The organism is Staphylococcus sp. GDY8P198P (genome assembly GCF_017891615.1).
GTDB classification, from domain to species: domain Bacteria; phylum Bacillota; class Bacilli; order Staphylococcales; family Staphylococcaceae; genus Staphylococcus; species Staphylococcus cohnii.
On record NZ_JAESJQ010000003.1, the window covers coordinates 1 to 57,671 of the forward strand.

55 protein-coding genes, 6 tRNA genes, 1 rRNA gene and 1 pseudogene (1 of these 63 running past the window's edge) are annotated in these 57,671 nt (G+C 32.6%); 52 read left to right on the plus strand and 11 right to left on the minus strand.

Annotated features, from left to right (window positions below):
- The first annotated feature begins 149 nt into the window (after positions 1–149).
- The 11 genes from rrf to glmM all read left to right on the plus strand — a co-directional run bounded on the left by rrf (position 150) and on the right by glmM (position 5,203).
- Positions 150–264 (plus strand): 5S ribosomal RNA (gene rrf, locus KA824_RS02235).
- A gap of 13 nt (positions 265–277) precedes the next feature.
- Positions 278–352 (plus strand) — tRNA-Asn (locus tag KA824_RS02240).
- 3 nt (positions 353–355) lie between these two features.
- Positions 356–427: transfer RNA gene (locus tag KA824_RS02245), tRNA-Glu, on the plus strand.
- 13 nt (positions 428–440) lie between these two features.
- Positions 441–516 (plus strand) — tRNA-Val (locus tag KA824_RS02250).
- Between the two features lie 18 nt (positions 517–534).
- Positions 535–618 (plus strand) — tRNA-Tyr (locus tag KA824_RS02255).
- Between the two features lie 4 nt (positions 619–622).
- Positions 623–697: transfer RNA gene (locus KA824_RS02260), tRNA-Gln, on the plus strand.
- Between the two features lie 3 nt (positions 698–700).
- A tRNA-Lys gene (locus KA824_RS02265) sits at positions 701–773 on the plus strand.
- 255 nt (positions 774–1,028) lie between these two features.
- The gene (gene rocF / locus KA824_RS02270; RefSeq protein WP_107385264.1) at positions 1,029–1,934 is read left to right on the plus strand and encodes an arginase; all 906 of its coding nucleotides are present in this window, start codon (positions 1,029–1,031) and stop codon (positions 1,932–1,934) included.
- A gap of 148 nt (positions 1,935–2,082) precedes the next feature.
- Positions 2,083–2,889, plus strand: a complete 807-nt coding sequence (gene cdaA / locus KA824_RS02275) for a diadenylate cyclase CdaA (RefSeq protein WP_019467737.1) — start codon at positions 2,083–2,085, stop codon at positions 2,887–2,889.
- Position 2,890: 1 nt separating this feature from the next.
- Positions 2,891–3,823, plus strand: coding sequence for a CdaR family protein (locus KA824_RS02280; RefSeq protein WP_181187769.1), 933 nt, complete (start codon positions 2,891–2,893; stop codon positions 3,821–3,823).
- Between the two features lie 24 nt (positions 3,824–3,847).
- A complete protein-coding gene (gene glmM, locus KA824_RS02285) occupies positions 3,848–5,203 on the plus strand; it encodes a phosphoglucosamine mutase (RefSeq protein WP_107523443.1) in 1,356 nt (451 codons plus the stop codon).
- Positions 5,204–5,541: 338 nt separating this feature from the next.
- Here glmM and KA824_RS02290 read toward each other — a convergent pair whose 3' ends face one another.
- The 4 genes from KA824_RS02290 to KA824_RS02305 are packed head-to-tail and all read right to left on the minus strand — an operon-like array spanning position 5,542 to position 10,688.
- Entirely contained in the window at positions 5,542–6,645 is a 1,104-nt protein-coding gene (locus tag KA824_RS02290) for a mannitol-1-phosphate 5-dehydrogenase (protein WP_107385909.1), read from the minus strand.
- Positions 6,645–7,079 (minus strand): PTS mannitol transporter subunit IIA, encoded by a 435-nt coding sequence (locus KA824_RS02295; protein WP_107384901.1) that lies wholly within the window; start codon positions 7,077–7,079, stop codon positions 6,645–6,647. The genes KA824_RS02290 and KA824_RS02295 overlap by 1 nt, the downstream gene beginning before the upstream one ends.
- A 5-nt stretch (positions 7,080–7,084) precedes the next feature.
- On the minus strand, positions 7,085–9,115 hold the full coding sequence (locus KA824_RS02300; protein WP_107384900.1) for a BglG family transcription antiterminator: 2,031 nt from the start codon (positions 9,113–9,115) through the stop codon (positions 7,085–7,087).
- A gap of 37 nt (positions 9,116–9,152) precedes the next feature.
- Complete coding sequence (locus tag KA824_RS02305; RefSeq protein ID WP_107384899.1) at positions 9,153–10,688, minus strand: PTS mannitol transporter subunit IIBC; 1,536 nt, start codon at positions 10,686–10,688, stop codon at positions 9,153–9,155.
- A 643-nt stretch (positions 10,689–11,331) separates the two neighbouring features.
- Here KA824_RS02305 and glmS point away from each other — a divergent pair.
- The 5 genes and pseudogenes from glmS (at position 11,332) to KA824_RS02330 (ending at position 16,474) form a co-directional block, all read left to right on the plus strand.
- Positions 11,332–13,137 carry a glutamine--fructose-6-phosphate transaminase (isomerizing) gene (glmS, locus tag KA824_RS02310; RefSeq protein ID WP_181187768.1) on the plus strand — a complete coding sequence of 602 codons (1,806 nt, stop codon included), beginning with the start codon at positions 11,332–11,334 and terminating at the stop codon, positions 13,135–13,137.
- A gap of 143 nt (positions 13,138–13,280) precedes the next feature.
- On the plus strand, positions 13,281–14,264 hold the full coding sequence (locus KA824_RS02315) for a BtrH N-terminal domain-containing protein (protein ID WP_107384897.1): 984 nt from the start codon (positions 13,281–13,283) through the stop codon (positions 14,262–14,264).
- A gap of 118 nt (positions 14,265–14,382) precedes the next feature.
- Positions 14,383–14,741: pseudogene (locus KA824_RS02320) on the plus strand (DUF2200 domain-containing protein).
- A 29-nt stretch (positions 14,742–14,770) separates the two neighbouring features.
- The gene (locus KA824_RS02325; RefSeq protein WP_107384895.1) at positions 14,771–15,571 is read left to right on the plus strand and encodes an ABC transporter ATP-binding protein; all 801 of its coding nucleotides are present in this window, start codon (positions 14,771–14,773) and stop codon (positions 15,569–15,571) included.
- A gap of 51 nt (positions 15,572–15,622) precedes the next feature.
- Positions 15,623–16,474, plus strand: a complete 852-nt coding sequence (locus tag KA824_RS02330; protein ID WP_107384894.1) for an HAD family hydrolase — start codon at positions 15,623–15,625, stop codon at positions 16,472–16,474.
- Positions 16,475–16,705: 231 nt separating this feature from the next.
- Here the strand turns inward: KA824_RS02330 and KA824_RS02335 are convergent, their stop codons facing one another.
- Positions 16,706–17,860, minus strand: coding sequence for a hypothetical protein (locus KA824_RS02335; RefSeq protein WP_107385907.1), 1,155 nt, complete (start codon positions 17,858–17,860; stop codon positions 16,706–16,708).
- 131 nt (positions 17,861–17,991) lie between these two features.
- Here KA824_RS02335 and KA824_RS02340 point away from each other — a divergent pair, with 131 nt between their 5' ends.
- Entirely contained in the window at positions 17,992–18,723 is a 732-nt protein-coding gene (locus KA824_RS02340) for a metallophosphoesterase family protein (protein ID WP_107384892.1), read from the plus strand.
- A 126-nt stretch (positions 18,724–18,849) separates the two neighbouring features.
- Here the strand turns inward: KA824_RS02340 and czrB are convergent, their stop codons facing one another.
- The gene (czrB, locus tag KA824_RS02345) at positions 18,850–19,803 is read right to left on the minus strand and encodes a CDF family zinc efflux transporter CzrB (RefSeq protein WP_107384891.1); all 954 of its coding nucleotides are present in this window, start codon (positions 19,801–19,803) and stop codon (positions 18,850–18,852) included.
- 18 nt (positions 19,804–19,821) lie between these two features.
- Complete coding sequence (locus KA824_RS02350) at positions 19,822–20,121, minus strand: ArsR/SmtB family transcription factor (RefSeq protein WP_107384890.1); 300 nt, start codon at positions 20,119–20,121, stop codon at positions 19,822–19,824.
- A gap of 149 nt (positions 20,122–20,270) precedes the next feature.
- On the opposite strand from KA824_RS02350, the gene KA824_RS02355 reads away from it, so the two are divergent.
- The 9 genes from KA824_RS02355 to KA824_RS02395 all read left to right on the plus strand — a co-directional run bounded on the left by KA824_RS02355 (position 20,271) and on the right by KA824_RS02395 (position 28,341).
- A complete protein-coding gene (locus tag KA824_RS02355) occupies positions 20,271–20,930 on the plus strand; it encodes an SDR family oxidoreductase (protein ID WP_107384889.1) in 660 nt (219 codons plus the stop codon).
- 131 nt (positions 20,931–21,061) lie between these two features.
- A complete protein-coding gene (locus KA824_RS02360; protein WP_181187767.1) occupies positions 21,062–21,766 on the plus strand; it encodes a FadR/GntR family transcriptional regulator in 705 nt (234 codons plus the stop codon).
- Between the two features lie 548 nt (positions 21,767–22,314).
- A complete protein-coding gene (locus KA824_RS02365; protein ID WP_181187766.1) occupies positions 22,315–23,253 on the plus strand; it encodes a type I phosphomannose isomerase catalytic subunit in 939 nt (312 codons plus the stop codon).
- 23 nt (positions 23,254–23,276) lie between these two features.
- The gene (locus tag KA824_RS02370) at positions 23,277–23,507 is read left to right on the plus strand and encodes a hypothetical protein (RefSeq protein WP_019467689.1); all 231 of its coding nucleotides are present in this window, start codon (positions 23,277–23,279) and stop codon (positions 23,505–23,507) included.
- Positions 23,508–23,701: 194 nt separating this feature from the next.
- Positions 23,702–24,682: a YeiH family protein gene (locus tag KA824_RS02375; RefSeq protein ID WP_107385905.1), complete on the plus strand. Its 981-nt coding sequence runs from the start codon at positions 23,702–23,704 to the stop codon at positions 24,680–24,682.
- Positions 24,683–24,754: 72 nt separating this feature from the next.
- A complete protein-coding gene (locus KA824_RS02380) occupies positions 24,755–26,125 on the plus strand; it encodes an EVE domain-containing protein (RefSeq protein WP_107385353.1) in 1,371 nt (456 codons plus the stop codon).
- Between the two features lie 316 nt (positions 26,126–26,441).
- Positions 26,442–26,825, plus strand: a complete 384-nt coding sequence (locus KA824_RS02385) for a thiol-disulfide oxidoreductase DCC family protein (RefSeq protein WP_107384771.1) — start codon at positions 26,442–26,444, stop codon at positions 26,823–26,825.
- Between the two features lie 23 nt (positions 26,826–26,848).
- Positions 26,849–27,712, plus strand: a complete 864-nt coding sequence (rbsK, locus tag KA824_RS02390; RefSeq protein ID WP_107384770.1) for a ribokinase — start codon at positions 26,849–26,851, stop codon at positions 27,710–27,712.
- Between the two features lie 179 nt (positions 27,713–27,891).
- Complete coding sequence (locus tag KA824_RS02395) at positions 27,892–28,341, plus strand: Dps family protein (RefSeq protein WP_107384769.1); 450 nt, start codon at positions 27,892–27,894, stop codon at positions 28,339–28,341.
- Between the two features lie 171 nt (positions 28,342–28,512).
- On the opposite strand, the gene deoD is transcribed toward KA824_RS02395, so the two are convergent.
- Entirely contained in the window at positions 28,513–29,223 is a 711-nt protein-coding gene (deoD, locus tag KA824_RS02400; protein ID WP_019468267.1) for a purine-nucleoside phosphorylase, read from the minus strand.
- 179 nt (positions 29,224–29,402) lie between these two features.
- Here deoD and deoC point away from each other — a divergent pair, with 179 nt between their 5' ends.
- The 4 genes from deoC (at position 29,403) to KA824_RS02420 (ending at position 32,984) form a co-directional block, all read left to right on the plus strand.
- Positions 29,403–30,065 carry a deoxyribose-phosphate aldolase gene (gene deoC, locus KA824_RS02405; protein WP_019468268.1) on the plus strand — a complete coding sequence of 221 codons (663 nt, stop codon included), beginning with the start codon at positions 29,403–29,405 and terminating at the stop codon, positions 30,063–30,065.
- Positions 30,066–30,133: 68 nt separating this feature from the next.
- Entirely contained in the window at positions 30,134–31,435 is a 1,302-nt protein-coding gene (locus KA824_RS02410; protein WP_107384768.1) for a pyrimidine-nucleoside phosphorylase, read from the plus strand.
- 11 nt (positions 31,436–31,446) lie between these two features.
- Positions 31,447–32,634 carry a phosphopentomutase gene (gene deoB, locus KA824_RS02415; protein ID WP_107384767.1) on the plus strand — a complete coding sequence of 396 codons (1,188 nt, stop codon included), beginning with the start codon at positions 31,447–31,449 and terminating at the stop codon, positions 32,632–32,634.
- Positions 32,635–32,669: 35 nt separating this feature from the next.
- Positions 32,670–32,984 carry a DoxX family protein gene (locus KA824_RS02420; RefSeq protein WP_154409672.1) on the plus strand — a complete coding sequence of 105 codons (315 nt, stop codon included), beginning with the start codon at positions 32,670–32,672 and terminating at the stop codon, positions 32,982–32,984.
- A gap of 418 nt (positions 32,985–33,402) precedes the next feature.
- Here KA824_RS02420 and KA824_RS02425 read toward each other — a convergent pair whose 3' ends face one another.
- Positions 33,403–33,873, minus strand: a complete 471-nt coding sequence (locus tag KA824_RS02425; protein ID WP_107384765.1) for an S-ribosylhomocysteine lyase — start codon at positions 33,871–33,873, stop codon at positions 33,403–33,405.
- 254 nt (positions 33,874–34,127) lie between these two features.
- Between KA824_RS02425 and KA824_RS02430 the strand changes: the two genes are divergently transcribed.
- From KA824_RS02430 to KA824_RS02440, 3 genes are all read left to right on the plus strand, one after another.
- Positions 34,128–35,312 carry a M20 family metallopeptidase gene (locus tag KA824_RS02430; RefSeq protein ID WP_181187765.1) on the plus strand — a complete coding sequence of 395 codons (1,185 nt, stop codon included), beginning with the start codon at positions 34,128–34,130 and terminating at the stop codon, positions 35,310–35,312.
- Entirely contained in the window at positions 35,309–36,502 is a 1,194-nt protein-coding gene (gene ldmS / locus KA824_RS02435) for an L-aspartate--L-methionine ligase LdmS (RefSeq protein WP_107384763.1), read from the plus strand. The genes KA824_RS02430 and ldmS overlap by 4 nt, the downstream gene beginning before the upstream one ends.
- Positions 36,503–36,669: 167 nt before the next feature.
- On the plus strand, positions 36,670–37,335 hold the full coding sequence (locus tag KA824_RS02440; protein WP_107505396.1) for a DUF2750 domain-containing protein: 666 nt from the start codon (positions 36,670–36,672) through the stop codon (positions 37,333–37,335).
- Positions 37,336–37,471: 136 nt separating this feature from the next.
- On the opposite strand, the gene coaW is transcribed toward KA824_RS02440, so the two are convergent.
- Positions 37,472–38,272, minus strand: a complete 801-nt coding sequence (gene coaW, locus KA824_RS02445) for a type II pantothenate kinase (RefSeq protein WP_019468276.1) — start codon at positions 38,270–38,272, stop codon at positions 37,472–37,474.
- A gap of 91 nt (positions 38,273–38,363) precedes the next feature.
- Between coaW and KA824_RS02450 the strand changes: the two genes are divergently transcribed.
- The 4 genes from KA824_RS02450 (at position 38,364) to KA824_RS02465 (ending at position 42,270) form a co-directional block, all read left to right on the plus strand.
- Positions 38,364–38,729: a VOC family protein gene (locus tag KA824_RS02450; protein ID WP_181187764.1), complete on the plus strand. Its 366-nt coding sequence runs from the start codon at positions 38,364–38,366 to the stop codon at positions 38,727–38,729.
- Between the two features lie 86 nt (positions 38,730–38,815).
- Positions 38,816–39,676 carry a GNAT family N-acetyltransferase gene (locus KA824_RS02455; RefSeq protein ID WP_107384760.1) on the plus strand — a complete coding sequence of 287 codons (861 nt, stop codon included), beginning with the start codon at positions 38,816–38,818 and terminating at the stop codon, positions 39,674–39,676.
- Positions 39,677–39,791: 115 nt separating this feature from the next.
- Positions 39,792–40,334: a DNA-directed RNA polymerase subunit delta gene (gene rpoE, locus KA824_RS02460; RefSeq protein ID WP_107384759.1), complete on the plus strand. Its 543-nt coding sequence runs from the start codon at positions 39,792–39,794 to the stop codon at positions 40,332–40,334.
- A 325-nt stretch (positions 40,335–40,659) separates the two neighbouring features.
- Complete coding sequence (locus KA824_RS02465; RefSeq protein ID WP_107384758.1) at positions 40,660–42,270, plus strand: CTP synthase; 1,611 nt, start codon at positions 40,660–40,662, stop codon at positions 42,268–42,270.
- 82 nt (positions 42,271–42,352) lie between these two features.
- Here the strand turns inward: KA824_RS02465 and KA824_RS02470 are convergent, their stop codons facing one another.
- Positions 42,353–42,874, minus strand: a complete 522-nt coding sequence (locus tag KA824_RS02470; RefSeq protein WP_107384757.1) for a DUF2529 family protein — start codon at positions 42,872–42,874, stop codon at positions 42,353–42,355.
- Between the two features lie 220 nt (positions 42,875–43,094).
- On the opposite strand from KA824_RS02470, the gene fdaB reads away from it, so the two are divergent.
- The 15 genes from fdaB to wecB all read left to right on the plus strand — a co-directional run.
- Positions 43,095–43,955, plus strand: a complete 861-nt coding sequence (gene fdaB, locus KA824_RS02475) for a class IIb fructose-bisphosphate aldolase FdaB (RefSeq protein ID WP_107384756.1) — start codon at positions 43,095–43,097, stop codon at positions 43,953–43,955.
- A gap of 362 nt (positions 43,956–44,317) precedes the next feature.
- Positions 44,318–45,577: a UDP-N-acetylglucosamine 1-carboxyvinyltransferase gene (locus tag KA824_RS02480; RefSeq protein WP_107385295.1), complete on the plus strand. Its 1,260-nt coding sequence runs from the start codon at positions 44,318–44,320 to the stop codon at positions 45,575–45,577.
- A gap of 87 nt (positions 45,578–45,664) precedes the next feature.
- The gene (locus tag KA824_RS02485) at positions 45,665–45,985 is read left to right on the plus strand and encodes a winged helix-turn-helix transcriptional regulator (RefSeq protein ID WP_107385296.1); all 321 of its coding nucleotides are present in this window, start codon (positions 45,665–45,667) and stop codon (positions 45,983–45,985) included.
- A 403-nt stretch (positions 45,986–46,388) separates the two neighbouring features.
- Positions 46,389–47,819 carry an aldehyde dehydrogenase family protein gene (locus tag KA824_RS02490; RefSeq protein ID WP_107385297.1) on the plus strand — a complete coding sequence of 477 codons (1,431 nt, stop codon included), beginning with the start codon at positions 46,389–46,391 and terminating at the stop codon, positions 47,817–47,819.
- Positions 47,820–48,660: 841 nt separating this feature from the next.
- Positions 48,661–49,977: a transcription termination factor Rho gene (gene rho / locus KA824_RS02495; protein ID WP_107384850.1), complete on the plus strand. Its 1,317-nt coding sequence runs from the start codon at positions 48,661–48,663 to the stop codon at positions 49,975–49,977.
- 133 nt (positions 49,978–50,110) lie between these two features.
- Positions 50,111–50,368 carry a type B 50S ribosomal protein L31 gene (locus tag KA824_RS02500; protein ID WP_019468287.1) on the plus strand — a complete coding sequence of 86 codons (258 nt, stop codon included), beginning with the start codon at positions 50,111–50,113 and terminating at the stop codon, positions 50,366–50,368.
- Between the two features lie 201 nt (positions 50,369–50,569).
- Entirely contained in the window at positions 50,570–51,169 is a 600-nt protein-coding gene (locus KA824_RS02505; RefSeq protein WP_107384849.1) for a thymidine kinase, read from the plus strand.
- Complete coding sequence (gene prfA / locus KA824_RS02510) at positions 51,169–52,245, plus strand: peptide chain release factor 1 (RefSeq protein WP_019468289.1); 1,077 nt, start codon at positions 51,169–51,171, stop codon at positions 52,243–52,245. Before KA824_RS02505 ends, prfA begins: the two co-directional genes overlap by 1 nt.
- Positions 52,229–53,068 carry a peptide chain release factor N(5)-glutamine methyltransferase gene (prmC, locus tag KA824_RS02515; RefSeq protein ID WP_107384848.1) on the plus strand — a complete coding sequence of 280 codons (840 nt, stop codon included), beginning with the start codon at positions 52,229–52,231 and terminating at the stop codon, positions 53,066–53,068. The genes prfA and prmC overlap by 17 nt, the downstream gene beginning before the upstream one ends.
- Positions 53,069–53,163: 95 nt before the next feature.
- Entirely contained in the window at positions 53,164–54,207 is a 1,044-nt protein-coding gene (locus KA824_RS02520; RefSeq protein ID WP_107384847.1) for an L-threonylcarbamoyladenylate synthase, read from the plus strand.
- The gene (locus KA824_RS02525; protein WP_107384846.1) at positions 54,204–54,626 is read left to right on the plus strand and encodes a low molecular weight protein arginine phosphatase; all 423 of its coding nucleotides are present in this window, start codon (positions 54,204–54,206) and stop codon (positions 54,624–54,626) included. The genes KA824_RS02520 and KA824_RS02525 overlap by 4 nt, the downstream gene beginning before the upstream one ends.
- A 143-nt stretch (positions 54,627–54,769) precedes the next feature.
- Positions 54,770–55,294, plus strand: a complete 525-nt coding sequence (locus KA824_RS02530) for a TIGR01440 family protein (RefSeq protein WP_107384845.1) — start codon at positions 54,770–54,772, stop codon at positions 55,292–55,294.
- A 21-nt stretch (positions 55,295–55,315) separates the two neighbouring features.
- Positions 55,316–56,554, plus strand: a complete 1,239-nt coding sequence (gene glyA, locus KA824_RS02535; RefSeq protein ID WP_107386306.1) for a serine hydroxymethyltransferase — start codon at positions 55,316–55,318, stop codon at positions 56,552–56,554.
- 16 nt (positions 56,555–56,570) lie between these two features.
- Positions 56,571–57,200, plus strand: coding sequence for a uracil phosphoribosyltransferase (gene upp, locus KA824_RS02540; protein ID WP_019468295.1), 630 nt, complete (start codon positions 56,571–56,573; stop codon positions 57,198–57,200).
- A 22-nt stretch (positions 57,201–57,222) separates the two neighbouring features.
- On the plus strand, positions 57,223–57,671 hold the 5' end (the start) of the coding sequence (gene wecB, locus KA824_RS02545; protein ID WP_107384842.1) for a non-hydrolyzing UDP-N-acetylglucosamine 2-epimerase. The gene runs 682 nt beyond the window's last position; only the first 449 of its 1,131 coding nucleotides appear in the window; the start codon lies at positions 57,223–57,225; the stop codon falls past the right edge of the window.

Genomic DNA, 57,671 nt, shown 5'->3' on the forward strand with positions numbered 1-57,671 from the left:
TTAATAGGTTCGATGTGGAAGCATAGCTATTTGTGGATCTGACGATTACTAATCGATCGAAGACTTATTCAAATTTAAAAGTTTTGTTGGTTGAACTAAATTTTACTTTCTATCTAGTTTTGATTGTATAATAATTATACATGATATTGTCTGGTGACTATAGCAAGGAGGTCACACCTGTTCCCATGCCGAACACAGAAGTTAAGCTCCTTAGCGCCGATGGTAGTCGGACTTACGTTCCGCAAGAGTAGGACGTTGCCAGGCAATATTTCATTATTCCACAGTAGCTCAGTGGTAGAGCTATCGGCTGTTAACCGATCGGTCGTAGGTTCGAGTCCTACCTGTGGAGCCATATGGCCCCGTGGTCAAGCGGTTAAGACACCGCCCTTTCACGGCGGTAACACGGGTTCGAGTCCCGTCGGGGTCATTTTATACATATTGGAGGATTAGCTCAGCTGGGAGAGCATCTGCCTTACAAGCAGGGGGTCGGCGGTTCGAACCCGTCATCCTCCACCATTGCTAATTTAATAATGCGGAGGGGTAGCGAAGTGGCTAAACGCGGCGGACTGTAAATCCGCTCCTTCGGGTTCGGCAGTTCGAATCTGCCCCCCTCCACCATTAATGGGCTATAGCCAAGCGGTAAGGCAACGGACTTTGACTCCGTCACGCGCTGGTTCGAATCCAGCTAGCCCAGCCATTAGAGCCATTAGCTCAGTTGGTAGAGCATCTGACTTTTAATCAGAGGGTCAGAGGTTCGAATCCTCTATGGCTCACTTTTTAAGCATTCCTTTGGGAATGCTTTTTTGTTTTTTTATAAATGAAAAATTTTTTGATATTTAGTATATACATTTTTTTGTTTAAAACTATAAAATTACATTGCTATATTTAGTTATTTTGAATTAAAAATCGTTTTTTTGTTTCTTTATGTAATTTGCTTAAAATCTTACAATTGAGGGCGCTTGTATTAACTTGAAAGTCATATCACTTTAGATTATCCTAATATCAAACGCAAACAAAGGGGTTTTTTTATGGATAAATTAGTAGAGATTATTGGTGCACCTTCGACTTATGGCCAAAAAAAATTAGGGGTAGATTTTGGTCCAGATGCAATTCGATATGCAGGTATTGTAGAACGAATACAAAATATTGGAATTGATGTTAAAGATTCAGGTAACATTAATGTTCCTGCAATGCGTTTAGAGAAGTTTAACTCAGTTCAAAAAGGCTTACGTAATTTAGATGAAATAGTAGAAGTATCTAATCAACTCAGTGAAACAGTAGGGCAAAGTGTTGATAATGGCAATTTTCCACTTATTTTAGGTGGAGACCATTCCATAGCAATAGGCTCTATTTCGGGTATCAGTAAACACTATGAGAATTTAGGTGTCATTTGGTATGATGCTCACGGTGATTTAAATATACCTGAGGAATCACCTTCTGGTAATATACATGGAATGCCACTACGGGTATTAGCCGGAGAAGGTGATTCACGTTTAGTGAATATCTCTAATTTTGCACCTAAAGTTAAACCAGAAAATATCGTGCTTATAGGCATGAGAGATTTAGATAAGGGAGAACGTCAATACATTAAAGAAAATAATATTAAAACATATACAATGGCAGATATTGATAAACTAGGCATTAAACAAGTGATGGAACAAACTTTAGATTATTTGAAATCTAAAACAGATGGCATTCATTTATCATTAGATGTAGATGCTTTAGATCCAGCTGAAACACCAGGAACTGGTACACGAGTGCTGGGAGGCTTAACATATAGGGAAAGTCATTTTGCACTTGAATTATTACATAAGTCAAATTTAATCACTTCAATGGATTTAGTAGAAGTCAATCCATTGATAGATATGAATAATCACACAGCAGAACAGGCAGTTTCTTTAGTAGGTAGTTTCTTTGGTGAAACATTATTATAAAAAACAAGGAATAATATGGCATTATTTCCATATTATTCCTTTTTATATTCCTTTTAATTTTATGATAAAAATTTAATACTTAATATGACAGTTAGTGTTATGATTGGTATAATATATATCATGGGAACAGATAACCGGAGGAGATGTTATGGATTTATCCAACTTTTTTGATGATTGGAGTACAGTCAAAATAATTGCTAGTGTACTCGATTTGCTCATTGTATGGTATGTACTTTATCTTCTCATTACAGTATTTAAAGGTACAAAAGCGATTCAATTACTGAAAGGTATTGTTGTAATTGTAATCGGCCAACAAGTGAGTAAAATGTTAAATTTAACAGCGACATCTCGTTTGTTTGATTTAGTAATACAATGGGGTGTTTTAGCTTTAATTGTTATATTTCAACCGGAGATTAGACGCGCTTTAGAACAACTGGGTAGAGGAAGTCTATTTAAACGCTATTCCACAAGTTTGAATAGTGATGAGGACAAACTTATTTCGTCTGTTTCTAAGGCAGTACAGTATATGGCTAAACGTCGTATTGGTGCATTAATCGTATTTGAAAAAGAAACAGGATTACAAGATTATATTGAAACAGGTATAGCAATGAATTCTGAAATTTCTCAAGAATTATTGACTAATGTGTTTATACCTAATACACCTTTACATGATGGTGCTATGATCATTCAAGCGAACAAAATTGCAAGTGCTGCCAGTTATTTGCCACTATCAGACAGTGCTAAAATAGCTAAAAGTTTAGGAACAAGACATAGAGCAGCTGTAGGTATTTCAGAAGTTTCAGATGCATTTACAGTAGTAGTATCTGAAGAAACTGGATCTATTTCAGTCACATTTGATGGAAAATTGAGAAAAGATATATCAAATGAAGCATTTGAAGAATTATTGGCTGAACATTGGTTTGGCACACACTTTCAAGAGAAAGGTGTGAATTAATATGTTAGAAAGTAAATGGGGCTTAAGATTAATAGCATTAGTTTTAGCACTAGTATTTTTCTTATCTGTCAATAACATGTTTGGTAATATCTTTAATGCTGACCAATTAGGACATAAATCTACGGAAACACTTCAAGATGTACCAGTGCAAGTTAATTATGATAGTAAATCGTTATATGCTAGCGATGTGCCGAGTAAGGTAGATATTGAAATATCTGGCCCACAATCTCAAGTATTAAAAGCTGAAAACGGTGAAAATATTAAGGCAGTACTTGATCTGAGTGGTGAGAAAGCTGGAAAGCATACCACACAATTCAAAGTCAATGGTTTAAATAAAAACATTGATTATACAGTTAAGCCAAAAGAAACAACAGTTAATCTTGAAGAAAAAGTTACTAAAAAACTTAAGGTAGAACCTGACGTGAGTGATAACAATTTAAATGCTAATTATAAAGTTAGTGATCAAAGTGTATCACCTGAAACAGTTAAAGTGACTGGTGGTAGCAAACAAATTGATAAAATTGCATATTTAAAAGCTACGTTTAAGGATAAAGATAAAATTAGCAAAGATACTACGGATATTGCACGTATCACTGCTTTTGACAGAAACCTTAATAAAATTAAAGTATTAATTGAACCGAATGAAGTTAATTTGAGTGTAAAAGTAGAAGATTATAGCAAGAAAGTAAAAGTTAAAACTAAAGCAATAGGTGCTTTACCTAAAGGTAAAGAAATAGATGATATAAAATTAGATGAAAAAGAAGTGGAAATTTTCGGTAATAGAAACGACATTCAAGATATTGACGAAATTACTGCAGAAATCGATTTAGATGGTGTTACAGAATCAACTGAAAAAAATGTAGAATTTAAATTACCAGATGACGTTTCAAAAATTAATCCAAAAGAAACAACAGCAAAAATTAATATTAAATAGTTTTTTATAAAGGAGATATAAATCATGGCAAAATATTTTGGTACAGACGGCGTAAGGGGCGTTGCAAATAAAGAATTAACGCCAGAACTTGCGTTTAAATTAGGGCGTTTTGGGGGTTACGTGTTAGCCCATAATGAAGGTGAAAAGCACCCTAAAGTACTCGTTGGTAGAGATACTCGTGTTTCTGGTGAAATGCTTGAATCTGCATTAATTGCTGGATTGATTTCAATCGGTGCAGAAGTGATGCGTTTAGGTGTTATATCAACACCTGGCGTAGCGTATTTAACTAAAGAGATGGAAGCTGAACTAGGTGTTATGATTTCTGCATCTCACAATCCTGTTCCAGATAATGGTATTAAATTTTTTGGCTCTGATGGTTTCAAACTTTCTGACGATCAAGAAAGAGAAATTGAACAATTATTAGATCAAGAAAACCCAGAATTACCACGTCCAGTAGGGGATGACATCGTGCATTATTCTGATTATTTTGAAGGTGCACAGAAGTACATAAGTTATTTAAAATCTACTATTGATGTTAACTTAGATGGCATGAAAATCGCTTTAGATGGCGCCCATGGTTCTACTTCATCACTAGCACCGTTTTTATTTGGAGATTTAGAGGCCGATACAGTTACAGTTGGTTGTAATCCTAATGGTTATAATATTAATGATAATGTAGGATCAACACATCCAGAAACGCTGTCTGAAAAAGTAGTTGAGGAAGAATGCGACTTTGGTTTAGCTTTTGATGGCGATGGCGATAGATTAATTGCCGTTGATGAAAATGGGGACATCGTAGACGGAGATCAAATTATGTTCATCATTGGTCAAGCAATGAGCAAGAATCAAGAATTAAATAATAATATGATAGTCTCAACAGTCATGAGTAATCTAGGGTTCTACAAAGCCTTAGAAGATGAAGGCATTCAATCTAATAAAACAAAAGTTGGAGATCGTTACGTAGTTGAAGAAATGCGTAGAGGTAATTATAATTTAGGCGGAGAACAATCTGGTCATATCGTGTTAATGGATTATAACACTACTGGTGATGGTTTATTAACAGGCGTGCATTTAGCAAGTATTATTAAAATGACTGGTAAAAGCTTAAGTCAACTTGCAAAACAAATGAAAAAATATCCTCAATCTTTAGTCAATGTACGTGTGACTGATAAATATCGCGTGGAAGAAAATGTAGATGTTCAGGAAGTCATGACTAGAGTAGAAGTTGATATGAACGGAGAAGGACGTATTTTAGTTAGACCTTCAGGAACAGAACCTTTAGTAAGAGTTATGGTTGAAGCAGCAACTGATGAAGCAGCGCAACGATATGCTCAAACAATTGCTGATGTAGTTAAAGACAAAATGGGTCTAAATGAATAAGCTTTTTATTTATTATAAACTGTCAATACAAGTACTAATGGTAGCGTTAGTACATGTATTGACAGTTTTTTTATTAGTAAAGTATCAAAAACATAGGATAGTTCATAAAATTATATTTTAAATTTATATAAAATAAGTTGTATGCTTAGTAGAATACTATATAAAAAAACTACAAGATTGAGTTACAATCATAACTTATCTCTAACAAGCACAGTCTAAGCTATAAAAAATTAACCATAAAAAAGGCTAATCCGTATTTAAACGGATCAGCCTTTGACTTAGAAATATTGTATTGTTCAATACTGTAACTAAATATATTATCTTTTAATCATTTAATACTATAAGACGTTGTATTCTTTGCTAATTTCAGATGCTAATTGATCATCAATTTTAGCGTAATCTTTTAAGAATGTTTCAACACCATATTCATTAATATAATTGTTTTTTTCTACTGTTTCTTGATCATTCATGTCATCATATTTTAACAGTAATGCAGCTGCCTTAATTAACGCCTGATGTTTCAAATTATTTTGATAAAGATAATTTAATGGTTTAATAATTCTGTCTTGCGGTCCGATTTTACGGATCGTACCTCGACCTACACGAGTCACTTCATCTGAAAGGTGCGGATTTTTAAAGCGTTCAATAATTTTATCAACATATTGTGCTTGTTCAGTTGTTGAAAAATCAAATTGGTTGGTAATGTACTGACTTGTTTCTTTCAAGACTTCTTCTAGATCATGTTTGATCATTTTATCATTAATTGCATCTAAGATCGTCGGTTGATTATTATATCTACCAGCATAAGCTAAGTATGCATGGCCAGTGTTTACCGTCAATAATTTTCTTTCAATATATGGTGTCAAATTTGATACGTATTTAATATGGTTTAATTCTGGACCATACCATGCATCTTTTTCTACAACCCATTCATAGAAAGGTTCCACGATAACATCTAGAATATTTTCGTTTGTTTGCAGAGGGACAATTCTATCAACTGCTGAGTTAACAAAATGAATATGTTCATCTAATGGTCCAGTGATATCTAGAATTGCCTCTTTCAATGTATTCGTGGCCATAATGGCATTTTCACAAGCAACAATATTTACTGGTGTTTCTTTTTCTTTTAAATAAGGCGCAAACGTTTTAGCAATAATCGGTAAAATATTGACACCGACTGCAGTAGTAATTAAATCTGCTTCTAATACGGCTTCTTTTAATTTAGCAGAAGGTTGCCCTGAATTGATTGCGTCTACATTGTGTACGCGAGTTGTTGTGTTTGCTTCGTCTGCTAATATGACGTCATATTCTTGTTTAGAATCTAAAGCATCAATAATTTCAGCATTGACATCTGCAAATGTAACTTTAATATCATTATCAGCTAAAATATAACCAATAAAACCACGACCAATGTTACCTGCACCAAAATGTAATGCTTTCATTATGCGTCAGCCTCCTCAAATACTTGCTTAATTTCTTCAGCTGATGAAGCATTGATAATGCGTTCAACATTTTCTTCTTCACTAAATGTGATGGCAATTTTTGATAATAAATCTAGATGCTCACCATCTTTACCTGCGATACCAACAACAACTTTAACTTCTTCTCCATCCCAATCAACACCTTCAGGAATTTGAATTAAAGTTAAGCCTGATTTTAAAACACTTGTTTTAGCTTCATCTGTACCGTGGGGAATAGCTAATCCATTTCCCATAAATGTTGTTACAACTTGCTCGCGATCTTTCATAGCTTGAATATAGTCTTCTGTAACTGCACCACTTGATACAAGTGCTTGTCCTGCTTTTTCAATTGCTTCGTTTTGATCTTTCACTGTTTGATTAATAAAAATATTGTCATTGCTAAATAATTCACTCATATCATTCACTCCATGTTTAATTGATTTTGTAATGCTTTCAGATAACTTTGTTTAAGTAAATCTGTTAATTGTTCCGGTTGTTTCATAAATTGGTCGATATCATCGAGATACTCACCAATTTTTCCAGATAATTCACTAATAAATTGTGCCATGATATCATCTGGAGGTATGAACATATTTAATAAATATGTTACAGAAACTTTGTCATTTTGATTACTATTAAGCATAAGTGGCTTTTCTAAAATAGTGACTAAGATAAATGGCTTCTTAATTAAATCACTTTTTAAGTGTGGCATAGCAATGGGATAAGGGTCTAAAACAAAACCTTGTTCATCCATGCGTTGCTTAATAAGTTCAGCGAATGACTGCTTATCTTCAATAATTTGATGTTTAAATAATTGTTCAGTTAAATACGTAATCCAATCTTGAGTATGTGCATAATCAAGATAAATTGAATCAATGACTTCTAGTCCTTTACGGATATATTCTAATTGATATTCAGGATTTGCAAAAGTTGTACCAGTGCCATCAAATATTTGTGTTTGTGGTTTGTCTTGTTGCATGTTTAGAAAAGCAGCTACATGATTGATATCTGCATCTGGTAACAATGGATTAACTGTGAGGTAAGGTAAGCTTATATCTAAATTAACCGTTGAAATAATTGCATCATATTGTTGAATATCAATGGAATTAAGATCACCCACAGACGCTTGTGCTGTTTGTTGAATTTCACTAAATGTTTGTTGTAACCGAGTAGCGAGTAAACGGCTTGTACCTATGCCGCTACTACAAACGACAAGTACATTATAAAAAGGTGTCGCTTGTTTTTGAATTGCACCGCCGAAATGTAATACGATAAACGCAATTTCACTTTCTGGAAATTTAAAATTCGGCCACGTTTTTATTAACCCCTGATGCACACTTTCAAATAGCCGTGGATATTTATGTTTAATCATTTCAGTTAAAGGATTATAGGTTTCAATATTAGCATTTAATCGATTGATTGCTGGTATAATATGCAGCTTTAACCCCTCACTGAGTGTTCTCCAGTCTTTAAATGTTTGCTGGGAAACCTCTGAAACCATATGAATAAGTTTTTCGATGCGTTGATCATCTTTGTTATTCTTAAATACTTCAGTAGTTTCTTTGCGTTTGGCTCCGCGTAAATGAATCGTGATGAAGGTTACTTCCGCTTGGTTGAACTGAACACCGTAGATGTGCTCTAAATGTAATGCTAAAGCTGAAGCCACTTGGTGTTCAAAGGTGTCTTTGACACTGTTATAAATATCGTCATTTAAAGCTACATATTCGCCTTTAAGCATTCGATCAATGCTGAGTACAATGTGTACTGTTAAGGTTAAATAGCTTGATTCTGTAAGAGAATAGGGCAGTTGTCCCAAATGATCCATAAGAATTCTCTCAACTTGGAAAATTTTATCTAAATCAACCATTGGTAACTGGGATTGATTAATGGATTGATACACAAAGTGATTTTCTATTACAGAGTAAACGCTCGTACTATTTAAATTATTTACCATTAATTGGCTTAATAATTCTCTTTTTTTTGATTCAGCACCATAAAGGTGGATACCTTCACCACGTTTTTTTTGAAGTGTTAATTGATACTGGTCTAGTTCATCATCTAATTCATCTAGTAATTTAGCTAGTGTTTGAGTAGAAACACCAATTTCATGTGCTAAACTGTATTGTTTGATTGGTTCTTTAGCTTGGATAAGTGCATATAAAATAATTACTTTTTGTTCTTCTTGAGACAAATCAATCGTGACTTGTTGAATTAATTCATTTTTTAATGAATGGACCGCAGATGAATTACCAGATAACTGTAATCCTTTTTTCGTAACGCGTTCCAATTCAATGTTAAAACTTGCTAAAAAGGGTTCAATAGATTTCAATTCTCTATGAATAGTACGAGAGGATACAGCTAAATGTTGAGCAATGTCGTAAATAGTGACATATTGACCGTGATACTTAATTAACATTTCGATAATTTCTTTTTCACGTGTACTCAAAAACATAGCCATACCCTCCAATTTATATCTTTTTAGTGAGTGATTAGTTTTCTTCTTTTTTAAGGTTTTCTAGTAATTCATCATATCTAGGGGAATTTAAGAAATTCTCTACTGAAATATGAATTGCATTTGGAACTTGTTTGATTGCTCTGTCTGTTAATTTTTTCTGAGTAATGACAAGTTGAGCATCGCTAGGTAATTGGTTAATCGCTGTATTTGTTACTTCAACGTCTTGTATGCTAGCTTTTTTGAATTTGTTACGTAACATACTTGCGCCCATAGCACTTGATCCCATGCCTGCATCACAAGCGAAGATAACGTGACTTACTTTACTGTAGTCATGTGCATCTACATTCTCAGTATCATAGTTATCTAGTAAATCATCTTCTGTTTGACTATCGCTATTTTTGTCAGTTGCATCAGTAGCAGTTGTTGAAGTGTTATCATCACTATTCCCTGTTAACTTAGAAGATACACTTGATTTTTTACCTTTTGATGCTTCCATTTTCTCTGTTGCAGCTTCTAAATCTTCTTCTGTTTCTTTTGTGAATTTTAAAATAATTGATGAAACAATAAATGATACGATTGCTGCTAATAATACGCCTATAATCATGTGTAAGAACTCACCTTTAGGTGCGTTTAACATATATACGATAAATGAACCAGGTGAAGCTGGACTCTTGAATCCAAAGTCTAATAATGAATAAGTAGCAACACCAGTCATACCACCTAGTATTACTGCGACGAACAATAACGGTCTCATTAATACATAAGGGAAGTAAATTTCATGTATACCACCTAAGAAGTGGATAATCCCAGCACCATATGAAGTAGCTTTAGCTGTGCCTTTACCAAAAATCATATAAGCAACTAATACACCTAAACCTGGACCAGGGTTTGATTCAATTGTGTATAAAATAGATTGTCCCGCAGATGCAGCTTGATCTGCACCCAGTGGTGTAAATACACCGTGGTTAATAGCGTTGTTTAAAAATACGATTTTAGCAGGTTCTACAATAATACTTACCAATGGAAGTAGATGCGCATGTACCAATGCTTCAACAGCAACGGATAAAATATGCATGATAAATTCCATAATTGGTGCTAATATTTTAAAACCTATGATTGTCATTATAAAACCTAAAATACCAGCGGAGAAATTATTGAATAACATTTCGAAACCTTGTGGGGTTCTTGGTTGAATGAATTCATCAGTTTTTTTCATTAACCAACCAACAAGTGGTCCCATAATCATTGCGCCTAGTAACATCGGTGTTTCTGGTAATGCTACAATCACACCCATTGTTGCTACAGCAGCAATAATACCGCCACGCATCTCGTGAATTAAACGACCACCACTATAAGCAATCAATAATGGTATTAAATAAGTAATCATTGGTCCAGCCAATTCACCTAAATCTTTATTTGGCCACCAACCGCCGTCTATAAATATTGCCGCGATAAAGCCCCAAGCAATGAATGCACCAATATTAGGCATAATCATGCTACTTAAAAACGAACCAAAAGCTTGAACTTTACGACCAATCCCTTTATTATCTTGAGCATCTGTTTGTGACATAATTTGCACCTCTTTTTCTCTGTATTTAACTATTATTGTAGGTGTGTTTACATAAATAAACAACAAATAGTAATCTCAAATTTGTCACAGTGTTTTTGACAAGTTTATGACTATTAATATATGGAAAGTTTTGAATATTAAATAATAAAACAATTTTACAATTATTTTAAGGATGAAGTTAATAAAAAATTTGCATTTGGTTGCAAAAGCATTGTACAATTAGTGGTATTGAAGGAAAGGAGGACAGTTTGACATAAATATATCAATTAAAGCGCCTGTGCAAGTGAAAAGGTTAAATATTTAGCATTTAAGATTTAAAACAGAAATCTTAATAGATATGAAATCGAAGCTTGTAGACGAGGAGGATAGTTATCGAACCATCGGCGGATGCTATCCCGGATGTGGCTCATTCGTAAACTTATTAAGGAAAACATTAGGGCAACCTGGTGCACAAAGTTAATAAGATAGCCAAATTAAATAAAAATTAAGATTAAAGGTGAATGGGATTTCTGTGCCTTTTTTTAAAATTTCTTACGATAAAATGAATGTTAAGAAATTTATTTAAATTGGCCTCATATATTGAACAGGTTCCTGTACGCCGAACGTTCAATACCCTTCACCATTATATTGGAGGAGTATGTATATGTGTGGAATAGTTGGATATATCGGGCATGATAATGCCAAAGAATTATTATTAAAAGGATTAGAAAAATTAGAATATAGAGGATACGATTCTGCTGGTGTTGCTGTTGTTAACGATGATGGCACAAATGTATTTAAATCAAAAGGACGTATTGCGGAGCTAAGAAAAGTTGCAGATAGTAAAGATATAGATGGAAACGTAGGTATTGGTCACACGCGTTGGGCAACACATGGTGTGCCAAATTATGAAAATTCACATCCACACCAATCCGCAACTGAACGTTTTACTTTAGTTCATAATGGTGTAATCGAAAATTATGAAGAGTTAAAAAATGAATATTTATCAGATGTAAAATTTTTATCTGAAACGGATACAGAAGTTATTGTTCAATTAGTTGAATATTTCTCAAATACTGGACTTTCTACAGAAGCAGCATTTACAAAAGTGGTATCGTTATTAGAAGGTTCTTACGCATTAGGCCTTATTGATAGTCATGATCGTGACACTATGTATGTTGCAAAAAACAAATCACCGTTATTGATTGGTGTAGGTGATGATTTTAATGTTATCGCTTCAGATGCGCTTGCAATGTTACAAGTTACAAACCAATACAAAGAAATTCATGATCATGAAATTGTCATTGTTAAACGTGACGAAGTAATTATTAAAGACCAAGAAGGTAAAGTACAAGATAGAGAAGCTTATACTGCACAAATTGATGCTGCTGATGCTGAAAAAGGTGTTTATGATCATTACATGTTGAAAGAAATTCATGAACAACCTGCAGTAATGCGTCGTATTATTCAAGAATATCAAGATGCTGATGGCAATTTAAAAATGGATGCAGATATTATAAAAGATGTAGCCGATGCAGACAGAATTTATATCATTGCGGCAGGTACAAGTTATCATGCAGGTTTAGTTGGTAAAGAATATTTGGAAAAATGGGCAGGCGTTCCTACAGAAGTGCATGTTGCTTCAGAATTTGTATATAATATGCCATTGCTTTCAGAAAAACCATTATTTATTTATATTTCACAATCAGGTGAAACAGCGGATAGTCGTGCTGTATTAGTAGAAACTAAAAAACTAGGGCATAAATCATTAACAATTACAAACGTGCCTGGTTCTACATTATCACGTGAAGCGGATCATACTTTATTATTACATGCTGGTCCTGAAATAGCGGTTGCATCTACAAAAGCATATACAGCACAAATTGCAGTACTTTCAATTTTGTCACAAATTGTAGCGAAAGAACACGGTAAAGAAGCCGATTTTGAGTTACTACGCGAACTTGCAAAAGTGACTACTGCTATTGAAACAATTGTGGATGATGCAGATGTAATGAAACAAATTGCTACAGATTTCTTAGAAACAACAAGAAACGCATTCTTTATTGGTCGTACAATTGACTATAATGTTAGTTTAGAGGGCGCATTGAAGCTTAAAGAAATTTCTTACATTCAAGCAGAAGGTTTTGCAGGTGGCGAACTTAAACACGGTACAATCGCACTTATTGAAGAGGGTACGCCAGTGATTGCTTTAGCAACACAAGAAAATGTAAACCTTTCAATTCGTGGTAATGTGAAAGAAGTGGCAGCACGTGGTGCAAACCCTTGTATAATTTCTATGGATGGATTAAATAAAGATGGTGACACATATGTTATCCCTCATGTCCATGAGTTATTAACACCATTAGTTGCTGTTGTAGCAATGCAGTTAATTTCATATTATGCTGCACTACACAGAGATTTAGATGTGGATAAACCACGTAACTTAGCTAAATCTGTAACAGTAGAATAAATTAATATATAAGATTGAGCTGAGACATTTTGATGTCTCAGCTTTTATTTGTGGAAATTTTATAGTTTAATGAAGTTATGTTGAACAATTGAGATGATGCATCCAATGAGAATGAAATGATACTTAGAAGGAGAATACAATATATGGATAGTGAACCTAATTATTTAAATGGCGCCCATTGTGAAACTACAGCGACTGGCACATTATTAAAACATATTGGTATAGAGTTATCCGAACCGATGTTATTTGGTATCGGAGAAGGACTTGGATATATTTATTGGGATATGAAAAATATGGATTTCCCATTTCTTGGCGGTCGTATTAAACCAGATTATTTAACAAATAATATCGTAAAAAATTTGAATTTAGAAATTTTCTTAGAAGAAACTACATCCATAAAAAAGGCTTGGCAAAACATCAAAAAGACACTTGATGCTGGTCACCCAGTTGGTTTGAAATTAGACAGTTATTATTTAGATTATTTTTCGGATAAAGTGCATTTTGCAGGGCACTATGTAGCTATGTATGATTATGATGATGCTTATGCCTATTTGATTGATACAAAACAGCAAGGCAACATTGTTAAAACAAAATTAGAACACTTAGCGCAAGCAAGAAATGCTAAAGGGCCTATGTCATCTAAAAACCTCTCTTATACAATAAAACAAAACCATCCCTTACCTGATATGAAAACAATCATATTAAATGCTATACATAATAATGCTCAAGATTATTTAAATCCTCCTATTAAAAATATAGGATATAAAGGGATAAAGAAAACAAGCGACAAAATACAAACATGGTTTGAAAGAAGTTCGAACATTCAATATGATTTATTACTGACTGCTAATTTAATGGAAAATGGTGGGACTGGAGGGGCATTGTTTAGAAAAATGTATCTTTTCTTTCTTGAAGAAGCTCAATTATTAATCAAAGATAGTGCTTTAGAACAATCATATCACTTATTCTCTGAAATAGTTATTATGTGGGAAGAGGTGATAAAGTTAATTAAATGTGCGGGAGAAACTCAAGATAGAGCATATTTAAAGCAAGCTTCTGACATATTAGTTGATTTATCAGTCAAAGAATACGACGCGATGAAACGATTGCTCGAAGTTAAAAAATGATAACGTTTATGATATTTTTTAACGTATAGTAAAAGTGAAATATTTTCAAAAATATAAAAAATTTAATATGCTATGTACAAGCTTACAATTTATAAATAAAGAAAGGTCTTATAAAATAATGGCAAAACCTAAAATTTATACCATGGCTTTTGGAGATGTTTATCCTCATTTAGTGAAAAAAGTCGAAAAAAAAGGTAGAACAAAAAATGAGGTAGATACTGTCATTAAATGGATGACTGACTATAGTCAGTCGCAAATAGATAAAATGATTGAAGATGGCACAGACTATGAAGCATTTATTCAACAAGCACCAAGGTTAAATCCACATAGAACTAAAGTGACTGGTGTTATATGTGGTATTCGTGTTGAAAATATGGAAGACTCAGTAATGAAAGAAATTAGATATTAGACAAAATGGTTGATGAATTGGCTAAAGGGAAGACATTGGAAAAGATATTTAGACAAAATCAAAAATAAATGACAATTTTAAAAAGGGGGATATATATATGCTAATTGATTTGAACAATATAGCAAGAAGAAAAGATGGAAAAGAAATTGTTCAAGGAGTGAGTTGGCAAATCAATGAGGGAGAAAAATGGATGCTTTATGGTTTAAATGGCGCAGGTAAGACTACACTATTAAATATTTTAAATGCATATGAGCCAAACACATCTGGTGAAATGACTTTATTTGGTATGGAGCCTGGTAAAAAAGGGTATTCTGCTGAAAATGTACGCCAACAAATTGGATTTGTATCTAGTAGTTTAATGGATCGATTTCAGGATGGTGAAATTGTTATAGATGTTGTAATTAGTGGGATATTTAAGTCAATCGGTCTGTTTCAAGATGTACAACAACAATACATAGATTTGGCTAAACAATATTTAAAACAAATGGGAATCGCTCAATTTGAAAATCAATATTATGGTTATCTTTCTACTGGAGAACGTCAAAAAGTGTTGATAGCAAGAGCGTTGATGGGGAACCCTAAACTTTTAATTTTAGATGAACCAGCTTCAGGTTTAGATTTTATTGCAAGAGAAGATTTATTAAGTGCGCTGACACAATTGTATAAGCAAAATCCTAAATTAGCAGTGATTTATGTAACGCATTTTGTAGAAGAAATTACACAAGATATTGATTATGGGTTTTTATTGAAAAATGGGCAACCTTTTAAACAAGGTCAAATATCTGAAATTCTTAATAGTACAACATTGAGCGATTTCTTTAAAAGAAATGTCAACATAGCATGTAACAATGGGCGATACACATTGTTTTTAAAAGATGGAGACATTGCAGAAACATAGATAAAGTGCCATAATTTAATATGATAACATATGATGGAGGATTTTAATTACATGAAAAATGTTAAAGCAATATTTTTAGATATGGATGGTACAATTTTACATAAAGATAATCGTGTAGATAAAGAAACGACAGAGATTATTCAAACATTAAGAAATCATGGTTATAAAGTATTTTTAGCTACTGGTAGAGCACATGATGAGATTCATTACCTTGTACCAGAAAATTTTAAAGTGGATGGTATTATTAGTTCTAACGGTACTAATGGTGTCGTTCACAATGAAACTATTTTTAAACATAGTTTAACATTTGATACGGTAAATGAAATTGTGAAAAGAGCAAAAGCACAAGCAATTTATTATGAAGTTTTTCCTTTTGACGGTAATCGAATTATTCTTAATGAAGATCAAGCGTGGGCAGAAGCAATGTTTAAACAATCAACACCACCTGAAAACGTAGGATACAGTGAATGGACATCCAGAAGAGAATCTATCGTTGAAAAAGTAAGTTGGAAAACAAGTATCCCTGACACGTCATTTTCAAAAATTTATTTATTTTCGCCAGATTATGATAAGATTACTCAATTTCGAAACCAGTTAATCGATGACCAAACGACACTTCAAATCAGTGTATCTAATTCATCGCGCTTTAACGCAGAAACAATGGCTTTTGGCATTGATAAGGGAACTGGAATTAAAGAAATGATAGACTACTTTGGCATTAAACAAGAAGAAACGTTAGTCATTGGTGACAGTGATAACGACAGAGCGATGTTTGCGTTTGGCAATTATACTGTGGCGATGAAGAATGCTCGACCAGAAATTCAAGCTTTAGCAGATGATGTCACTTCATTCACAAATGAAGAAAATGGTGCTGCATTATACTTGAAAAAGCATTTATTATAATCTGTATGCATAGATGAATTGATTAAAAAGACACTTCTCTCGGTTAATAATGGTTATTAAATGAGATGAAGTGTCTTTTTTGATACTGAAAATTTACTAATTACATTCTGTAACGATAAGAAAATCGTTTGAGTATAAGCATAAAAAATTAAGTAGTATCATAATTACAATTTAAAAAGGACTAATCCACTTATTGCGGATTAGTCCTTTTGCAATTTATATTCCAATATATTATTTATCTTTATTATTCATTTGATCTTTGATGTCTGTAGTTTTTTCTTTTGTGTTATCTGTAAACTGATCGGTATTTTGATTAACTTTATCAGTAGATTTCTCAGTTGTGTGGTTAACTTCATCAGTAGCTTTCTCAGTTGTGTGATTAACTTCATCAGTAGCTTTCTCAGTTGTGTGATTAACACTATTAGTTACTTTAGATGTTTGATCAGATTGCTTAGAAGCTTTTGATTTTTTGACTTCTGATTTATCAATGTTCTCGCCATTTTTATTGTAGTATTGAATAATTGCTAATAAGTTTGTGTAATAAACAATCAATCTAATTATTATAACAATTACTGACACAATATAGATAATAGTCATAGCTAATGTTTGTGAAATACCACCGGTACTAATTGAAACTAACTGACTCACCGGATTTGCTAAGATTATAACAGGTAAATTTAATAGTAATATACCTAGATAAAATTTAAACCAAGTTTTATTTCCGTTTTTAATAGCTTTAAAGCCACGTTTTACAGAAGACCAAGCACCTCTATTAGGTTCTTTAACAAAGGCTAGTGTAAAGTTGATGATTAGGATTGTAAAGAACCAATAGACAAATGACAATATAAATACTTGTAAAGTAGCTGCAATAATTTGGAATGTTAATGACAATCCAAGTGCATGATCAGAACTGCTTAACGGTCCTTGTAATGCAGTGAATAATTGTACAATTCCTAATTGCAATAGCTTACTTATTAAAAGATTAAGTAATAATATAATAATAATACTTAATAATGTGATTAAAGATAATTTTAATGATTTAGCATATTTACCCTTTTTAAATATTGAAAATAAATCTTTGAATTTAACCTTGTCTTTATTAATTGCATTGTCTATAGTGTATATAGTTCCAGCAATAAGTTGATATCCTGCAAATATAAAAACCACTAATGGAATTAATATTGCTAGTATCAATGTAATTAATGAACTTCCAATAGGTTGTTGCATTGCCATTGACATTAAAAATTTATATATTGCTGGTTGAACTGGTATAAAAGTTAGTACAGTCAAAGCAAACAATATGATAAAACTTACAATTGTGAATAGTAAAATTTTAGCATTTTGCGGTTTTGCATTTTGTAATGCTAGTTTATGAAATTTAAACAAATTTTAAGCACTCCTTTTTAGTGATAAGCATATGCTATCAAAAAATTAGAGATTTTAAAATTAATAGGTAACAAAATGGCTATAAAATGTTAAAATGACCAAATGAGAAAATGTTGAAAGGAGATATCATCATGAAATTTGCAATTCTTACTGATGTACATGGCAATTTTGATGCGTTAGATACAGTATTGGATGATATTGATAGAAGAAAAGATATAAATAAAATATATAACTTAGGCGATAATATTGGTGTAGGCCATGAAACAAATAAAGTTCTTGATGAAATATTCGAAAGAGATGATATGGAAATTATTGCAGGTAATCATGATGAAGCGGTGATGTCAATTGTTAACGATACGCCTTATCCTGAAGACTTAAAAGATAAATTTTATGAACACCACCAATGGATTGAAAGTCACTTAGACGAAGATTATTACGATAAATTAAATGCTTTACCTCGTGTTATTGAAAAAACAATGAATCATAAAAAAGTCATGTTCATCCATTACGAAATTCCAAACGATAAATTGAATACGCCGATTGATGGCCAGCCATTTAGTCCTATTGTTGAACCTACTGAAGAAAATATAAAATCACTTTTTGAAGATAAAGAGGCTGATTTAATTATTTTCGGTCATAATCATACAGTTCATTTGTTTGATGATAAATCTAAGGTTTATTTTAATCCTGGTTCTGTTGGATTAAATAACGGCGCATACGCGGTATATGGTATTGTTACTATCGAAGAAAATGAATTTTCATTTGAACGAGTTAAAGTTCCTTATGATAATGAAGAATTTATAAGAGGTTTTAAAGAAAAACAAGTGCCAGCTAAAGAACTGATATTTGATAAGTTTTTATAATGTGTAAAATGTTTCGGATTTGTTATATATTTTAATAGTGATTAAAATCATAAAAGTGACTAGATTGAATGATACTGCTTGTTTCAAGCTTTAAAATCTAGTCACTTTTTACTTTTTTAACTCACGTTATTTTTCTGTATAAATTGCTGAACATAAGGTATTGCTGTCATGATTATGATATTCTGTTTCAAATTGTATCGTCATATGTTGAATATTTAAATGTGTTAAGCGATGTTCAAGTTGGTTTAAAAGTTGTTCGCCTTCTTCGATTGTCATGTCATTAGGTACTACTGCATGGCAACTTAAAGCATTTATTTCATTAGAAATAGTCCATATATGACAATCGTGTACATTTTTTATTTGCACTTCACTTGTAATAGCGTTAATGATTTCATCCATATCGACATCACTTGGTGTACCTTCCATCAAAATATTAATAGATGATTTCGTTATGCCCCAACTACTTTTAATAATAAGTAGGGAGACGATAATGCTTGCAATTGGGTCTGCAATAGTCCAATTAAATGACCAAATAAGAATAGCTGCTACAATTGCTCCGACAGAACCTAATAAGTCTCCAATTACATGGAGAAAAGCGCCACGCATGTTTATATTATGATCTGTATCTCCACCTTTAAACATAAAAGAAGCAACAACGATATTAACAATGAGGCCAATTACACTGATGATAAACATTTCTGTAGATTTTACCGCTATTGGATTAAAGAAACGATCGATTGCTTCTATGATGATAAAAATGCCGATAACAAATAATGTCACACCATTAAATAATGCTGCTAATATTTCGAAGCGTTTGTAGCCAAAAGTCTTAGATTGAGTAGCATGTTTTTCAGAATAAATAAAAGCTAATAATGCTACACCTAATGAAACAGAATCGCTAAACATGTGTAAACCATCTGATAATAATGCTAAGCTATGTGCTAAAAAACCTCCGATGATTTCAACTATCATAAATATACCAATAATTAAAAAGCTAATAAGTAAGATTTTTTTATTATTGGTGTGTACATGACCATGTGTATGGTTGTGTGTGTGATTGTGTTCGTGATGTTGTGACATATAAGTTCACACCTTTCATTATAGTTTATGATTTGCATGATGAATTGCTTGTTTCAATAAATCAGTCACATGTGTATCATCAATTGAATATATCATTGATTGGCCTTCGCGGTTAGATTTGATTAGGTGGGCTTGTTTTAATATGCGTAACTGATGCGACACATTAGATTGCCCCATATTTAAAGTATGCGCAATATGACCTACACTGCTAGAATTTTGTGATAATAAATGCATGATGCGTATACGATTCCTCTCACTTAACGCTTTGAAAATATCAGTTACATGCTCTAAAGTTTCGGTATTTATTGGCGTATTCATAAATTTAACCCTCCTATCATATGAAGATATTAATATATATTCATATATTAATGTTATTGTGCTAATATGTCAATTGAAAATGCATATTTGTTTTAAATTCTTATAAAAGTGGTAGACTTTTAATATGAACTCGATAAGGAGGTACCAATATGAGTATTTTAGTTATTGGCGCAAATGGTGGCGTTGGTCATCACTTAATAGAACAGTTAAAAGAAAAAGAGGTAGATTTTACCGCTGGAGTTAGAAAAGAATCACAAGTTGAACAACTGAAAGAACAGAATATCAAAGCAACTTTAATTGATGTTGAGTCAGATGATGTTCAAACTTTAACTGAAAAATTTAAAGGCTTTGACCGTGTAGTATTTTCCGTTGGTTCAGGAGGTAGTACAGGTGCCGATAAAACAATTATTGTAGACTTAGATGGTGCTGTTAAAGCTATTAAAGCAAGTGAGGTAAATAATGCGAAACAATTTGTGATGGTGTCAACATATGATTCTAGAAGAGAAGCATTTGACGCAAGTGGAGATTTGAAACCATATACAATTGCCAAACATTATGCTGATGAATACTTAAAACAAGCATCAGTACCTTATACGATTGTACATCCAGGTGCTTTATTAAATGATGATGGTACAAACAAAATTGAAGTAGGTGCCTTTTTTGAAGGCAGAGGTTCAATTCCACGAGAAGATGTTGCTTCAGTCCTCAATGAAGTTGTCACAAGTGACGACTATTTAAATACTGAATTCCAAATTATTAGTGGAGATGTAGAAATATCACAAGCTTTAGATAGCTTTAAAAATAAATAATCGATAGTTACAAATGTGGGCCAATTTACAAATTAATGTAATTTGGTCCATTTTTAATTGAAATATCTATTATTTTAATAAATTTTATGATGAAAATTTGATACAATAATAGATATCGTTTGGAGGTAACTATGAAGATTTCAAACACTAAAATTTATGAACAAGTTGCAGATACTTTATTGGAAAGCATCAAATCTGGAAATTATCAAGTTGGAGATAAAATACCATCTATACAAAAACTCAGTAAAGAATATGGTGTGAGTGTGGCTTCGGTAAGAGAAGCTTTAAATGCATTAAGAACGATAGGTGTATTGGAAATAAAACAAGGTTATGGAACATTTGTAAAGCAAATTGAACCGACTTTTTTTGAATTAGGAGATAAATTTAATTCGTTAGTTCAGATAAAAGAATTATTAGAGTTACGAGAGATTGTTGAAAGTGCAACCGTCAAAATGGCTGCATGTCACCGTACAGAAGAGAACTTAGTTGATTTGGAAAAGGCTTTGAATCGAATGGGGGAAGCAATAACAGATGGTACATCAGGAGAAAGAGCTGATTTAGAATTTCATCTATTAATCGCAAAAGCTGGTAACAATTCTTTGTTAGTTGAATTACTTAATAATATATCTGAACTTATGCAAGATTCTATGAAAGAAACAAGAAAAATATTTATTTATAGTAAACAAAAAACAATGAATAAATTATTAGAGGAACATGTAGTCATTTATAATGCAATTGCTAACAAAGATGATGTAGAAGCTGTTAAAGCCATGGAGACACATTTATTAGAAGTTAAAGAAACAATTTTAGCTAACTTCAAAAAAAATAGATTTTAGAACGTAAGATACTTATAATCTTCAAATTTAGTTTAATGCTTTCCAAGTTCTTAAAGTATATGCACATATAATTAAATTTCAAGGAATAAAAAGCCCAAACTACAATAGTTTGGGCTTTTTTGCAAATTTTATATTTTGAACAGTGATCATCTGGTCAAAATAATCATAATTTATTACCTTATATGTAAAAGAATATGAGTCCTTTGAAGACTCTAGTGTCATTATAATGTTAAAAATGTTGCGAAGGCAAGTCTTTATTTTAAAAAATTTATGACAATTGAATAATTTTATTGTCAAATTTAGTTGAATGGAATGGGGTAGCATTAATTTAACTATACGTCTATTAAACGTATTGATATAATAATTAATGATTTGAATATGACCAAACGTTGAAGTGACAGTTTATAAAGCATTAAGATATGTGATACAATTTCAATAGTTCTGTAAAATTAATTTTAAAATGTAATATAAATAGTATAATTTTATCTTTTTCTAAATTGTATATATCAGATTAAACAATATAAAAACTAAGTTTGGAGGTGTGGTGAATGCCATTATTTTTAAAACCAGTATTACATGAGAAAATTTGGGGTGGCACAAAGTTGAAATCACTCGGTTATGATTTGCCCGCTGAAAATATTGGAGAAGCATGGGGGATTTCAGCACACCCAAATGGAAGATGTGAAGTGTTGAATGGACCATACAAAGTACAAACATTAGATATGGTATGGAAAAATCATCGGGAATTGTTTGGTGATTTTCCGAGTCAAGAGTTTCCGTTAATGACAAAAATTGTAGATGCTAAGGAATCATTATCGATTCATGTGCATCCTGATGACGCCTACGCTTATGAAAACGAAAACGGACAATATGGTAAGTCAGAATGTTGGTATATTATAGATGCTGAAGAGGGCGCAGAAATCATATATGGTGTGAACGTAGATTGTAAAGATACTGCAGTTGATCAAATCGATGAAACAGACTATGAAAATTTATTTAATAAAGTTAAAGTCAAACCAGGTGAATTTTATTTTATACCAGCAGGCACGATTCATTCTATAGGGGCTGGTGTACTTGTGTATGAAACAATGCAATCTTCTGATGTCACATATAGAGTTTATGATTTTGATAGAGAAGAGGCAGCACATGATCCCAGAGGATTGAATCAAGCAAAAGCGAAAGAAGTCATCGAAGTTACTCAAGAAAATATTAATATAGCAACAGACACCGAAATTGTTGAAAATCATAAACGTATCCAACTTGTTTCAAATGATTTTTTTACAATGGTTAAGTGGGAAATATCTGGTACATTAAATTATATGAAACCTAGAGAATTTGTTTTAGTTTCCGTATTAAAAGGTTCTGGACAAGTCATTGTTGATGGTGACATTTATGATGTAACACAAGGTCAAAATTTCATACTAACTTCAGACGATTTAGATACAATTTTTGAAGGGAATTATGAATTAATTATAAGTTATTTATAGATAAAAAAACGGAGTGTTTCAAAATGTATAAGTATTTATATGTATCATTAATTTGCGGTTTATTAGCTGGTGCGGGAATATTTTTAAAAATACCTATTTTTCCTTCATTTTTCTTACCAGTTATCATTGGTGCAATTGGTATCATTGCTGCATTAATTACGATACCTAACAAAGAAATAAATGGATTATTAAAACTTGGTGGTGTACTCATTAATTTAATGCCAATTTTGGGTGCATTGACGATGGTTCAATAGTCAATAAATTTAGTATCTTTACTTTTGAAGTAAAAGGTACTTTTTTTATATGTAAAAAATCATTTGCGTCATTAACTAAATCAAATTTATTTTTAACGGAATGGATATTAGTGATTATAATTAAAAGATTATAAAATATTCTTTAGCGATAAATTATTTATGGTAAAATAGAATTTAAATTGGAGGTGGGCTAAATGTCGAAATCTCGAGGTATACTGATGACATTTATTATTGCACTTATTGCAACGATTATGGGAAGTAAATTTCCAATAATAGGAAGTGCAATATTTGCAATTGTTATAGGTATTCTTTTAAATAATTTTATTGAAATCCCAAAAAAATATCGTGCCGGTATCCAATTTAGTAGTAAAAAAATATTGCATTATAGTATTATTGTTCTTGGTTTTACATTGAGTTTTCAATCTATTGGTTCAATTGGTTGGAAATCTTTACCAATTATAATCATAACTTTATTAGCAGCATTTATAATCGTGTTTATATTGATGAAAATATTTAAAATTAATGAAAATCTTAGTATTTTGATTGGTGTCGGTACTTCTATCTGTGGTGGCTCTGCAATTGCTGCTACAAGCCCAGTCATCAAAGCTAAAGAAAATGAAGTAGCTTTCGCAATTTCAACTATATTTTTATTCAATTTAATAGCAGTTTTTATATTCCCACCACTTGGTCATTTAATGAACATGGGCCAAACTGCTTTTGGCTATTTTGGGGGTACGGCAATTAACGATACATCTAGTGTTATTGCTGCCACATCTAATTACGGAAGTAAGGCTTTAGAAACTGGTGCTATCGTAAAACTGACACGTACATTAATGATTATTCCAGTAGTATTATTTTTTACATATAGAACGATACTTAAAGAAAAATCAAAACAAACAGGCACATCGGTTAAACAAATATTTCCATGGTTTATTGTTTGGTTTGTTGTAGCTTCACTGATTAGTACAATTTTTAATTTTTCACCTACAGTTATTCATATATTCCAACAAATATCATTATTCTTAATAACGATGGCAATGGCAGGTATAGGATTAAATGTAGATTTCAAACAGTTTAAACAGGCTGGTGCAAAGCCGATTTTATTAGGTTTAGTGACTTGGATAGTAGTAATAATAACAAGTTTAATATCAATGAAATTGATTAATTTATTATAATCATTGTTTGAGAACTGATTTTTAAATATAATGAGAAAATAGAATTTTTTATATGAGATAAGGAGTATCTAAATGGCAGAGGAAACAAGTTATTTTTGGTTGAATTGCGGATATAATCGCTGGAATCATAACGAACCATTAGTGGGTCAAACAACATTATTTGAATCAGGTGCACAATTTAATCCGTCACAAGGTTTCCGATCTTTTAAACAAGCTAAAGTAGGAGATAAAGTTGTATTTTATCAAGTACAGATGGATACTGGTTTACTAGGATTTGGTGAAATCACTAGTGTACAAACAGGTGCACAAAATAAAATTCGCGTGCATTTTCAGTTATTAGAACAATTGAAACCATTAACTGCTGATTACTTAAAAAGAAGTGAACAATTAGAATTTCGAATTACTAATATGAAAGAAACATTGTTTAATCAAATTACAAAAGATGAATTTGACTTAATCGTGAGTTTAGGTAAAGGCGAAACGAAAATACCTAGATATTTCTTTATATCAGAGGAACAAGAATTCGAACCCAATTCTTATAATACCTTGTTTACACACACATATAATGGCATTAAACGAAATGGATACCATTTTTATAAACAGCTTGAAATTGGTGATCAACTCGTTTTTTATAATAAATATAGAGAACAATCAGTGATTGGTGTAGGTGAAGTAAGTCAACATTTACATGAAAAATCTCCAATCCCTGGTCGCACAAACAGTACTGCGATAGAAGTTTATTTTGAAAAAGAAATCGAACCTGTAACATTGAGTACTTTAAATAAACACCCCAAATTGAAAAATTTATATTATTTACAAGAAAATGCAAAACAAGCTATTGCGAGCATGTCACGCACACAGTTTGATGCAATTCTTGAAATGAGCGAAAATGATGGCATGAAATCTCAATTTGAAGCGGTTAAAAGTCAAGGTGTTATCGATAAAACAGATGATGAGGATATAAAACCATTTATTCTGTTAGTAGTTGATAAAGGTGAAGGTTTAAAAGCTGCAGAAAACTTGTTACAAAAGACGAATGCTAATCCAGTAATTACAGCAGGTCATCCAGATTTTACAGAAGACATGCTTTATGGTAAGTATTTACCAAATGAGGCTGGTGCTTTGTATTATAGAGAGGGCTTCATTACTAATCTTATGCCAAGAAATGATAAAAGTTATCTAGTCATAGATAATTTTAATCGTATAGACCCAGACATTTTTCAAACATATATTAACGTTTTAGAAGGTTATGAAATGACACTGCCAAGATATAATAGGGACGGTAGCATGGTGAAGTGGTCCAGAAAAAAAGACTCATTTTATCATTTTAATCCGAATTGGCATATCGTTGGTATCACGTACGATAGCATAAATGATATAAAGCAAAAATATACTGAACAATTTTTAAAGTACACAAGAATTGTTAAGGTTAATCAAGATTAAAATTACGAAAAAGCGTCTGGGGCATCATTGATGTGCCCCAGACGCTTATATATTGTCAGAAGATGACTGAACTTCAGCTCAGGTTATCATTTTATACATTTTCAATGCTGGTCATCCTTGCCGGAGTGGGACGACGAAATCTTTTTAATAAAATTAGATTTCTGTCTCATCCTTTTTTGTATATAAATGTAATATTTAGTGATACATAATAAGATAATTCATATCATGATTTATTTTTATCATTTTAGGATATAATATAACTGTGAATAAATAATTTATATTTTATGATAACTAATCATAAAAAGGAGATGAACGTATGCCAATAATTTATTACGATGGTAATTGTGTATACTGTTATAATTACGCAATTTGGCTTATACAAAATGGGTTGTCTAGTCGTTACCAATTTGCAAAACTTCAAGGTGCTACAGCTCAAAATATGTTTGCCAATTATCCTGAAACACAGCAACACGATAGTGTTATTTTGCAAGAAGGAGATCAATTTAAATATAAGTCGGATGCAATAGCATCACTGATTTCATCCTTAACAAATTATAAATGGATTGGTTTATTATTATATTTAACGCCTAAATTTCTGAGAGATTTTGGTTATCAACTTTTTGCAGATAATAGAAATAGAATGTGGAAAACACATTGGCACAAACCTAATGATTATGAACGATCATTTTTTATTGATTGATTGAATAGATGGAGGAAAAGAATATGGGGAACATAATTGTGATTGGTAGCGCATCAATCGATTTAGTGGTGAAAACAGATATTTTACCTAAAGTAGGAGAAACTGTAATGGGAGAATCATTTTTTACAAATCCTGGAGGTAAAGGTGCTAACCAAGCTGTTGCGGCTGCGCGTTTAAGCAATCATGTTTATATGATTGGAGCTGTAGGCGATGATGATAATGGCCAGCAAATACTTTCAAATCTTAACAACAACAATGTAAATACAGCGTATATGGATGTTATTGAAAATGAAGCGTCTGGAACTGCCCATATAACGTTATTTGATGATGATAATCGTATTATTGTAGTGCCGGCAGCAAATAATTATGTAACGCCAGATAAAGTAATTCCAAAACTTGAATTTTTTGAAGCTGGCGATATTATTGTAATGCAACATGAAATACCGGCAGAGACCATAAAAGAAGTAGTGGACTTTGCACAAAAACATGAAATGAGAGTAATGTTAAATCCTGCACCATTTCGTGCATTAGACAAAGAAATAATTGAAAAAGTTAATTGGTTGACACCAAATGAATCAGAAAGTGAATTATTATTTGAAAATAAGGTTGATAAAGCTTTAATGATGTATCCTGAAAAATTAATTGTAACTAAAGGCGCTTCGGGGGCATTGTTTTACAGTGATTCTCAACAACTTGTAAAAGGGTATAAAAAACAAGTAGTTGATACTACAGGCGCCGGAGATACATTTAATGGGGCATTAGCAGTTGCACTAATTGAAAATAGGTCATTAGAAGAAGCGGTTAATTTTGCCAATTTAGCTGCTAGTTTTTCAGTTACAGGATTAGGCGCTCAAGGTGCAATGCCATACAGAAAAGAACTAGATTAAAGCGTATGATTCAGGGTATAATGTAAGTAGATAATTAAGCTACATTCTAAATTATAATAATTATAATTTAGAAGAGGGAATCACTTTACAGATTATAATTATTATAATATAATAATTATTGTAATAGAAAATCGATTGTCGCTTAATTAGGACAACAATTAAAAGGAGAGATTTTTGATATGTCAAAAAATAATGAAGAAGTTGTAAAAGTATTAAATCAGCAAGTAGCAAACTGGACAGTTGCATTCACCAAATTACACAATTTTCATTGGTATGTAAAAGGGCCAAATTTCTTCTCACTACACACAAAATTTGAAGAATTATATGATGAAGCAAGTCAATATATAGATGATTTAGCAGAACGTATTTTAGCAGTAGGCGGTAATCCAGTAGGAACATTGAAAGAAAGTTTAGAGTTATCAATTATAGATGAAGCTGGCAAAGGCTATACAGCTGAACAAATGGTTGAAGCATTATCAGTAGATTTTGATAATATTTCTAAACAATTAGGAGAAGCGATTGAAGTAGCTTCTAAAGCTGAAGATGATGTAACAGAAGATATGTTTATCGGTATGCAAACAAATATTGACAAACATAATTGGATGTTAAAATCTTATTTAGGAAAATAAAAATATAGATAGACAAACAGCTTTATCACAAAAAAGCTAGATACTTCATACATGAGCATTATAAAATTTTGTGTTCAGTAATTTTAGTAAAATTGTGCAAAAACAGCTTGGGATTATAATTTTTAATCCCAAGCTGTTTTATTTTGTGAGTAAGCTAAACATGTTCAAATATTATTCAGCAATTTCTAACGCAATTTCCATCATTTGAGTAAATGAGTTTTGACGTTCTTCTGCAGTTGTTGCTTCGTCACGTAAAATATGATCACTTACTGTGAAGACACCTAATGCTTTTTTATTAGCATAAGTTGCATTTAAGTATAAAGCAGCTGATTCCATTTCAATACCTAAGATGCCCATACGTTGCCATTTTTCGTTAAATGTTGGATCAGCATTATAAAATGTATCTGAAGAAAGAATATTACCAACATGTGTAGTAGCACCAATTTCGTCTGCTTTTTGTTTCGCTTTTAACATTAAGTCAAAATCAGCTAAAGGTGCATAATGTCCAGGAATATTATATTGCTCTACATAACTAGAGTTCGTAGAAGCACCTTGAGCAATTATGATGTCATATAAGTTAACATTTTCTTGCAAAGCGCCACATGAACCAATTCGTATGATTGTGTCGACATTGAAAAAATTATATAGTTCATATGAATAAATACCAATACTTGGAATACCCATACCAGAACCCATTACAGAAACTTCTTTTCCTTTGTAAGTACCTGTATAACCAAACATGTTTCTAACTTCATTAAATTGTTTTACATCTTCCAAATAATTATCAGCAATATATTTTGCTCTTAAGGGATCGCCAGGCATTAAAACAGTTTTAGCAATTTTAACTCCATTAGGTTGAATATGTGGTGTAGATTTTGTCATAGACTTCTTCTCCTTTAAATTCTTTTATCAAAATAAAGATAACATTTGTTTATTATTTTTGCGAATTTTTGTAATATAGAGGTAAAGCACTTGTTGTGATGTTATTAATTTTTTAGAATAGTAATGACTTTCAAGAATGAGAATAATTTCATACAGATAATATTTTAGGAGGAATTAGAATGAATTATGCAAAATATATAGATCACACTTTACTAAAACCGGAGTCTACAAGAGACCAAGTCGATAAAATTCTTGATGAGGCAATTGAGTACCATTTTAAATCAGTATGTATTAACCCAACGCATGTAAAATACGCAGCAGATAAATTACAAGACACTGACGTGTTAGTATGTACAGTAATTGGTTTCCCATTAGGTGCTACAAATACTGAAGTGAAAGTGTTTGAAGTTGAAGATGCTATTAAAAATGGCGCATCAGAAGTAGATATGGTTATCAATATTGGTGCCTTAAAAGATGAACGTTATGACGAAGTTCAAAAAGATATTGAAGGTGTTGTAGCAGCAGCAAACGGTAAGACAGTGAAAGTAATTATTGAAACTTGCCTTTTAACTGATGATGAAAAAGTAAAAGCTTGTGAGTTAAGCAAAGCAGCAGGCGCAGACTTTGTGAAAACATCAACTGGATTTGCCGGTGGTGGAGCTACACCTGAGGATGTTAAGTTAATGAAAGATACAGTCGGAGATGCTTTAGAAGTTAAGGCTTCAGGTGGTGTCAGAAACTTAGAAGATTTCAACAAAATGCTAGAAGCTGGTGCGACTCGAATTGGCGCTAGTGCAGGTGTACAAATCATCCAAGGATTAGAAAGTAATTCAGATTATTAATCACTATCTTTAAGTTTAAAATGAGACATATAAAGACATAAATGTCTAATAGGGGGAGGCCAACTCAAATGAGAATGGTAGATATTATTGAAAAGAAACGTGATGGTCAAGCTTTAACAAATGAAGAAATAGAATTCTTTATTAATGCTTATACCAGCGGTGAAATACCAGATTATCAAGCGTCGAGTTTAGCGATGGCAATTTTTTTCCAGGATATGAATGACCAAGAAAGAGCAGCACTTACAATGGCAATGGTTAATTCAGGTGACGTGATTGATTTATCAGCGATTAATGGGATTAAAGTTGATAAACATTCTACAGGTGGTGTTGGTGATACAACTACACTAGTATTAGCTCCATTAGTAGCTTCTGTTGGTGTTCCTGTGGCTAAGATGAGTGGTAGAGGATTAGGTCATACTGGCGGCACAATTGATAAATTAGAATCAGTTGAAGGGTTTCACGTTGAAATTAGTGAAGATAAATTTGTTGAACTTGTAAATGAAGCAAAAGTAGCTGTAATAGGACAAACTGGGAATTTAACACCGGCAGACAAAAAGCTTTATGGCTTACGTGATGTGACTGGAACAGTTAATTCAATACCACTGATTGCATCTTCTATTATGAGTAAAAAAATTGCTGCTGGCGCTGATGCTATTGTATTGGATGTAAAAACTGGTAACGGTGCCTTTATGAAAACAATCGAAGATGCTGAAGCACTCGCACATGCGATGGTTAGTATTGGTAATAATGTTGGCCGAAACACGATGGCGATTATTTCAGACATGAGTCAACCATTAGGTAATGCAATAGGTAATGCCTTAGAAGTTAAAGAGGCGATCGAAACATTGAAAGGTCAAGGTCCAAAAGATTTAACTGAGCTAGTTATGACTTTAGGTTCGCAAATGGTAGTTGTTGGCGGTAAAGCTAAAGATTTAGATGAGGCTCAAACATTATTAGAAAAAGCAATTCAAGATGGTTCAGCGCTAGAAAGTTTCCGTACATTTTTAGAAAATCAAGATGGTGATGGTTCTGTCGTTGATGATGTCAATAAACTACCACAAGCACGCTATCAAATTGATTTGCTTTCGCAAAAAACAGGTACTGTAACTGAAATTATAGCCAATGAAATCGGTGTTGCATCTATGATGTTAGGTGCAGGAAGACAAACTAAAGAAGACGATATTGATTTAAGTGTAGGTATTGTCTTGCACAAAAAAGTAGGAGATTCAGTTGATGAAGGCGAAGCTTTATTAACGATTCATAGTAACCGTGAGCAAATTGATGATGTTAAGGAAAAATTAAATCAAAGTATTGCGATTAGTTCACAAGGTGAAGTTCCTACGTTGATTCATAAAATAATTACTGAATAGGAGATGGAATGATGACGATACCATTTAAGAGGGTGCATTTAATTGTCATGGATTCAGTGGGTATAGGCGAAGGACCTGACGCAAAAGCCTTTAATGATGAAGGCAGTCACACTTTGAAGCATACGCTAGAAGATTTTGATAAATCATTACCTAATTTACAAAGCTTAGGTCTAGGTAATATTGCCGCTTTACCTAATATTGAAAAAGTGTCTAAACCTGCCGCGTTTTATACTAAGATGAGTGAAGCTTCTGTAGGCAAGGATACAATGACCGGTCATTGGGAAATTATGGGATTAAATATTATGCAACCTTTTAAAGTTTATCCTGATGGCTTTCCACAAGAACTGATTAGTGAAATTGAAACAATGACAGGTCGTAAAGTAGTTGCAAATAGACCTGCTTCCGGCACACAAATTATTGATGAGTGGGGCGAACATCAGATGAAAACTGGGGACCTGATCGTCTATACATCAGCAGATCCAGTGCTTCAAATTGCGGCACATGAAGATATTATTCCACTTGAAGAATTGTATGATATTTGTGAAAAAGTAAGAGAATTAACAAAAGATCCAAAATATTTAATTGGTCGAATTATTGCGCGACCATATGTCGGTGAACCAGGTGCTTTTACAAGAACTTCTAATCGACATGATTATGCGTTAAAACCATTTGGACGAACAGTGATGAATGAGTTGAAAGATAATCAATTTGATGTGATTGCTTTAGGGAAAATCAATGACATTTACGATGGTGAAGGTGTCACTGAAGCAATTCGAACTAAAAATAATATGGATGGTATGGATAAACTAATAGAAACTGTACAACGTGACTTTAAAGGTTTAAGTTTCTTGAATTTAGTGGATTTTGATGCACTGTATGGACATCGACGTGATAAAGACGGTTACGCTGAGGCGTTAAAAGATTTTGACGAGCGTTTACCAGAACTTATCAAACATCTAAAGGATGATGACTTAGTCATTATTACTGCAGATCACGGCAATGATCCTACAGCACCAGGAACTGATCATACAAGAGAATATATCCCAGTCCTTATGTTTAGTCCTAAAATAAATGATTATCATGAGTTATCTATGGATGATACCTTTAGTTCTATAGGTGCTACTATAGCGGATAATTTTGGCGTTAAATTACCAGAATTTGGTCGAAGCTATTTGAAAGAAATGGGTGTCGATAAGTGAAACGACTATTAAGCCTAATATTAGGTTGCGGCTTCATGACCATCGGTGTCTTACATTTTAAACATGAGTCGCGCTTTAGAAAAATTGTGCCTGATTATTTACCGTTTAGAAAATCGGCTGTTATCATTTCTGGATTTGTTGAAATGATTTTTGGAATACTTTTAATAGTGAATAGACCAAGCCTATGCCTAAAGAAAATGATTAATATATTTTTATTAGCTGTATTACCAGCAAATATTTATATGGCTAGAAAAAAATTGCCACTAGGTGACAAACAACTACCAGAAAGTTTGTTATACAGTAGAATCCCACTACAATTTGTCCTGATAAAAGTTGTGAACAAATTATAAAATAAACAATCAATCGTTGTGTGACTGGTTTATAAATTATAAAACGATAAGTGTTTGAAATGTTACAGTAAAAGCGTAAACGTCAATTTCTATTGAGCTAAATTAGAAATTGGCGTTTACGCTGTTTTATATATCATGGTTACGATAAAAACTTGAAAGTGCTAGAATTATACGAAAATATCATTTTTTACAAATTACAATAATTATAGCGATGTTGAAACATATGAATCATCGGTGGAATAATATAAGTGGGAGATCGCATCTTCATTCCTTACCACAATAGATTTCTGACGAGCATGTATGTTTAAAGTTGGAAACATTAAAAAGGCTGAGACGAATTAATTGTCTCAGCCTTTTATCTTAACCTTTTTTAATAAATTCGATTTTTGATATCTTACTTTATAATGGTAATTAGATATTATTTATCCTCACCATAAATATCATGCCATTGATCTCTTTTATCTAAAAATGTCTGTGCAATTTCTTTTGCACCTTCTAATGAATGGCTAGCAGCCCAACCACATTGTACCTCATTACACGCAGGAACTTCTGTAGCAGATAATACATCTTGAAGTGTTTTTTCAATGATATTTAACACATCGTCATAATCACTGTGATTTATAAAAGATACATAAAATCCAGTTTGACAACCCATTGGACTGATATCAACCACTTTATCTGAATGATTTCTAATATTTTCAGCCATTAAGTGTTCTAATGAATGTAAACCAGGCATTTCCATATGTTCTTTATTGGGCTGTTTGAAACGAATGTCATATTTATGGATAACATCCCCATTAGCACCTTCCATTTTACCTGCAAGTCGAACAAATGGTGCTACTACTTTGGTATGATCTAAATTAAAACTTTCAACGTTCATTTTTGGCATACGATGTCCTCCTAAAATAATAATTATCATAATTGTAACAATACGTAGTGGTATTTACAATTTCTATAAATTTTAGAAAACAGAAGGAATTATCATTTTTTTAAATTTCAGAAAAATAATGACAGAATTAATCAAAACGGATAGAATAAGTAATAATCAAAATGTATTTTGCACGTTTAGTATTGAACATGCATTTTTATAAGTTTAATAATAATACGTGTAAAATGTTGTAGTACAAGGGAGTTGTATTGAAAATGACACATGAACAAAACATATTAGATTATATAGAAAATGAAAAATTATCATACATAGAGATGAGCCACCTCATCCATCAAAGACCTGAATTAGGCAATGAAGAAATATTTGCTTCAAGAACGTTAATTGAAGATTTGGAAAAGCATGATTTTGAAGTTGAAACCAACATTGCTGGTTATGCTACGGGTTTCATTGCGCGTTATGATTCAGACATCGATGGTCCAACCATTGGATTTTTAGCAGAATATGATGCCTTACCAGGTCTAGGACATGCCTGTGGTCATAATATTATAGGTACGGCAAGTACATTTGCTGGTATAGCTTTGAAGCAAGTGATTGAACAAACAGGCGGAAAAGTAGTAATACTTGGTTGTCCAGCCGAAGAGGGCGGTGTCAATGGTAGCGCAAAAGCTGCTTACGTTAAAGAAGGTATTGTAGATGAAATGGATGTTGCTTTAATGGTTCATCCAGGTAATGAAACTTATAAAACTATTAATACATTAGCGGTAGATGTTTTAGATATTAAATTTTATGGTAAAAGTACGCATGCTTCTGAAAATGCTGAAGAAGCAAGAAATGCTTTAGATGCAATGATTGCGTATTTTAATGGTGTAGCTCAGTTAAGACAATATATCAAAAAAAGTCAAAAGGTTCATGGTGTTATATTAGATGGCGGAAAAGCTGCTAATATTATTCCAGACTATACTCATGCGCGTTTTTATACACGTGCAACATCACGTAAAGAATTAGATATATTAACTGATAGAGTAGGGCAAATTGCAAAAGGTGCTGCAATTCAAACAGGTTGCGACTTTGAATTTGGCCCTATACAAAATGGTGTCAATGAATTTATTAAGACGCCTAAATTAGATGATTTATTTGCAAAATATGCGACGAAAATGGGAGAATCGGTCATAGATGATGATTTTGGTTTTGGTTCGACAGATACGGGTAATGTAAGTCACGTTGTGCCAACGATTCATCCCCATATTAAAATAGGTTCTAGGAATTTAGTGGGGCACACGCATCGTTTTCGTGAAGCAGCAGGAAGTGCTCATGGAGATCAAGCTTTAATAAGAGGTGCTAAAGTCCTTGCATTAATGGGATTGGAATTAATAGAAAATCAAGCAGAATTAAATGAAATAATTGAACAGCACCACTATATAAAGGGGAACAAAAAATGAAAAAACTAAGTACTCAACGCCCTAAATTAACACTTAGTGATTTATACAATGATGATGTCGTATATAGTTCTAGACCATCTTATATATCAAATCCATGGTTAGAACCGGAAGAACATCAATCTAATTTCTTGACTGGTAGAGAATTGATTATTGCTGATCAAATGCCTGTTATTGTTCATAAAGCAAGCGCTACAAAGAAATTAGAAATATTATTGGAAATGATTGGCAAGCCAATGCCCACAAATATTTATACTTTTGACAACCAAGCTTCTTACGAACAAATAATAAGGAAACTCGCTAAACAAGATAATAAACGTATTTATTTTCAATATATTCATAGTGAGTCTATTTTAGAAAAAGAATATTACGCTATGGATAAAGATATCTTTGTTGCTTTAAATAATAAAGCACGTATTCCAGAATGGACTAATCAAAAATATTTACCTGCACGTGAAGTGGTAAAAATAGAAGATTTCGAAGATGCGATTGCAGATTGGGAATTCCCTTTTGTCTTGAAGCCAGGTGATGATTTACCAACTGCAGGTGGTTACGGTGTGATGATTTGTTATGACGAAGCTGATTTAATTAAAGCAAAATCCCGTATTGAACAAGCAAGAGCAGAAACTGACACAATTATTATTGAACAAAAAATTCAAGAAATTGCTAATTATTGTGTGCAATTTGCATGTAAAAAGGACGGGGAAATTCACTATATTGGAACATCAGAGCAAATTACAGACAAATATGGCCATTATAGTGGCAATCAAAATGTACAAGATGTACCTGAATCAGTCATCCAAGCTGGCAAAGAAATTATGGAAATAGGCGTGGCCAAAGGTTATTTTGGAATCGCAGGTTTTGATTTACTATTAGATAAACATGGTGATATATTTGCGATTGATTTGAATTTTAGACAAAATGGATCGACAAGTATGCTTTTATTAGATCCATTAATGCAATCTGGATATCAAAAGTTTTATAGTTATATTGCACCTAACGATAATGAGCATTTCTTTCAGACAATTATAAAATATGTAAACATGGGTTGCTTATTTCCACTATCATATTATGATGGCGATTGGTATAAAAATGAAAACGTGCCTTCGAGATTTGCATGTATTTGGCATGGACAATCACAAGAACATATAGAAAAGTTAGAACAGCAATTTTTAGAAGAATTAAAAATATAATCAGAAATATAGTGAAAATTTCATTTAATTAAGATTTGATAACTTAAGTTTATTGTATAGATATATTAAAATTTTAATATTTATTGTATGACGTTAATTGACTATAGTAATATACTCATTTATATTTTAAATATAGTTAAATATTTTAATGAATTGAAGGTGTAATTATGTCTTATAAAGCAAGTTCATTTTTTCAAGATATTCTAGTAAATGAATATTTTTATATAGCAACAAAGTCAAAACAATTAATTAGACATGAAATTTTAGGAAAGGACGTCATTTGTGTTTGGACACAAAAAGAAACAGCTGAAACTTTCTTAAATAAACATGACACCGATTATGATAAGCTTAAAAAAATCGATATTGATCGTTTTGTAACTTATGAAATGGATGATATGTTTGAACAAGGTGAAGAAGTGTTGATGAATGCGTCATCTCAGACAGATGGTGATTTAGTTAATATTATTGATTTTACAAATGAATTAATGTCAGATTTAGATGAAATTCGTCTCAAAGAATTTATAATAGATGTGGCGAAAGAAGACGCTGTGTTCGGTTTAACAAATAAAAATGAAAAACAATTTATCATGATTAGTGATGAAGAACATCAAAAACCACATATTATGCCGGTGTGGAGTATTAGAAATAGAGCAGAAAAAGTAAGAAATGAAGACTTTGAAGAATGCGATATCATTGAAATAGAAGGTGAAGTCTTCGCAGAATGGTTAGATATTTTAAGAGATGATGATAAAGCAGTAGCAATCGATTTGAAATCAGGTGTTGTAGGCACTGTAGTCTCAGCTCAAAAAGTATTAGATCAATTACCGTTTTAATGTAAATGAATATATGAACTAATGGAAGTAGTTATTTTGAAGAAATAGTCACCATCAAATGAAATAACTGTTTCCATTTTTTACCATGACATAAGTATAGAAACTTCAATTCTTTATACTTATGTCATGGTAATTTTTATTGTAGATGTATTGCACCTAATGCGCCGGAAAAGGCACCGTGTTCAATATAAAATGGTTTGAAACCACGTAATATCGTATAATCTTTAACAACTTCTTTCAGTAAATGATTATTATGGAAAGAAGAACCAATATAAGCTACGTTTTCAGTACCATATTCTCTCGCTACTGTGATAGCCATCGTAGTAATGACTTCCCCCACGACACCAATCAATGAAGCTAATTTGTCAGAATCTGAAAAATCTTTGTCTAAATTATGCAGTACATGCCCAAAATTAGCAGCAGTTAAATCACCTGAAATCGGAGGTTCACTATCTTTATAGATATGTTTTACTTTCAAATCAATAAATTCTCGCTCACCTTTTTGGGCAGTATCTGTTAATTGTTTGTAGTCTTTTAATCCAGTTAATAAATAACCAAGGCCTTGTATCATACCACCACCTGCTCCAACACCGCCAACACGTTGTTGCTTTTCGCCATTTGAATAATGCAGTGATGTTCCGGTACCAACATTAGTAAAAATGTAATTATCTAAATGATGACCTTGTTCTTCTAACAAGAGTTCTAAACCTTTTGCAGCAGCATCAAACTCTACAAAGATACGTGATTCACATTTTAACTTATTTTGAATTGTTCCAGCTTGACCACCTGTTAAGCTAATACTTTCACATGATTGTTGTCCTAACCAATCAATGACTTCATTAATTTCAGTAGTTAATTTTGTTGTATATTGTCGATTGCCATTATCCTCCTGAACAATTTTTATAAGTGTTCCGCCGGCATCAATGCCTATTTTCATCTGTGTACCTCCTAAAAAATTTACATTATAACTTATATTATAATAAAATGAGGGAAAATCAACTATAGAAAATTTGAAAGGGATGGTTTTAATGAATTTAAGCCCGTTTATTAAAGTAGATGATGTAGAACAGGCTCTTACATTTTATAAAAATGCGTTTGGTGGTAACGAAAAAATATTAAATGAAACAAACGGGAAAACCTTACATGCGGAGCTTCATGTTAATGAAACAGTTGTATTACATATTTCCAGTACATATGGTCGTGAATGGAGCAATGACAATACGAACATTATTTTAACTTTCGATGATTTGGCTACTCAAAAACAAGTGTATGATAAATTAAGTGAAGCAGGAGACCCTCATATGCCTCTGTCTAAAACATTTTTTAATGCGATGCATGGACAAGTGAAAGATCAGTTTGAAGTCAATTGGCTCATGAATTGTTTCTTAGACTAATAAGATAAAATGTTCAAATTTCGATTATATTAATGTAAAAGTGGTATTAATAACTAATAAAAGCTAATCACAATAGGGGATAAAATATGTTTATTAAAGAATCATTTGAAAATATTACAATTCAAGTTTTTGAAGAAAAATATAAATCAGCTTTATATCATTTTAAATTGAGCGAGCGTCAACAGATATATTCTTCTTTGCCCAAAGACGTGCTTGATGATGCGTTAAAGGACGAAGACAGAGTGGCTAACATCGCCTTAAATGATGAAGGCGAAGTAGTCGGTTTCTTTGTATTACATCAATATTATCAACATGAAGGTTACGATACACCTAAACAGGTTATATATGTTCGTTCTTTATCTGTAAATGAAGACTTTCAAGGGTTTGGATATGGTACAAAAATGATGATGTATTTGCCACAATATGTCCAAAAGCTATTTCCAAATTTTAATCATTTATACTTAGTCGTAGACGCAGAAAATAAAGGTGCATGGAATGTATATGAACGTGCAGGTTTTATGCATGCTGCTACGAAAGAAGAAGGGCCTATCGGTAAAGAACGTCTCTATTATTTAGATTTAGATTCTAAACATGTGTCTTCTTTAAAATTAACAGCAAATGGAGATACGTCATCTTATGATGTTTATATCATTGATATGATGAAAGATGATGATAAAGTAGGTTTTATAGCAATTGAGCAACACGGGCAACGTATGAATATCAATTCAATTGAAGTTGATAAATCAGAGAGACATAATGGTATAGCAGAAAGTGCGTTAAGACAATTACCTACATATATTCGAAAGCATTTTGAAGGTATCAAACTTATAACGATTACACTTTATGGGGAAAATAATGAATTAAAACCATTATGTATAAATAGTAATTTTGTTGAAATTGAAACAGCTGAAGATTTTTCTGTATTTGAAAAATATATAAATTATTAATAGTGTTTGCGAAATCAGGGATTGTCATTTATAATTTACTTTTGTTATTATTACTTAAGATGAATAGTACTGATTTGGATAAATGCATAAATGCCTCTGAAAGGAAGAATAAATAATGAGAATTCAAGATTACACTAAAGAAATGGTTGACGAGAAATCATTTATTGATATGGCCTATACATTATTACTTGAAAAAGGCGATACAATGAACTTATATGATATTATTGATGAATTTAAAGCATTAGGTCATTACGAAGACCACGAAATTGAGAATAGAATTGTTCAATTCTATACAGACTTAAATACAGATGGTCGTTTCCTAAATGTTGGAGAAAATATATGGGGCTTACGTGATTGGTATTCAGTAGCTGATATTGAAGAAAAAATAGCACCAACTATCCAAAAATTCGACATTTTAGACGACGACGATGAAGAAGATAAGACATTAAAATTACTTGGTGAAGATGAAGCTGACGACGATGATGACATCCCAGCAGTTACTGATGACCAAGAGACAATCGAAGAACCTGATGAAGAAGAAGTGGACGAAGAAATTCCTGAAAATGAAATCGTTATTGATGAAGATGATGACGAAGATGAAGATTTAGAAGAAGATGAAGAAGAATATGATGAAGAGGACGAAGATAAAGAAAATTAATCAATAATCTATCAATATTCATTTGACTTTTTCTGCGAAAATGATAAAATTTTATTCGGGCTCCTTTAATTAGGACGACGTGTATAAATATTATACGCTCCCCCTTGCAAATGCTGTGAGAGGGAGCGATTTTTTTATTTGAATTACTATACAAATTTTATAAAATTTTAATTTATGACGTTATTTATAGTGAATATAATGATATTTAAAAATTATAAAGCTTTGACGTTTAGATAAATTATAACCATTTCAATGATTAATGAAACATGCCATAAATTTTTGTTGGTATTGTGAGAATGACTGTTTTAATAATAGGAGGCAGAAAATGACAAAGTTTATTTTTGTAACTGGTGGAGTTGTATCTTCATTAGGTAAAGGTATCACAGCAGCATCTTTAGGACGTTTATTAAAAGATAGAGGGTTAAAAGTTACAATACAAAAATTTGATCCATATTTAAATGTTGATCCAGGTACAATGAGTCCATACCAACATGGTGAAGTATTTGTTACTGATGATGGTGCGGAAACAGATTTAGACTTAGGACATTATGAAAGATTTATTGATATTAATTTAAATAAATATTCAAATGTTACAGCTGGTAAAGTCTATTCACATGTTTTGAAAAAAGAACGTCGTGGTGATTATCTTGGTGGTACGGTCCAAGTAATCCCTCATATTACAAATGAAATTAAAGAACGTTTACTATTAGCGGGAGAAAGTACAAATGCTGATGTAGTTATTACTGAAATTGGTGGTACTACTGGTGATATTGAATCATTACCATTTATTGAAGCGATTAGACAAATTCGTAGTGATTTAGGTCGTGAAAATGTCATGTACGTACATTGTACACTTTTACCATTTATAAAAGCTGCCGGTGAAATGAAAACAAAACCAACGCAACACAGTGTTAAAGAACTACGTGGTTTAGGTATTCAACCTGACTTAATCGTAGTACGTACAGAATATGAACTAACACAAGATTTAAAAGATAAAATTGCTTTATTCTGTGATATTAACAAAGAAAGTGTAATTGAATGTCGTGATGCAGATTCACTCTATGAAATCCCTTTACAATTAAGTAAACAGGACATGGATGATATCGTAATTAGACGCTTAGAACTTAACGCTAAATACGATACTCAATTAGATGAATGGCAATATTTATTGGATACAGTCAATAGTTTAGATGGCAAAATAACTATTGGTTTAGTTGGTAAATATGTCAGTCTTCAAGATGCATATTTATCGGTTGTTGAATCATTAAAACATGCAGGTTATCCATTTAAAAAAGATATTGAAGTTAAATGGATAGATTCTAGTGAAGTAACTGATGAAAATGTACATGATATACTTAATGATGTTGATGGCATTTTAGTTCCTGGTGGATTTGGATTCAGAGCAAGTGAAGGAAAAATTTCTGCTATCAAATACGCGAGAGAAAATAATGTACCATATTTCGGTATTTGCTTAGGTATGCAACTTGCTACAGTAGAGTTTGCTAGAAATGTACTTGGCTTTGAAAATGCACACTCTGCAGAACTAGATCCTTCAACACCACATCCGATTATTGACCTATTGCCTGAACAAAAAGATATTGAAGATTTAGGTGGTACGTTAAGATTAGGTCTATATCCATGCCATATAAAAGAAGGAACTTTAGCGCATAAAATTTATGGCGAAGTTGATATAGAAGAAAGACATCGTCACCGTTATGAGTTCAATAATGAATATAGAGATCAATTAGAAGAAAAAGGCATGATATTCTCTGGAACTAGTCCAGATGGTAGATTAATCGAAATGGTAGAAATTCCGGAAAATGATTTCTTTGTCGCATGTCAATTCCATCCAGAATTCCTATCTAGACCTAATAGACCGCAACCTATATTCAAAGCGTTTATAGAAGCATCATTGAAACACCAACAGATTAAGTAAATATAGTTGTAAAAAGGCTGAAACGATAACATACGTTTCAGCCTTTTTTTAAATCAGATTGTCTATTAAATTTGATGAAATGCTAAAGATTTAAATCTCTAACCATTTCAACCATTTGTGTATATATATCATAATAAATATAATTAAATGCAATAGGATGTGGTATAACAATTTTATCGTAATCTTCCGTATAGACAATAGGTCTAGGCGTACTTAAATTAATAAAATGAAATAAATGATCCTGAAAGTTTTCTGTCTTTGGCTTATTACAAATTAAGACAAAATCTACATCGTTTGCAATTAATGCGTTAACGTCTTTTTCTACATCCTCAGTATAATAAGGAGAAAAGAGAAACACTCTATCTGTTGTATCAATATCTTCAAATGTATTGAGTGAGCGTAGCGCTATACTAGACTCTAATTTTTCATTACTGTTTAATATATAACTTTCAAAAAAATTCAAATCTCCATAACCTTTAACAAATACATTACCTTCACCGCCAATTGCTTGAATTAAGCATTGAGCCGCCATTTGAATATCTAAAGCTTGTGCTTCTATTCGATTAAAAACACCATTTAATTGTGTGTTCAAAATTTTAGACATATATGTACCTCCGTTCTATTCACTCAACTTATTGTAAATAATGGTAGTAAATATTGCAATTTTATATAAAAACATGAAAATTAAAGACTGATTTAAAAGTAATAAATTGAAAAAATAAATTAAAAACGCTTACAATTGAATAGAAGAATGCAAATTGTTTGGGATTTTGATATAATTAAATTGTAAAAATATGTGCTTAATGCACTAAGGAGGAACTTTCATGCCTTTAGTTTCAATGAAAGAAATGTTAATCGATGCAAAAGAAAATGGTTATGCGGTTGGTCAATACAACTTAAATAACTTAGAATTTACACAAGCGATATTAGAAGCTTCACAAGAAGAAAATGCTCCAGTTATTTTAGGAGTTTCTGAAGGTGCAGCACGTTATATGGGTGGATTCTATACAGTAGTTAAAATGGTAGAAGGATTAATGCACGATAAAGAAATTACGATTCCAGTTGCAATCCACTTAGATCATGGTTCAAGTTTTGATAAATGTAAAGAAGCTATTGATGCTGGATTCACTTCAGTTATGATTGATGCTTCTCATGAATCATTTGAAGATAACATAGCAATTACATCAAAAGTAGTTGAATACGCTCACGAACATGGTGTATCAGTAGAAGCAGAATTAGGTACAGTTGGTGGACAAGAAGACGATGTTGTTGCTGAAGGTGTTATTTATGCAGATCCTAAAGAGTGTCAAGAGCTTGTTGAAAAAACAGGTATAGATACATTAGCACCAGCATTAGGTTCAGTTCATGGACCGTATAAAGGTGAACCAAAATTAGGATTTAAAGAAATGGAAGAGATTGGTGCTTCAACAGGTTTACCATTAGTATTACATGGTGGAACTGGTATCCCAACTAAAGACATTCAAAAAGCGATTCCGTTTGGAACTGCAAAAATCAATGTTAATACAGAAAACCAAATTGCTTCTGCTAAAGCAGTACGTGAAGCTTTAGACAATGATCAAGAAATGTATGATCCTCGTAAATATTTAGGACCAGCACGTGAAGCAATTAAAACAACAGTAATTAGTAAAATTAAAGAGTTTGGTACATCAAATAGAGCTAAATAATCGGCTTATAATAAAAAGGTTAGTATTATATAACAATCTTGATGAATAAACTGAGAAGGCTGCGACAATTTTTAATGTCGCAGTCTTATTTTTTTATGTTATAATCTATGAGCATTAAAATTAAGTAAATTGAAAAAATTAATATAATTTTTAAACAGAAATAAGACAAGTAGGATTTGAATCCTATTAAATCGGGAATGAATATATCATTATAGTATACATAAAAGTGAAGCAATACATAAATTTAAATTAAAAAGGTTTTGTTTCATTGGTGTGTTTTGCAAACTGTATTTTTTTACTTTATAATGCAAATAATGTAATTAAATTGAAATACTGATTGAAAGGCAAAGGAGATCAAGCGAATGGCTCAAGAAGTAATAAAAATTAGAGGCGGTCAAACACTAAAAGGTGAAGTTAATAATCATGGTGCAAAAAATAGTGCTGTAGCAATTATTCCAGCGACAATATTAGCGGAAGATAAAGTTACAATAGAAGGGTTGCCACAAATCTCAGATGTTGAAACGCTTGTGAGTTTATTAGGTGATTTGAACATTAAGGCAAACTTAGAAGGTATGACCCTTGAAGTTGATCCAAATGAAATTGAAAATGCGCCGTTACCTAATAACAAAGTAGAATCATTACGTGCATCATACTATATGATGGGAGCAATGTTAGGTAGATTTAAAAAATGCGTGATTGGTTTACCAGGCGGTTGTCCATTAGGTCCACGACCAATTGATCAACATATCAAAGGTTTTAAAGCATTAGGTGCGCATATTGATGAATCCAGTGAAACATCTATGAAAATTGAAGCTGATCGTTTAATAGGAGCTAACATATTTTTAGATATTGTTAGTGTGGGTGCTACAATTAACATTATGTTGGCAGCAGTTCGAGCTGAAGGGCAAACTGTAATTGAAAACGCAGCGAAAGAACCTGAAGTTGTTGATGTAGCAAACTTTTTAACAAGTTTAGGTGCTAATATTAAAGGTGCTGGTACGAGTACTATTAAAATAAAAGGTGTTGAGCATCTTCATGGATCACATCATCAGGTGATTCCAGATAGAATCGAAGCAGGAACTTATATGTGTATTGCAGCAGCTTGTGGTGAAGATATTGTAATTAATAATATTATTCCTACTCATGTTGAGCCATTAACTGTTAAGTTGAAAGAGCTTGGTGTAGACATTAATGTCAGCGATGATAGTGCAACAATTAAGAGGAGTGCACCATATGCTAGTGTAGATATCAAAACATTAGTATATCCTGGTTTCGCCACAGATTTACAACAACCTATCACGCCGTTATTATTTATGGCTGATGGCGTATCTTTTGTGACTGAAACAATTTATCCTGCTAGATTCAAGCACGTAGAAGAACTTAAAAAAATGGGTGCTCATATTACATCAGATAATGGTACTGCTACTATCAAACCATCAAAATTAACTGGTGCAGAAGTATACGCGAGTGACTTACGTGCAGGTGCTTGTCTTATTGTAGCTGGTTTATTGGCTGAAGGTGTTACTACAATTTACAATGTAAAGCATATTTATCGTGGTTATACTAACATTGTTAAAACACTAAAATCACTTGGTGCAGACATTTGGACTGAAAAAATATAAAACATGTGGTATAATAATTATACTGAATGAATAAAACATAATTATAGTTTATGCAGTGGGAAATATAATTGATATGAGGTGATGACCATGGAGGTTTGCCCTTATCTAGAAGAGACCTTTAAAATAGTAGGCAGAAGTTGGAACGGTCTTATCATTAATTACTTGTCTAGATGCACAGAAAAATCTGCTCATTTTTCTGATATGAAGCGTGATTTGAAAACAATTACGCCTCGTGCGCTTAGCATAAAATTAACAGATCTAAATGAATGGGGGCTTGTAGAGAAAAAGATTATTTCTACTAGTCCTATGAACATTTTATACCAACTTACAGATAAAGGTGATGCCTTGGCAACGGCATTGGTTCCTATGGAAAAATGGGCCCAAGAATATATTGAGTTAGAAAGCTAAAGATTTTAGCTTTTTAATTTGATATTCTACGTAATATTTATTTACAGATAAATGTTATTTCGAGGTTATTTTTAACATACTTATGTTAGCTATAAAGAAATCTTTGTTTAAAGATTTCTTTATAGCTTTTTTATTTATTGTTGAGCCATCTTTTTGCAATAATTTAAAATGACTTAGGTGATTGACATATCGTATTATGCTTAATAATTATAATTTTTAGGCTATCACTGTTATTTCATGTCGTCGTATAGATAGTTAATGCTCTTACAACAATGTGCAATTATCATGCGTGAAAGCCTGTAATAACAACGTTTGAAAAGATTTGATATGAGCAGATATGTTTTAAAATTAAAAATCTAGGTTAGAATAAAAATATGAACACAAATTAAGGAGTGAATAATAGATGAGAAACTTCACTAAACAATATATCAACGGACAATGGGTAGAAAGTTCAAGCGGAGAAACACTTGATGTTATCAACCCAGCAACAGAAGAAGTAGCAGGTAAAATTGCTAAAGGTAATAAAGAAGATGTTGATAAAGCGGTAGAAGCGGCAGATAATGTATATTTAGAATTTAGACACAGTTCTGTAGAAGAAAGAAAAGAACTCTTAGATAAAATCGTTCAAGAATATAAAAATAGAAAAGATGATATCGTTGACGCAATAACCGATGAATTAGGAGCTCCTTTAAAAGTATCTGAAAATGTCCATTACCAAATGGGATTAGATCATTTTGAAGCAGCACGAGACGCATTAGATAATTTTGAATTTGAAGAAAGACGCGGTGACGATTTAGTCGTCAAAGAAGCGATTGGTGTTGCAGGATTAATTACACCATGGAATTTTCCAACTAACCAAACTTCATTAAAATTAGCTGCAGCCTTTGCAGCGGGAAGTCCGGTCGTGTTAAAACCATCAGAAGAAACACCATTTGCAGCAATTATTTTAGCAGAAATATTTGATAAAGTTGGCGTACCTAAAGGCGTGTTTAACTTAGTAAATGGCGACGGCCAAGGTGTGGGAAATCCGCTTAGCGAACATCCAAAAGTGAGAATGATGTCCTTTACTGGATCTGGTCCAACTGGTGCGAGTATTATGAAAAAAGCAGCTGAAGATTTCAAAAAAGTATCATTAGAATTAGGGGGTAAATCTCCATATATAATTTTAGATGATGCTGATATCGATGGCGCTGCAAGTGCAGCTACTGGCAAAGTCGTTAATAACACAGGCCAAGTTTGTACTGCAGGAACAAGAACATTAGTACCAGCAAGTATAAAAGAAGAATTCTTAACAGCTGTTAAAGAAAAATTTAGCCAAGTTAAAGTTGGTAATCCTCGTGAAGAAGGTACACAAGTAGGACCAATTATTAGCAAAAAACAATTTGATCAGGTTCAATCATATATTGATAAAGGTGTAGAAGAAGGTGCCGAATTATTATATGGTGGTCCTGGAAAACCTGAAAACTTAGAAAAAGGTTATTTTGCAAGACCAACTATTTTTAATAATGTTGAAAATGATATGACAATTGCACAAGAAGAAATTTTCGGTCCTGTAATGTCTGTAATTACGTATAATGATTTAGACGAAGCTATTGAAATTGCAAATGATACGAAATATGGCTTAGCTGGTTATGTATATGGACAAGATAAAGAAAAACTTCACAAAGTAGCACGTTCAATTGAGGCTGGAACAGTTGAAATTAATGAAGCTGGACGTAAACCAGATTTACCATTCGGTGGTTACAAACAATCAGGTTTAGGACGCGAATGGGGAGATTATGGTATAGAAGAATTCTTAGAAGTTAAATCTATTGCAGGATATTATAATTCATAATCTATTATAAAAACTAAGCGAGATGTTGTAACAAAACAAACTGAGACAAAAATCTCACGCTTAAAAGTGACTAATCCATAGGTCTATGGATTAGTCACTTTTTTAATCTTGCGATTTCGATCGTGCATGCTTGCCTGGGGATATGATTCGATCCTGTAGTCTCTCATTCATATCATTTCCCTGGGCGTCAGCACGTTTCCAAATCGCTATAAGTGATGTGTCATCATACAAAAACATCTCCGTATTATTTAAAGAAGTAACTATTTTATAACAATAGAAAACATGATTTATCATATACAATTAATGGAAAGTTGAATTTTTAAATTCACCAAATAATTCAACTGAACATGAGTATAAATGATGGATTAGTCACTTTTTTAATCTTGCGATTTCGATCGTGCATGCTTGCCTGGGGATATGATTCGAGTTTGTAGTCTCTCATTCATATCATTTCCCCGGGCGTCAGCACGTTTTTAAATCGCTATAAACTAAGACTTAACTTATATTATTCGTTGAAACTGAAATTTTAATTCCTAATATAAGTACATCGCAATATGTAAATAACAACTTCTGTATTGTTTCAATAGCAATTGATAATTACGCTTGAGCTAAAGATATTTATATCTTGGGGCTTATTATATTTAGAAAATTTGAAATATAAAGTAAAGTTTTACAATTTAATATACTGTTTTATTAACTAATTAGCTTTAAAGCAGTATTTATAAATTTCAATTATTGAAATACATTTTGTAATTAAATAAAATATTTGCTATAGTTATAAAAGTAAATAGCGTAGTTCATTATGTTATTTAAAACTTATTTATGAAATGGGTGCAAGATAATGCCTGAAAAAGTACGAACATCACCTCAGTACGAATCGTTCCACGAGTTATATAAAAATTACACTACTAAAGATCTCACTCAAAAAGCAAAATCACTGAAATTAACAAATTATAGTAAATTAAATAAAAAAGAGTTAGTTCTTGCAATTATGGAAGCGCAAATGGAAAAAGATGGAAACTATTATATGGAAGGTATCTTAGATGATATCCAACAAGATGGTTACGGCTTCTTAAGAACTGTCAATTATTCAAAAGGTGAAAAAGATATTTATATATCTGCTAGTCAAATACGTCGTTTTGAAATTAAACGAGGCGATAAAGTAACTGGTAAAGTAAGAAAACCAAAGGATAATGAAAAGTATTATGGTTTGCTACAAGTAGATTTTGTCAATGATGAGAATGCAGAAGAAGTTAAGAAAAGACCACATTTCCAAGCATTAACACCATTATACCCAGAAGAACGCATCAAGTTAGAAACAACAAAAGAAAACTATTCTACGCGTATTATGGATTTAATTACTCCAATCGGTTTAGGACAACGTGGTTTGATTGTTGCCCCGCCTAAAGCTGGGAAAACATCATTATTGAAAGAAATTGCAAATGCCATCGCAATCAATAAACCTGATGCAGAATTATTTGTGCTACTTGTGGGTGAAAGACCAGAAGAGGTTACTGATATAGAGCGTTCTGTTGAATCGGCAGAAGTTGTTCACTCAACATTTGATGAACCTCCACAGCATCATGTCAAAGTAGCAGAATTACTATTAGAACGTGCAAAGCGTTTAGTAGAAATAGGTAAAGATGTCATTATTTTAATGGATTCCATTACAAGACTTGCACGTGCATATAACTTGGTTATCCCGCCAAGTGGACGTACACTTTCAGGTGGTTTAGATCCAGCATCATTACACAAACCTAAGGCGTTCTTTGGTGCAGCAAGAAATATTGAAGCTGGTGGTAGTATGACGATATTAGCTACTGCGTTAGTGGATACTGGTTCTCGTATGGATGATATGATATATGAAGAATTTAAAGGAACAGGAAACATGGAATTACATCTTGATCGTAAACTAGCTGAACGTCGTGTATTTCCAGCTATTGATATTGGTCGAAGTTCTACACGTAAAGAGGAATTGCTAATATCACCAAAAGATTTAGAATCACTTTGGCAACTGCGTAACATGTTTACAGATTCACTTGATTTTACAGAAAGATTTGTAAGAAAATTAAAACGAACAAAAACGAATCAAGAATTCTTTGAACAATTACAGGAAGCTGCCAAGGAGAGTACTAAAACTGGAAAGCCAATTATTTAAAGCGGCTTATCATTTAAAAATGTGATTTAGGGTTGCGTTTTAGTTTTATAACAATTATAATTATCAAGTATTGGGTAAAAAAACTCACAAACAACTCTGTTCCAGATGGTTCAGGGCAAAGGAGCTGAAAAAAATGAAACAAAATATTCATCCTGAATACCACAAAGTTATCTTTTTAGATACAACTACAGATTTTAAATTCTTAAGTGGTTCAACAAAATCTTCATCAGAAACGATGGAATGGGAAGATGGAAATGAATACCCAGTTATTCGTTTAGATATTTCTTCTGATTCACATCCGTTTTACACAGGACGTCAAAAATTCGCTGCTGCGGATGGTCGTGTGGAACGTTTCAACAAGAAATTCGGATTCAAATCAAGCAACGAATAATTGTTGTAATAAGGCATTCTCATTTTATGAGAATGCTTTTTTATTTAACATGGATGATGGAAAGGTAAAACCAAAAGAGTGCCGATGTTTTAGTACATTAATTACATATTAAATTACAAATAACTTAAGAGAAATTGATATTTTAAGATGGAAAATATGATATAATAAACCGATTATGTTTTGAAAAAGGTGGAACGCATAATGAATGAAACTTATCATTCCGGCTGGATAGAATGTATAACTGGAAGCATGTTTAGTGGTAAATCTGAAGAATTAATTCGTCGCTTAAGACGTGGACTATATGCTAAACAAAAGGTGGTTGTATTTAAACCAGCAATAGATGACCGCTATCATAAAGATAAAATTGTTTCGCATAATGGCAATGCAATTGAGGCAATTAATATCTCAACAGCAGCTGAGATTTATAAACACGATTTATCAAATTTTGATATTATAGCAATCGATGAAGTTCAATTTTTTGAAAACAACATTGTTCATATTGTAGAAGAATTAGCTGAAAAGGGACATAGAGTGATTACTGCAGGTTTAGATATGGATTTCAGAGGTGAACCATTTGAACCGATACCTCATTTATTAGCAGTAAGTGAAGAAGTGACTAAACTACAAGCTGTTTGTGCAGTATGTGGCTCGTCATCAAGCCGTACACAACGGTTAATTGATGGCAATCCAGCAAAAATAGATGACCCTGTGATTCTCGTCGGCGCAAACGAAAGCTATGAACCTAGATGTAGGGCACATCATATCGTTGCACCAAGTAATCATGAGAAGGAGGAAATGTAGTGTTTGATCAATTAGACATTGTAGAAGAAAGATACGAACAATTAAACGAAATGTTAAGTGATCCTGAAGTCGTAAATAACCCAGATAATTTACGAAAATATTCAAAAGAACAGGCTGATTTGCAAAAAACAGTTGAAGTGTATCGCGAATATAAACAAGTTAAAGAAGATGTAACTGAAATAGATGAAATGTTACAGGAAACAAAAGATGAAGAAGAAGTTGAAATGCTCAAAGATGAAAAGCAAGAATTGAGCCAAAAAATTCCAGAATTAGAAGAAGAATTAAAATTCTTGTTAATTCCAAAAGATCCAAATGATGAAAAAGATGTAATTGTTGAAATTCGTGCAGCTGCTGGTGGAGATGAGGCTGCAATATTTGCTGGAGATTTATTTAGAATGTATTCTAGATACGCTGAAGCGCATAGTTATAAGACAGATATAGTAGAAGCTACTGAAAGTGACCATGGCGGATACAAAGAGATTAGTTTCTCTGTTTCAGGCACAGGCGCTTATAGTAAATTGAAATACGAAAATGGCGCACATCGTGTACAACGTGTACCAGCAACAGAGTCAGGTGGACGTATTCACACTTCTACAGCTACAGTTGCCGTATTACCAGAAGTTGAAGATGTTGAGATAGAAATTCGTAATGAAGATATTAAAATAGATACCTATCGTTCTAGTGGGGCAGGTGGGCAACACGTAAATACTACAGATTCAGCCGTTCGAATCACACACTTGCCAACGGGTGTTATTGCTACTTCATCAGAAAAATCTCAAATTCAAAACCGTGAAAAAGCAATGAAAGTGTTAAAGGCACGTTTGTTTGATATGAAATTACAAGAAGAACAACAAAAGTATGCAGCACAGCGTAAATCAGCTGTCGGTTCAGGTGATCGCTCAGAGAGAATTAGAACATACAATTACCCACAAAGTCGTGTAACGGATCATCGTATTGGATTGACATTGCAGAAATTAGAGCAAGTTATGGAAGGTAAGTTAGATGAGATTATTGATGCACTAACTTTAGCTGAACAAACAGATAAATTGAAAGAACTGAATGACGGTGAATTATAGAGAAAGATTGAAGATTGCACAAAGCAAATGTGAAGCAATAGGTATTGAAGTAACAAGAGCTGAATGGTTGATGCTTGATTTATTTCAATGGCAAAAAACAGATTATTTGTTGCATGCTGACGAAATTATGACAGAAGCACACAACGTGTTGTTTGATAATGCGGAAGCAAGGATGTTACAAGGTGAACCTATTCAATATATTGTAGGCACACAATCTTTTTATGGTGAAATATTTAAAGTGAATGAACACTGTTTAATTCCGAGACCTGAAACAGAAGAAGTATTACTGCATTTTTATAATTTGGTGAAGTCTGGAGATAAAGTTGTAGATATAGGCACAGGTAGTGGCAACATACCTATTTTACTTAAAAAAATGAATCAATACTTGGACGTTTTAGCTACAGATTTATATGATGCAGCTTTATCGGTGGCAAAAGACAATGCTCAGTATCATGATGTAGACATTACATTTTTACAAGGTGATGCCTTAAATCCTTTAATAGAGAAAAATATTAAAGTGAATGGATTAATTTCAAATCCACCATATATAGCTGATAGCGAAAAAACTTTAATGGAAGATACAGTATTGAGATATGAACCTACCAGTGCTTTATTTGCTGAAAATAATGGTTTTCAAGTTTATGATAAGATTTTAGAACAATTGCCAGATGTATTATTACCCAATGCAATAGTTGTGTTTGAAATTGGTTATAAACAAGGCCTTACTTTAAAGAAAAAAATTGAAGAAAAATATCCTGCTGTTTGTGTTCAAATAATAAAAGATATTAACAATAATGATAGAATTATTTCTTTCGAATGGTAACTTAAGAAGTTGTGTGCTGAACATGATAAGTCATGAAGGTGCATAACTTCTTATTTTGTTTTAAAATTGAAATTAAGATGAAAGGGTGTGTATAGATGGAAACAAAAATATGGGATTTGAGGAATCATCTGACAGACGATGTTAATATAGATACTTATAATGAAATAAAAAATGTTTTTGAAGCTGGTGGACTCATCGCTATACCAACTGAAACAGTATATGGTTTAGGTGGCGATGCAAGAAATGAACAGACTATAAAAAATATTTATGCAGCAAAAGGTAGACCTTCAGATAACCCTCTAATCGTTCATATACATAATGTTAAACAATTAGATGCATTTACAAAGCATATTACACAAGAAGTTAGGATGCTAATGAATCAATTTTGGCCTGGTCCAATTTCATTTATTTTACCACTGAAAAAAGGTTTTTTATGTGAAAGTGTAAGTGGTGGACTTTCATCCATAGCAGTTAGGATGCCGAGTCACCCGATTGGAAGGAAAATATTAGAGTTTGTAGATATACCGATTGCTGCGCCCAGTGCTAATTTAAGTGGTAGACCTTCTCCAACTAATTTTGAACACGTATATCGTGATTTAAACCAAAGAATTGATGGTATTGTCAATGGTGACCAAAGTGAAGAAGGTCTAGAAAGTACAGTGTTAGATTGTACACAATATCCGTTTAGGATAGCTCGTCCAGGGTCTATTACCAAATCTATGATTGAAAATGTGTTGCCTGGATCTATTTCAACAAAAGAGGATTTGAATCAAGAAAAGCCCATAGCTCCAGGAATGAAATATAAACATTATGCACCAGATACCCCAATAACAATTGTATACGCGGTTCATCAACAACTATCCTCAAGTAAAGATTGGCGTAATGTCGCTTTTATATTTCCAAAAGATAAACTGAAATATATTCCTGAAAATGCAACTTTCATTCCACTGTGTGAAAATGAAAGAGATATTAAAGGTGCAAATCATAATTTGTATCAAATATTGCATGATATAGATCAAAATGAAAATATTAAAGAGGCTTATATATTTGGATTTGAAAATCGTGATGATGCAGTTGCTATCATGAATCGTATGCAAAAGGCAGCAAATTATACCATTGTTAAAGGAGAAACTTTATGAAAATCGTTTTTGTCTGTACTGGAAATACTTGCAGAAGTCCGATGGCAGAAAGTATTGCAAAAGCTAAAATGCCAGATATTGAAGTTGCATCACGTGGCTTGTTTGCAATAGATGGTGCACCTACATCAGAATATACACACGCTATCGTAAAAGAAAAACAATTACCAATACCAGAAAATGCTCAAAAGTTCACTGAAATTGATATGAATGCGGATCTTATTTTGACCATGTCAACAAGCCATAAAGAAGCAATTAAACAAATGTATGGTAAAGGTACACATATATTCACTTTAGGTGAGTATGTATTGCATGGTGATGATGTCGCTGACCCGTTCGGAGGAACTAAATCAGATTATATTGAAATTTATAATGAATTAAATTCATTGATTGAAAAATTAAAAAATAAAATATTAGAGTAAATAAATATGTGAAATTAGTATGAGTAACTCATTAAATACGTTATAATAATAACGTGTAGCAAATTTGCTAGCAATTAAATTTGTCTGATTGGACTTATGTATTTTGGCTTACTTTATATCAAAATAAATAAGGGGTGTTAAACATGGAGGATTTAAAAGCGTTATTAGATGAATTAAAATCTAAATCTTTCTTTAAAGACGATGAGCTTTGCATTATAGGTTGTTCTACTTCAGAAGTGATTGGCGAACGCATAGGTAGTGTTGGATCAATGGAGGTAGCAAAAGATATATTTGAAGCATTAAAAGAGATTGAAACAGAAACAGGCGTTTCTTTTGTATTTCAAGGCTGTGAACATATCAATAGAGCAATTACTATTGAAAAAGCAAATTTCGATCCCCTAACGATGGAAGAAGTAACCGTTGTACCTGATGTCCATGCTGGAGGTAGTTTAGCTACATATGCATATCAACATATGGCTGACCCTATAGTCGTTGAAACAATTAACGTTCCAAAAGGTATTGATATTGGCCAAACATTAATCGGTATGCATATTAAACATGTAGCGATACCTGAGCGTACAAGCGTGAAGCAAATTGGCGAAGCAATTGTTACAATCGCTTCTTCAAGACCTAAGAAAATTGGTGGCGAAAGAGCAAAATATAACTAATACAGAAACGAGGGTTTACTAATGTCATTTATTAAAGATCAAGATAAAGAAATTTATGAAGTGATTCAAAACGAGTTCAACCGTCAAAATAACAATATAGAGTTAATCGCATCAGAAAACTTTGTGTCGGAAGCAGTTATGGAAGCTCAAGGTTCCGTATTAACTAACAAGTATGCTGAAGGTTATCCAAACAGAAGATATTACGGTGGTTGTGAATACGTAGATGTATCTGAAACATTAGCTATTGAAAGAGCTAAGCAATTGTTTGGTGCAGAACATGTTAACGTTCAACCACATTCTGGTTCACAAGCAAATATGGCTGTTTATCTCGTTGCATTAGAACACGGAGATACTGTATTAGGTATGAATTTAAGTCATGGTGGACACTTAACTCATGGTGCACCAGTAAACTTTAGTGGTCAATTTTATAACTTTGTCGAATATGGTGTCGACAAAGAGAGTGAACAAATAGACTATGACGAAGTTTTAAAAGTAGCAAAAGCGCATCAACCTAAATTAATTGTTGCTGGCGCATCTGCATACTCAAAAACAATAGACTTCAAACGTTTTAGAGAAATTGCTGATGAAGTTGGCGCTAAATTGATGGTGGATATGGCGCATATCGCCGGATTAGTAGCTGCGGGTCTACACCCAAGCCCAGTAGAATACGCTGATTTTGTAACTACGACAACACATAAAACATTACGCGGCCCTCGTGGTGGTATGATTTTATGTAAAGAAGCATACAAAAAGCAAATTGATAAAACAATCTTCCCAGGTATTCAAGGGGGCCCTTTAGAACATGTTATTGCTGCTAAAGCTGTAGCGTTTGGTGAAGCACTTCAAGATGATTTCAAAACATATCAACAACAAGTGATAAAAAATGCAAAAGCATTAGCTGATACATTAAATAAAGAAGGTTTTAGAGTAGTATCTGGTGGTACTGATAATCATTTAGTATGCGTAGATGTAAAAGGATCAGTCAATATTACTGGTAAAGTAGCAGAAGAAGCCTTGGACTCAATAGGTATTACTTGTAATAAAAATACAATTCCGTTTGATCAAGAAAAACCTTTTGTAACAAGTGGCTTAAGACTTGGTACGCCAGCAGCTACAACACGTGGTTTTGATGAAGCGGCATTTGAAGAAGTAGCCAAAATTATTAGCCTAGTGCTAAAAGATCCTGAAAATGAAACAACATTAAAAGAAGGACAAGAAAGAGTTAAAGCATTAACTACGAAACATCCTTTATATAATTAAATTGGAGGAAGTAATTATGGGCAACGTACATGTTTTTGATCACCCACTTATTCAACACAAATTAAGTTACATTAGAGATGTACATACAGGTACAAAAGAATTTAGAGAACTCGTAGATGAAGTTGGTATGTTGATGGCATACGAAGTAACTAGAAATCTAGAGTTACAAGATGTAGAAATTGAAACACCAGTCACTAAAATGATAGCTAAGAGACTAACAGGTAAAAAATTAGCATTTATTCCCATTTTAAGAGCGGGACTTGGTATGACACAAGGTATCTTAAATTTAGTGCCGGCAGCAAGAATAGGTCATGTTGGGTTATACAGAGATCCCGAAACACTAGAAGCAGTTGAGTATTTTGTAAAACTACCACAAGATATTGAAGAAAGAGAAATTGTAGTAGTTGATCCAATGCTAGCGACTGGTGCTTCCGCAATTGAAGCGATTAATTCACTTAAAAAACGTGGCGCTAAACACATCAGATTTATGTGTCTGATTGCAGCTCCAGAAGGTGTAGAAAAATTACAAGAAGCACATGAAGATGTTGATATTTATATCGCAGCATTAGATGAGAAATTAGATGACCATGCTTATATTACACCTGGTTTAGGTGACGCTGGTGACCGTTTATTCGGTACAAAATAGTTTAACCCAGGAGTGGAGTAGTATGAAAAAAGTTATGACTGTTTTTGGGACACGTCCTGAAGCGATAAAGATGGCACCGCTCGTTTTAGAGTTGGAGAAAGATTCTGAATTACAACCAATCGTTGTAGTGACTGCGCAACACAGAGAAATGTTAGATTCTGTCTTGAAGAGCTTTGACATAACACCTGATTATGATTTGAATATTATGAAACAGGGTCAATCATTGTCTGATATAACTTCTCGCATACTCATTCGATTAGAGGATGTGATAAAGGAAGCGCAACCAGATATGATACTTGTTCACGGAGATACTATGAGTACATTCGCCGGAAGCTTAGCAGCATTATATAATCAAGTCCCAATCGGACATGTCGAAGCTGGTTTACGAACTTGGAATAAATACGCTCCATTTCCTGAAGAAATGAATAGACAAATGGTAGGAGTAATGTCTGATTTAAACTTTGCTCCTAC

What these genes read in the sequence shown, in the direction of transcription:
- rocF (WP_107385264.1), top strand. Translation starts at nt 1,029, where the DNA reads ATGGATAAATTAGTAGAGATTATTGGTGCACCTTCGACTTATGGCCAA.
- cdaA (WP_019467737.1), top strand. Translation starts at nt 2,083, where the DNA reads ATGGATTTATCCAACTTTTTTGATGATTGGAGTACAGTCAAAATAATT.
- KA824_RS02280 (WP_181187769.1), top strand. Translation starts at nt 2,891, where the DNA reads ATGTTAGAAAGTAAATGGGGCTTAAGATTAATAGCATTAGTTTTAGCA.
- glmM (WP_107523443.1), top strand. Translation starts at nt 3,848, where the DNA reads ATGGCAAAATATTTTGGTACAGACGGCGTAAGGGGCGTTGCAAATAAA.
- KA824_RS02290 (WP_107385909.1), bottom strand. Translation starts at nt 6,645, where the DNA reads ATGAAAGCATTACATTTTGGTGCAGGTAACATTGGTCGTGGTTTTATT.
- KA824_RS02295 (WP_107384901.1), bottom strand. Translation starts at nt 7,079, where the DNA reads ATGAGTGAATTATTTAGCAATGACAATATTTTTATTAATCAAACAGTG.
- KA824_RS02300 (WP_107384900.1), bottom strand. Translation starts at nt 9,115, where the DNA reads ATGTTTTTGAGTACACGTGAAAAAGAAATTATCGAAATGTTAATTAAG.
- KA824_RS02305 (WP_107384899.1), bottom strand. Translation starts at nt 10,688, where the DNA reads ATGTCACAAACAGATGCTCAAGATAATAAAGGGATTGGTCGTAAAGTT.
- glmS (WP_181187768.1), top strand. Translation starts at nt 11,332, where the DNA reads ATGTGTGGAATAGTTGGATATATCGGGCATGATAATGCCAAAGAATTA.
- KA824_RS02315 (WP_107384897.1), top strand. Translation starts at nt 13,281, where the DNA reads ATGGATAGTGAACCTAATTATTTAAATGGCGCCCATTGTGAAACTACA.
- KA824_RS02325 (WP_107384895.1), top strand. Translation starts at nt 14,771, where the DNA reads ATGCTAATTGATTTGAACAATATAGCAAGAAGAAAAGATGGAAAAGAA.
- KA824_RS02330 (WP_107384894.1), top strand. Translation starts at nt 15,623, where the DNA reads ATGAAAAATGTTAAAGCAATATTTTTAGATATGGATGGTACAATTTTA.
- KA824_RS02340 (WP_107384892.1), top strand. Translation starts at nt 17,992, where the DNA reads ATGAAATTTGCAATTCTTACTGATGTACATGGCAATTTTGATGCGTTA.
- czrB (WP_107384891.1), bottom strand. Translation starts at nt 19,803, where the DNA reads ATGTCACAACATCACGAACACAATCACACACACAACCATACACATGGT.
- KA824_RS02350 (WP_107384890.1), bottom strand. Translation starts at nt 20,121, where the DNA reads ATGAATACGCCAATAAATACCGAAACTTTAGAGCATGTAACTGATATT.
- KA824_RS02355 (WP_107384889.1), top strand. Translation starts at nt 20,271, where the DNA reads ATGAGTATTTTAGTTATTGGCGCAAATGGTGGCGTTGGTCATCACTTA.
- KA824_RS02360 (WP_181187767.1), top strand. Translation starts at nt 21,062, where the DNA reads ATGAAGATTTCAAACACTAAAATTTATGAACAAGTTGCAGATACTTTA.
- KA824_RS02365 (WP_181187766.1), top strand. Translation starts at nt 22,315, where the DNA reads ATGCCATTATTTTTAAAACCAGTATTACATGAGAAAATTTGGGGTGGC.
- KA824_RS02370 (WP_019467689.1), top strand. Translation starts at nt 23,277, where the DNA reads ATGTATAAGTATTTATATGTATCATTAATTTGCGGTTTATTAGCTGGT.
- KA824_RS02375 (WP_107385905.1), top strand. Translation starts at nt 23,702, where the DNA reads ATGTCGAAATCTCGAGGTATACTGATGACATTTATTATTGCACTTATT.
- KA824_RS02380 (WP_107385353.1), top strand. Translation starts at nt 24,755, where the DNA reads ATGGCAGAGGAAACAAGTTATTTTTGGTTGAATTGCGGATATAATCGC.
- KA824_RS02385 (WP_107384771.1), top strand. Translation starts at nt 26,442, where the DNA reads ATGCCAATAATTTATTACGATGGTAATTGTGTATACTGTTATAATTAC.
- rbsK (WP_107384770.1), top strand. Translation starts at nt 26,849, where the DNA reads ATGGGGAACATAATTGTGATTGGTAGCGCATCAATCGATTTAGTGGTG.
- KA824_RS02395 (WP_107384769.1), top strand. Translation starts at nt 27,892, where the DNA reads ATGTCAAAAAATAATGAAGAAGTTGTAAAAGTATTAAATCAGCAAGTA.
- deoD (WP_019468267.1), bottom strand. Translation starts at nt 29,223, where the DNA reads ATGACAAAATCTACACCACATATTCAACCTAATGGAGTTAAAATTGCT.
- deoC (WP_019468268.1), top strand. Translation starts at nt 29,403, where the DNA reads ATGAATTATGCAAAATATATAGATCACACTTTACTAAAACCGGAGTCT.
- KA824_RS02410 (WP_107384768.1), top strand. Translation starts at nt 30,134, where the DNA reads ATGAGAATGGTAGATATTATTGAAAAGAAACGTGATGGTCAAGCTTTA.
- deoB (WP_107384767.1), top strand. Translation starts at nt 31,447, where the DNA reads ATGACGATACCATTTAAGAGGGTGCATTTAATTGTCATGGATTCAGTG.
- KA824_RS02420 (WP_154409672.1), top strand. Translation starts at nt 32,670, where the DNA reads ATGACCATCGGTGTCTTACATTTTAAACATGAGTCGCGCTTTAGAAAA.
- KA824_RS02425 (WP_107384765.1), bottom strand. Translation starts at nt 33,873, where the DNA reads ATGCCAAAAATGAACGTTGAAAGTTTTAATTTAGATCATACCAAAGTA.
- KA824_RS02430 (WP_181187765.1), top strand. Translation starts at nt 34,128, where the DNA reads ATGACACATGAACAAAACATATTAGATTATATAGAAAATGAAAAATTA.
- ldmS (WP_107384763.1), top strand. Translation starts at nt 35,309, where the DNA reads ATGAAAAAACTAAGTACTCAACGCCCTAAATTAACACTTAGTGATTTA.
- KA824_RS02440 (WP_107505396.1), top strand. Translation starts at nt 36,670, where the DNA reads ATGTCTTATAAAGCAAGTTCATTTTTTCAAGATATTCTAGTAAATGAA.
- coaW (WP_019468276.1), bottom strand. Translation starts at nt 38,272, where the DNA reads ATGAAAATAGGCATTGATGCCGGCGGAACACTTATAAAAATTGTTCAG.
- KA824_RS02450 (WP_181187764.1), top strand. Translation starts at nt 38,364, where the DNA reads ATGAATTTAAGCCCGTTTATTAAAGTAGATGATGTAGAACAGGCTCTT.
- KA824_RS02455 (WP_107384760.1), top strand. Translation starts at nt 38,816, where the DNA reads ATGTTTATTAAAGAATCATTTGAAAATATTACAATTCAAGTTTTTGAA.
- rpoE (WP_107384759.1), top strand. Translation starts at nt 39,792, where the DNA reads ATGAGAATTCAAGATTACACTAAAGAAATGGTTGACGAGAAATCATTT.
- KA824_RS02465 (WP_107384758.1), top strand. Translation starts at nt 40,660, where the DNA reads ATGACAAAGTTTATTTTTGTAACTGGTGGAGTTGTATCTTCATTAGGT.
- KA824_RS02470 (WP_107384757.1), bottom strand. Translation starts at nt 42,874, where the DNA reads ATGTCTAAAATTTTGAACACACAATTAAATGGTGTTTTTAATCGAATA.
- fdaB (WP_107384756.1), top strand. Translation starts at nt 43,095, where the DNA reads ATGCCTTTAGTTTCAATGAAAGAAATGTTAATCGATGCAAAAGAAAAT.
- KA824_RS02480 (WP_107385295.1), top strand. Translation starts at nt 44,318, where the DNA reads ATGGCTCAAGAAGTAATAAAAATTAGAGGCGGTCAAACACTAAAAGGT.
- KA824_RS02485 (WP_107385296.1), top strand. Translation starts at nt 45,665, where the DNA reads ATGGAGGTTTGCCCTTATCTAGAAGAGACCTTTAAAATAGTAGGCAGA.
- KA824_RS02490 (WP_107385297.1), top strand. Translation starts at nt 46,389, where the DNA reads ATGAGAAACTTCACTAAACAATATATCAACGGACAATGGGTAGAAAGT.
- rho (WP_107384850.1), top strand. Translation starts at nt 48,661, where the DNA reads ATGCCTGAAAAAGTACGAACATCACCTCAGTACGAATCGTTCCACGAG.
- KA824_RS02500 (WP_019468287.1), top strand. Translation starts at nt 50,111, where the DNA reads ATGAAACAAAATATTCATCCTGAATACCACAAAGTTATCTTTTTAGAT.
- KA824_RS02505 (WP_107384849.1), top strand. Translation starts at nt 50,570, where the DNA reads ATGAATGAAACTTATCATTCCGGCTGGATAGAATGTATAACTGGAAGC.
- prmC (WP_107384848.1), top strand. Translation starts at nt 52,229, where the DNA reads ATGACGGTGAATTATAGAGAAAGATTGAAGATTGCACAAAGCAAATGT.
- KA824_RS02520 (WP_107384847.1), top strand. Translation starts at nt 53,164, where the DNA reads ATGGAAACAAAAATATGGGATTTGAGGAATCATCTGACAGACGATGTT.
- KA824_RS02525 (WP_107384846.1), top strand. Translation starts at nt 54,204, where the DNA reads ATGAAAATCGTTTTTGTCTGTACTGGAAATACTTGCAGAAGTCCGATG.
- KA824_RS02530 (WP_107384845.1), top strand. Translation starts at nt 54,770, where the DNA reads ATGGAGGATTTAAAAGCGTTATTAGATGAATTAAAATCTAAATCTTTC.
- glyA (WP_107386306.1), top strand. Translation starts at nt 55,316, where the DNA reads ATGTCATTTATTAAAGATCAAGATAAAGAAATTTATGAAGTGATTCAA.
- upp (WP_019468295.1), top strand. Translation starts at nt 56,571, where the DNA reads ATGGGCAACGTACATGTTTTTGATCACCCACTTATTCAACACAAATTA.